This is a genomic window from Clostridia bacterium, from assembly GCA_017620395.1.
In the GTDB taxonomy this organism is placed as follows: domain Bacteria; phylum Bacillota; class Clostridia; order Oscillospirales; family RGIG8002; genus RGIG8002.
The window spans coordinates 57,672-115,342 of record JAFZQJ010000027.1 but is presented as its reverse complement, the minus strand read 5'-3'; the positions used below and the strand labels follow the sequence as shown (position 1 = coordinate 115,342).

General features: G+C 52.8%; 52 protein-coding genes, 2 tRNA genes and 1 pseudogene (2 of these 55 cut by a window edge). 15 read left to right on the top strand and 40 right to left on the bottom strand.

Annotated features, from left to right (window positions below):
* From J5441_06390 to J5441_06375, 4 genes and pseudogenes are all read right to left on the bottom strand, one after another.
* Positions 1–77, bottom strand: a pseudogene (locus J5441_06390) (NUDIX domain-containing protein); it reaches 388 nt to the left of the window's first position.
* Positions 78–86: 9 nt separating this feature from the next.
* Positions 87–701 (bottom strand): alpha/beta hydrolase, encoded by a 615-nt coding sequence (locus J5441_06385; GenBank protein ID MBO4934775.1) that lies wholly within the window; start codon positions 699–701, stop codon positions 87–89.
* On the bottom strand, positions 698–1,243 hold the full coding sequence (locus tag J5441_06380; protein MBO4934774.1) for a GNAT family N-acetyltransferase: 546 nt from the start codon (positions 1,241–1,243) through the stop codon (positions 698–700). The genes J5441_06385 and J5441_06380 overlap by 4 nt, the downstream gene beginning before the upstream one ends.
* A 384-nt stretch (positions 1,244–1,627) precedes the next feature.
* Positions 1,628–1,704: transfer RNA gene (locus J5441_06375), tRNA-Val, on the bottom strand.
* Between the two features lie 240 nt (positions 1,705–1,944).
* Between J5441_06375 and J5441_06370 the strand changes: the two genes are divergently transcribed.
* Positions 1,945–3,318: a citrate/2-methylcitrate synthase gene (locus tag J5441_06370; GenBank protein ID MBO4934773.1), complete on the top strand. Its 1,374-nt coding sequence runs from the start codon at positions 1,945–1,947 to the stop codon at positions 3,316–3,318.
* A gap of 223 nt (positions 3,319–3,541) precedes the next feature.
* Here the strand turns inward: J5441_06370 and J5441_06365 are convergent, their stop codons facing one another.
* The 6 genes from J5441_06365 to J5441_06340 all read right to left on the bottom strand — a co-directional run bounded on the left by J5441_06365 (position 3,542) and on the right by J5441_06340 (position 7,814).
* Entirely contained in the window at positions 3,542–3,784 is a 243-nt protein-coding gene (locus J5441_06365) for a hypothetical protein (GenBank protein MBO4934772.1), read from the bottom strand.
* A gap of 174 nt (positions 3,785–3,958) precedes the next feature.
* Entirely contained in the window at positions 3,959–4,492 is a 534-nt protein-coding gene (locus J5441_06360) for a hypothetical protein (GenBank protein MBO4934771.1), read from the bottom strand.
* Between the two features lie 84 nt (positions 4,493–4,576).
* Positions 4,577–5,020: a ribose 5-phosphate isomerase B gene (gene rpiB, locus J5441_06355; protein MBO4934770.1), complete on the bottom strand. Its 444-nt coding sequence runs from the start codon at positions 5,018–5,020 to the stop codon at positions 4,577–4,579.
* Entirely contained in the window at positions 5,017–5,727 is a 711-nt protein-coding gene (gene tsaB, locus J5441_06350) for a tRNA (adenosine(37)-N6)-threonylcarbamoyltransferase complex dimerization subunit type 1 TsaB (GenBank protein MBO4934769.1), read from the bottom strand. The genes rpiB and tsaB overlap by 4 nt, the downstream gene beginning before the upstream one ends.
* Complete coding sequence (gene tsaE, locus J5441_06345; protein MBO4934768.1) at positions 5,708–6,145, bottom strand: tRNA (adenosine(37)-N6)-threonylcarbamoyltransferase complex ATPase subunit type 1 TsaE; 438 nt, start codon at positions 6,143–6,145, stop codon at positions 5,708–5,710. Before tsaE ends, tsaB begins: the two co-directional genes overlap by 20 nt.
* Before the next feature lies 1 nt (position 6,146).
* A complete protein-coding gene (locus J5441_06340) occupies positions 6,147–7,814 on the bottom strand; it encodes a formate--tetrahydrofolate ligase (protein MBO4934767.1) in 1,668 nt (555 codons plus the stop codon).
* A 117-nt stretch (positions 7,815–7,931) separates the two neighbouring features.
* Between J5441_06340 and J5441_06335 the strand changes: the two genes are divergently transcribed.
* Positions 7,932–9,041 carry a rod shape-determining protein RodA gene (locus J5441_06335; protein MBO4934766.1) on the top strand — a complete coding sequence of 370 codons (1,110 nt, stop codon included), beginning with the start codon at positions 7,932–7,934 and terminating at the stop codon, positions 9,039–9,041.
* A 58-nt stretch (positions 9,042–9,099) separates the two neighbouring features.
* On the opposite strand, the gene J5441_06330 is transcribed toward J5441_06335, so the two are convergent.
* The 12 genes from J5441_06330 to J5441_06275 all read right to left on the bottom strand — a co-directional run bounded on the left by J5441_06330 (position 9,100) and on the right by J5441_06275 (position 21,596).
* Positions 9,100–11,907: a hypothetical protein gene (locus tag J5441_06330; protein MBO4934765.1), complete on the bottom strand. Its 2,808-nt coding sequence runs from the start codon at positions 11,905–11,907 to the stop codon at positions 9,100–9,102.
* A 37-nt stretch (positions 11,908–11,944) separates the two neighbouring features.
* Positions 11,945–12,673 carry an rRNA pseudouridine synthase gene (locus J5441_06325; GenBank protein MBO4934764.1) on the bottom strand — a complete coding sequence of 243 codons (729 nt, stop codon included), beginning with the start codon at positions 12,671–12,673 and terminating at the stop codon, positions 11,945–11,947.
* Between the two features lie 2 nt (positions 12,674–12,675).
* Complete coding sequence (gene ytfJ / locus J5441_06320; GenBank protein ID MBO4934763.1) at positions 12,676–13,119, bottom strand: GerW family sporulation protein; 444 nt, start codon at positions 13,117–13,119, stop codon at positions 12,676–12,678.
* A gap of 21 nt (positions 13,120–13,140) precedes the next feature.
* Positions 13,141–13,719 carry a DUF2953 domain-containing protein gene (locus J5441_06315; protein MBO4934762.1) on the bottom strand — a complete coding sequence of 193 codons (579 nt, stop codon included), beginning with the start codon at positions 13,717–13,719 and terminating at the stop codon, positions 13,141–13,143.
* A gap of 20 nt (positions 13,720–13,739) precedes the next feature.
* A complete protein-coding gene (gene scpB, locus J5441_06310; protein ID MBO4934761.1) occupies positions 13,740–14,369 on the bottom strand; it encodes an SMC-Scp complex subunit ScpB in 630 nt (209 codons plus the stop codon).
* 9 nt (positions 14,370–14,378) lie between these two features.
* Positions 14,379–15,119 carry a segregation/condensation protein A gene (locus tag J5441_06305; GenBank protein ID MBO4934760.1) on the bottom strand — a complete coding sequence of 247 codons (741 nt, stop codon included), beginning with the start codon at positions 15,117–15,119 and terminating at the stop codon, positions 14,379–14,381.
* 11 nt (positions 15,120–15,130) lie between these two features.
* Positions 15,131–15,835, bottom strand: a complete 705-nt coding sequence (locus tag J5441_06300; protein ID MBO4934759.1) for a site-2 protease family protein — start codon at positions 15,833–15,835, stop codon at positions 15,131–15,133.
* 126 nt (positions 15,836–15,961) lie between these two features.
* Positions 15,962–17,185: an NAD(P)/FAD-dependent oxidoreductase gene (locus J5441_06295; protein MBO4934758.1), complete on the bottom strand. Its 1,224-nt coding sequence runs from the start codon at positions 17,183–17,185 to the stop codon at positions 15,962–15,964.
* A complete protein-coding gene (locus J5441_06290) occupies positions 17,185–17,451 on the bottom strand; it encodes an HPr family phosphocarrier protein (GenBank protein MBO4934757.1) in 267 nt (88 codons plus the stop codon). The genes J5441_06295 and J5441_06290 overlap by 1 nt, the downstream gene beginning before the upstream one ends.
* A gap of 231 nt (positions 17,452–17,682) precedes the next feature.
* Positions 17,683–18,120 carry a hypothetical protein gene (locus J5441_06285; GenBank protein ID MBO4934756.1) on the bottom strand — a complete coding sequence of 146 codons (438 nt, stop codon included), beginning with the start codon at positions 18,118–18,120 and terminating at the stop codon, positions 17,683–17,685.
* 50 nt (positions 18,121–18,170) lie between these two features.
* A complete protein-coding gene (gene efp / locus J5441_06280; GenBank protein ID MBO4934755.1) occupies positions 18,171–18,734 on the bottom strand; it encodes an elongation factor P in 564 nt (187 codons plus the stop codon).
* A gap of 93 nt (positions 18,735–18,827) precedes the next feature.
* A complete protein-coding gene (locus J5441_06275) occupies positions 18,828–21,596 on the bottom strand; it encodes a metallophosphoesterase (GenBank protein ID MBO4934754.1) in 2,769 nt (922 codons plus the stop codon).
* A 258-nt stretch (positions 21,597–21,854) separates the two neighbouring features.
* On the opposite strand from J5441_06275, the gene J5441_06270 reads away from it, so the two are divergent.
* Both J5441_06270 and J5441_06265 read left to right on the top strand, forming a co-directional pair.
* A complete protein-coding gene (locus tag J5441_06270; GenBank protein MBO4934753.1) occupies positions 21,855–22,850 on the top strand; it encodes an HAD family phosphatase in 996 nt (331 codons plus the stop codon).
* A 12-nt stretch (positions 22,851–22,862) separates the two neighbouring features.
* A complete protein-coding gene (locus J5441_06265) occupies positions 22,863–25,733 on the top strand; it encodes a hypothetical protein (protein MBO4934752.1) in 2,871 nt (956 codons plus the stop codon).
* Between the two features lie 66 nt (positions 25,734–25,799).
* Here the strand turns inward: J5441_06265 and J5441_06260 are convergent, their stop codons facing one another.
* Complete coding sequence (locus J5441_06260) at positions 25,800–26,510, bottom strand: hypothetical protein (GenBank protein MBO4934751.1); 711 nt, start codon at positions 26,508–26,510, stop codon at positions 25,800–25,802.
* A 73-nt stretch (positions 26,511–26,583) separates the two neighbouring features.
* A complete protein-coding gene (locus tag J5441_06255; GenBank protein MBO4934750.1) occupies positions 26,584–27,432 on the bottom strand; it encodes a hypothetical protein in 849 nt (282 codons plus the stop codon).
* 315 nt (positions 27,433–27,747) lie between these two features.
* On the opposite strand from J5441_06255, the gene trkA reads away from it, so the two are divergent.
* From trkA to J5441_06235, 4 genes are read left to right on the top strand one after another with little or no spacing between them, the layout of a single operon-like run.
* Positions 27,748–29,106: a Trk system potassium transporter TrkA gene (gene trkA, locus J5441_06250; GenBank protein ID MBO4934749.1), complete on the top strand. Its 1,359-nt coding sequence runs from the start codon at positions 27,748–27,750 to the stop codon at positions 29,104–29,106.
* A gap of 41 nt (positions 29,107–29,147) precedes the next feature.
* A complete protein-coding gene (locus J5441_06245) occupies positions 29,148–30,482 on the top strand; it encodes a Trk family potassium uptake protein (protein ID MBO4934748.1) in 1,335 nt (444 codons plus the stop codon).
* Between the two features lie 22 nt (positions 30,483–30,504).
* Positions 30,505–31,152 (top strand): TrkA family potassium uptake protein, encoded by a 648-nt coding sequence (locus tag J5441_06240; protein ID MBO4934747.1) that lies wholly within the window; start codon positions 30,505–30,507, stop codon positions 31,150–31,152.
* Between the two features lie 52 nt (positions 31,153–31,204).
* Entirely contained in the window at positions 31,205–32,638 is a 1,434-nt protein-coding gene (locus tag J5441_06235) for a TrkH family potassium uptake protein (GenBank protein MBO4934746.1), read from the top strand.
* A gap of 67 nt (positions 32,639–32,705) precedes the next feature.
* Here the strand turns inward: J5441_06235 and rnhA are convergent, their stop codons facing one another.
* The 3 genes from rnhA to J5441_06220 all read right to left on the bottom strand — a co-directional run bounded on the left by rnhA (position 32,706) and on the right by J5441_06220 (position 34,962).
* Complete coding sequence (rnhA, locus tag J5441_06230; protein ID MBO4934745.1) at positions 32,706–33,149, bottom strand: ribonuclease HI; 444 nt, start codon at positions 33,147–33,149, stop codon at positions 32,706–32,708.
* On the bottom strand, positions 33,146–34,153 hold the full coding sequence (gene ytvI, locus J5441_06225) for a sporulation integral membrane protein YtvI (GenBank protein ID MBO4934744.1): 1,008 nt from the start codon (positions 34,151–34,153) through the stop codon (positions 33,146–33,148). The genes rnhA and ytvI overlap by 4 nt, the downstream gene beginning before the upstream one ends.
* Before the next feature lie 152 nt (positions 34,154–34,305).
* Positions 34,306–34,962 carry a hypothetical protein gene (locus J5441_06220; protein ID MBO4934743.1) on the bottom strand — a complete coding sequence of 219 codons (657 nt, stop codon included), beginning with the start codon at positions 34,960–34,962 and terminating at the stop codon, positions 34,306–34,308.
* A gap of 100 nt (positions 34,963–35,062) precedes the next feature.
* On the opposite strand from J5441_06220, the gene J5441_06215 reads away from it, so the two are divergent.
* Entirely contained in the window at positions 35,063–35,707 is a 645-nt protein-coding gene (locus J5441_06215; protein ID MBO4934742.1) for a DUF421 domain-containing protein, read from the top strand.
* Entirely contained in the window at positions 35,704–36,087 is a 384-nt protein-coding gene (locus J5441_06210; protein ID MBO4934741.1) for a DUF4363 family protein, read from the top strand. The genes J5441_06215 and J5441_06210 overlap by 4 nt, the downstream gene beginning before the upstream one ends.
* Here the strand turns inward: J5441_06210 and J5441_06205 are convergent, their stop codons facing one another.
* A complete protein-coding gene (locus J5441_06205) occupies positions 36,088–36,603 on the bottom strand; it encodes a DUF4364 family protein (GenBank protein MBO4934740.1) in 516 nt (171 codons plus the stop codon).
* Between the two features lie 143 nt (positions 36,604–36,746).
* On the opposite strand from J5441_06205, the gene J5441_06200 reads away from it, so the two are divergent.
* A complete protein-coding gene (locus J5441_06200) occupies positions 36,747–36,944 on the top strand; it encodes a hypothetical protein (GenBank protein ID MBO4934739.1) in 198 nt (65 codons plus the stop codon).
* Positions 36,945–37,217 (top strand): hypothetical protein, encoded by a 273-nt coding sequence (locus J5441_06195; GenBank protein ID MBO4934738.1) that lies wholly within the window; start codon positions 36,945–36,947, stop codon positions 37,215–37,217.
* On the opposite strand, the gene J5441_06190 is transcribed toward J5441_06195, so the two are convergent.
* Positions 37,218–38,636, bottom strand: coding sequence for an aldehyde dehydrogenase family protein (locus J5441_06190; protein MBO4934737.1), 1,419 nt, complete (start codon positions 38,634–38,636; stop codon positions 37,218–37,220). It lies immediately after the preceding gene.
* Between the two features lie 205 nt (positions 38,637–38,841).
* Between J5441_06190 and J5441_06185 the strand changes: the two genes are divergently transcribed.
* A complete protein-coding gene (locus J5441_06185) occupies positions 38,842–41,031 on the top strand; it encodes a DEAD/DEAH box helicase (protein MBO4934736.1) in 2,190 nt (729 codons plus the stop codon).
* Positions 41,032–41,154: 123 nt separating this feature from the next.
* On the opposite strand, the gene J5441_06180 is transcribed toward J5441_06185, so the two are convergent.
* The 10 genes from J5441_06180 to J5441_06135 form a co-directional block, all read right to left on the bottom strand.
* Positions 41,155–41,448, bottom strand: a complete 294-nt coding sequence (locus J5441_06180; GenBank protein MBO4934735.1) for a glutathione S-transferase N-terminal domain-containing protein — start codon at positions 41,446–41,448, stop codon at positions 41,155–41,157.
* Between the two features lie 336 nt (positions 41,449–41,784).
* A complete protein-coding gene (locus J5441_06175) occupies positions 41,785–45,075 on the bottom strand; it encodes a DEAD/DEAH box helicase family protein (protein ID MBO4934734.1) in 3,291 nt (1,096 codons plus the stop codon).
* Positions 45,076–45,091: 16 nt separating this feature from the next.
* Positions 45,092–46,315, bottom strand: a complete 1,224-nt coding sequence (locus tag J5441_06170; GenBank protein ID MBO4934733.1) for a hypothetical protein — start codon at positions 46,313–46,315, stop codon at positions 45,092–45,094.
* 81 nt (positions 46,316–46,396) lie between these two features.
* Positions 46,397–46,801, bottom strand: a complete 405-nt coding sequence (locus J5441_06165) for a hypothetical protein (protein ID MBO4934732.1) — start codon at positions 46,799–46,801, stop codon at positions 46,397–46,399.
* Between the two features lie 11 nt (positions 46,802–46,812).
* On the bottom strand, positions 46,813–47,913 hold the full coding sequence (locus J5441_06160) for a restriction endonuclease subunit S (GenBank protein MBO4934731.1): 1,101 nt from the start codon (positions 47,911–47,913) through the stop codon (positions 46,813–46,815).
* A 24-nt stretch (positions 47,914–47,937) separates the two neighbouring features.
* Entirely contained in the window at positions 47,938–48,156 is a 219-nt protein-coding gene (locus tag J5441_06155) for a hypothetical protein (GenBank protein MBO4934730.1), read from the bottom strand.
* Positions 48,153–49,652, bottom strand: a complete 1,500-nt coding sequence (locus tag J5441_06150; GenBank protein ID MBO4934729.1) for an SAM-dependent DNA methyltransferase — start codon at positions 49,650–49,652, stop codon at positions 48,153–48,155. The genes J5441_06155 and J5441_06150 overlap by 4 nt, the downstream gene beginning before the upstream one ends.
* A complete protein-coding gene (locus J5441_06145) occupies positions 49,649–50,716 on the bottom strand; it encodes a Fic family protein (protein ID MBO4934728.1) in 1,068 nt (355 codons plus the stop codon). The genes J5441_06150 and J5441_06145 overlap by 4 nt, the downstream gene beginning before the upstream one ends.
* A 364-nt stretch (positions 50,717–51,080) precedes the next feature.
* Positions 51,081–51,156, bottom strand: a tRNA-Lys gene (locus tag J5441_06140).
* Positions 51,157–51,290: 134 nt separating this feature from the next.
* Positions 51,291–53,570 (bottom strand): transglycosylase domain-containing protein, encoded by a 2,280-nt coding sequence (locus J5441_06135; GenBank protein MBO4934727.1) that lies wholly within the window; start codon positions 53,568–53,570, stop codon positions 51,291–51,293.
* Positions 53,571–53,758: 188 nt separating this feature from the next.
* Here J5441_06135 and J5441_06130 point away from each other — a divergent pair, with 188 nt between their 5' ends.
* Together J5441_06130 and sigK are read left to right on the top strand one after the other, a co-directional pair.
* Positions 53,759–54,073, top strand: coding sequence for a hypothetical protein (locus J5441_06130; protein ID MBO4934726.1), 315 nt, complete (start codon positions 53,759–53,761; stop codon positions 54,071–54,073).
* Between the two features lie 62 nt (positions 54,074–54,135).
* A complete protein-coding gene (sigK, locus tag J5441_06125) occupies positions 54,136–54,837 on the top strand; it encodes an RNA polymerase sporulation sigma factor SigK (GenBank protein MBO4934725.1) in 702 nt (233 codons plus the stop codon).
* Here sigK and J5441_06120 read toward each other — a convergent pair.
* Positions 54,821–57,671 carry the 3' portion of a DNA polymerase III subunit alpha gene (locus J5441_06120; protein ID MBO4934724.1) on the bottom strand. 662 nt of this gene lie beyond the right edge of the window, so only the last 2,851 of its 3,513 coding nucleotides appear in the window; the start codon falls outside the window, past its right edge — the gene reads right to left on this strand; its stop codon occupies positions 54,821–54,823. The genes sigK and J5441_06120 overlap by 17 nt on opposite strands.

The following is a 57,671-nucleotide window of genomic DNA, read 5'->3' as shown; positions in this document are numbered from 1 at the left end:
CCCTCTTCTATTATTATCGCGGCGGCCCTGTATCGGAACCACTCGCCGCCCTTTTCAAAACCGCAATCGGTAGCCATACGCCCTCCTTAATTATTCAAGAGCCATTCGTCCAAAAAGCGCATTTGCGCGTCGGTGTGAAACCAGTGCTCGCCGCCGTCCATAACGGTTAGCTTCGCGCCGAACTTTTCCGCGAAAGCGGCAACGCTCTCATAAGCGACGAGCCGGTCGCCGCTGCCGTAAAGGATCTCCGTCGGAACGCTCCATTTCACCGGATGCTCGCGGACGTACCGGAGATATTCCCACGAAACCTCTTCGCCGGAAGCCGTCTTTACAGCGCCTTTCGCTTTAAGCTCTTCTTCGCTCACGTCCGACGCCGACATCATACCGAGTATAAGCCTTTCCATATCCACGACGGGTGAAATGAAATACGCCTTTCGGAGAAGCGCGTCGATACCCGCGTTAAGCGAAAAGAACGCACCTATGCTGTTGGCAATAAGTATAACTTCACCAAAGCGTTCGCGCAGCTCTGAAACTGCCTTATATATTTCCTTCCCCGTTTCCCATGGAACGAAAGTCTTATAGTCGAGCCCGACGACCTCGCGATCGGGAAACAGCGGCTTATAATGCTCCGCCTCGGCGGCGCCGCCGCCCTTGCCGTGAACGTAAAGCGCCGCGCCGGTATTACGTTTATTATCAATCATAACTCAAGCCGCATATTGACGAGCTCCTGATACTCGCCGTTTCTCAAAAGGAAGCCGCGCGGATTGCGCCCGAATTCAACGAAGCCGTGTTTTTTATACAGCGCGATCGCGGCGGCGTTTTCCGCGACGACGTCAAGCTCGAGCTGTGTGTATCCCGCGGCGCGGGCGCACTCTATACAAGCTTCTGTCAGCGCGGAGCCGATGCCGAGCCCCCAATACTCCTTCAGCACGGATATGCCGAAATCCGCGCGGTGTTTAATCTTCGCAACGCTTGTTACGGCGTAAAAGCCCGCGCTTCCCACGAGCTTGCCGCCGATAAAAGCGAGAATCTCTATCGACCGCGGATCCTCGGTTTTTTGTTTGAGATGCTCGGACTCAGACTCGACCGTAAAAGAGGTTTCGTCCGGATAAGTCAGCAGGAAGTCGGTTTCCGCGTGCGTTTGGTTAAAAACCGCAAGCAAATCCGCTCCGTCGGCGGCGTCGCCGTTCCGAAGCAGAAGCTCTGCGCCGTTTTTCAGTTGTACCGTTTCGTGGTAAAGCATTGCGCAAGCACCTCTCAGTGAATAAACATATATGAATTATATCATACACGCTTTGAGTTTTCAATAGAATGAGAAATATTCCGGGGTAACGCAGAGAGTGATAAATTCGCATTCCGGGCCGCTTGAAAAGCAACATTTCTCTTGAAAGCGCAAATTCGAGAGTATTACAAAACGATATATCGCCTCACGGCGATATGATATACTTGCTTCGCAAGCATGATATACAGCCGCTTCGCGTCTGCATGATATAATATCCGTTCCTTCATACGCCGCAGGCGTATATCATACCCGAAGGGTATATCATATGCCGAAGGCATATATCACCCGTTCCGACAGGAACGGATATCATTGAAAAAAGCACTTGCAAAAGCAAGTGCTTTTTTCTGGTAGGGGCAGAGGGACTTGAACCCCCGACCTCTCGCATGTGAAGCGAGCGCTCTAACCAGCTGAGCTATGCCCCCGTTTCCGTCAGCAAGAACTACTATACCACATAGCAAATCAAAAATCAAGAAGAATTATCATTATTTTTTCAAACTAATCCGCAGATATTCGACCTTCTTTTACCCGCATCGCGGATCTTTACCGCGTCGCGCGGTTTATACCATATAAATATTTTTATTGATTTCTTTGCCGTTTCGGTATATAATTTGATTACAAGATATATATATTCAACACGACACGCTTTCAATGGAGGTGAAGAAATGGCCATCCGTAAAAACAATCCCTACTCCGCGATAACGACCGAGATCAAAGACCTCGCGGAGCTCTCGGTCAAAAGCTACGGCATACTGCCGGAGTTTTATGACGCGCACAACGTCAAACGCGGACTGCGCGACGTCAACGGCAAAGGCGTCGTCGCCGGTCTGACGGAAATATCGACGATAACGTCCTCAAAGCTCGTCGACGGCGTCGATACCCCCTGCGAAGGCAAGCTCTCATACCGCGGCATCGATATCAAGGAGCTTGTCAGCGGTTTTTACGGCGAAGGCCGTTTCGGATTCGAAGAAACCACGTATCTGCTCCTTTTCGGAAACCTGCCGACGAAGCAGCAGCTTGACGCCTTCAAACGCACTCTCGGCTTCTACCGCTCGCTGCCTACCGGATTCGTACGCGACGTGATCATGAAGGCGCCGAGCAACGATATGATGAACACACTCGCGCGAAGCGTGCTCACGCTATATTCCTACGACAGCGCCGCGGACGATATTTCCGTTCCCAACGTACTGCGGCAGTGCGTGCAGCTGATTTCGCTCTTCCCGCTTCTGTCGGTATACGGATACCAGGCGTACAAGCATTATCACGACAAAGAGAGTCTGTTTATCCATCAGCCCGACGCGGAGCTTTCTACCGCGGAAAACATACTGCGTCTGCTGCGTCCGGATATGAGCTACACGCCGTTTGAAGCGCGCGTGCTCGATATGGCGCTGGTACTCCACGCCGAACACGGCGGCGGCAACAACTCCTCGTTCACCACGCACGTCATAACCTCCTCCGGCACCGACACGTACAGCGTTATCGCCGGCGCGCTCGGCTCGCTGAAGGGGCCGCGCCACGGCGGAGCGAATATAAAGGTCGTCAGAATGATGGATGATCTGAAAGAGCACGTTACCGACTTCCGCGACGACGAAGCGATCGACGCATATCTTACCGCTCTGCTGAATAAAAACGGCTTCGACAAGAGCGGCCTCATCTATGGAATGGGACACGCGGTCTATTCCCTTTCCGATCCGCGCGCGGAGATATTCAAATCGTTCGTGCGGCAGTTAAGCGAAGAAAAAGGCGCGAAAGACGATTTTGAACTCTATTCAAAAGTTGAGCGCATAGCGCCGAGGGTCATTTCCCGCGAGCGCAGGATATACAAAGGCGTCAGCGCGAACGTCGACTTCTACAGCGGCTTCGTCTACAGTCTGCTCGGACTGCCGCCGGAGCTTTTCACCCCGATATTCGCGATAGCGAGGATAAGCGGATGGTCGGCGCACCGCCTCGAAGAGCTTATCGGCGGAGGCAAGATAATCCGCCCCGGCTACAAGAGTGTCGCCGAAGAGCGCGGTTACGTCCCGATGGACGAAAGATAAAAAAACGCACAAAAACAGCGGAAAGCAATCGCTTTCCGCTGTTTTATAGCAGTAGATTATTGCCAACATTTTTCGTAAGGCGGATGCCGTCGTCATTATATGTGCACGCCGTAGTAACGCCGGAGTTCGTAACGGTCGCAAGTCTGCGCCCCTTCTCCCACGTCATCGTCATACCGTTGCGATAGTCCAGCGGATTGCCGATATCATCGTAGGTGATATACTATCACTTTTCGATATAGAATCCCCATACACAATTACTGAATTCCCCAGCTGCAAACCTTTTGGTCTTTCCTCTAATTATTACTGTGTATACATTAAGGGTATGTTCTTGTTGGCGCATCGGTTCAACCACAGTTACCCTTTCCCCAGTATCTTCCCAATTATAATTGAAAATATTAACACCAAAAATCTTACAGTTTCCATCAAACCCAGTCTTTTTATATTTCCACGTTTTTTTTAACAGCATTCTAATCCCCTCACTTCAGTAGGCGTTCAAGATGCCCCTGCCTTTGAAGATTTGCAACGGTATGATGAAATGCAGGGAATATGTGACGTTCCCCGAGTTCCATTTCTACATGGCAAGTTGGACACCGTTGTAGCAGTACTTCGTCTCAACGCCGCTGTGAACCTTTGTGTTGCGCTATTCTCCGTTTTCTATTTTTTTGAATACAATTATCTCTCCGCTATTAAAGAGGGTGCTTTCTTCAACTCTAACAGCAAATGCCTTATCCTCATAATAAGCGGTTCCGCTCATCAATAGCTGTGAATCTGTTGATACGATATTCGGGATTCCGTCATCCTCTGTCAGCGAATCTTCCTCCGGAATATATTCGTATATATAAAAATCATAAATCATACGTCCGAAAACAACTTCAATGTCGATTTCCGAATTGTCTGTTTTTAATTTACCGATTCCATCCGATCCGTGCATAAAATAAACATAGTCCCCATTAGCGGTTTTTGTTTTAAATGGCTGACCCTCGCAAATCGTGAAAGTAATTGAGCCGTCTTTTGAAATCCACGAAGAATCAACCTGCATATCGGGTCTCTTAAGAAGTGCAATTTCATCCGTATGATCGGGATGAGCGTCCATATATAAGTATACCACCATACCCGCGATTATCAGTAATCCAAATACAAAACACGCAATAAACCATTTCGTCGATTTAGGCATTTTTACCCTCCTATTTTGTATCTGGAAATAAACAATGATCCGTATTCATATGGAGCATCGTGCGATATACTATTTTTATACCTTCTAATATTTATCTTTCCCGTAGGCCATTATTTTCGCAACGCGGCGCTCGTGCCTGCCGCCTTCAAACTCGGTCGAAAGGAAGGTTTTCACGATATCAAGCGCGGTGCCGACGCCGGTAACTCTGCCGCCGATGCAGAGGATATTCGCGTCGTTATGGAGGCGGCAGTATTCCGCGGTGAAATGGTCGGTGCAGAGCGCGGCTCTGACGCCGTCGACCTTGTTGGCGCAGATGGAAACGCCGATGCCGGTGCCGCAGAAGATCATGCCCTTTTCGTATTCGCCCGCCGCGACCTTTTCCGCAATCGGAAAAGCGATATCGGGATAATCCACGGATACGTTCTCATGGACGCCGTAGTCGAAATACTCGATACCCTCGCGGTCAAAGTACGCCGTGACCGCCTGTTTAAGTTCAAATCCGCCGTGATCGCTGCCGATGATGATCATAATTGCTCCTCCGTTTTTTCGTTTTGAAGTCTGGCGTTGCGTTCCCGCTCCGCCTGTGAAAGCCGTATGTAGTTGACGGCGAACGCCTCGGGAGAAACAGCGTTCGCCGCGTTCTCAGCGGCGATGAGCGCGACGTTCCCCGCGCTGACGCCGACGCGGCCTTCACCGGCTATGCGGCAGGCCGCTCCGCGCTCCGCGAATCTGTCGCGGCAGAGAAGCGCGCCGTCGCCGATGAGCAGGACGTTCTTCTCGCCATTAACTTCGTCGATCAGCGCGTCGATGGCGAGCGCTCTGTCCTCGCAAACACGCTGAATAACACCGTTGTCAACCCTGAAATTCGCATTGTAAACCTGCCCGCAGCGCGCGTCCATAACGGCGCAGACGAGCCCGCCGCAGTCCTTCGCGGCGTATGCCGCGGCGTGAAGCGACGAAACGCCGACGCATTTCAAGCCGGCACCCGCCGCCATACCCTTCGCGGCAGCCATACCTATGCGGACGCCGGTAAAAGAGCCCGGCCCGACGGCAGCGGCGATATAATCCATATCCGCGACCTTCATGCCGAGCGACGAAAGCAGCCAATCCGCCGAAGGCAGCAGCGTCGCGCTGTGAGTCTGTTTGGTGTCGATATATACTTCGCCTATTACTTTATCGTCGTATACGGCGACGGAAGCCGTCTTGCCGCAGCTGTCAAACGCAAGAATCCGCATTATGCACTCCCTCTATCGTAATTATCCGCTGATCCTCGCTTTCACCGCGAGAGATCGTCACGGTGACGTGCGGAACGTCAGCGAACGCTTCTATATTCTCCGACCACTCGACCGCGATGACCGCGTCCGTCTCGAGATAGTCGAAAAATCCGATCGAATACAGGTCGTCCGCAGAGCCGACGCGGTACATATCGAAATGCGCCAAAGGAAGCCGTCCGCCTCCGTACTCCTTTACAAAAGTGAAGGTCGGGCTGCTTACGGTTTCCGGCGGGATGCCGAGCCCCGCCGCAAGCCCGCGGACGAAGGCGGTCTTCCCCGCCCCGAGATCGCCGCGGAAAAAGAGCACGTCTCCGGCTTTAAGTCCCGCGGCGTATTCGGACGCTATTCGTTCGGTTTCCAGGACGGAATTGCTTATCATATCAGAAAAGTCCTTTGATCTCGCCGTCGGGCGTGATGTCGATATTGACCGCCGCCGGAACCTTCGGGAGACCGGGCATAGTCATGACCTTGCCGGTATAGACGACCACGAAGCCCGCGCCCGCGGAAACCTTCGCGTCGCGGACGGTGATGCGGAAATGCTCGGGGCGGCCGAGCAGCGACGGATCGTCGGAAAGCGAGTATTGCGTTTTCGCAACGCAGATCGGCAGCTTGCCGTAGCCGTTCTCGGTCATGTACGCGAGCTCACGCTCCGCTTTTTCGGAGTATTCGACTCCGTCCGCGCCGTATATCTTCGTCGCGATGGCGTTGATCTTGTCTTTCAGAGGCAGATCGAGGTCGTAGCAGAAGCGGAAATCGCTCAGCTTCTCGACCGCGGCGCACACCTTCCTCGCGAGGTCGACGCCGCCTTCGCCGCCGTTGGCGAAAACGGTGGTGAATGAGTAGTCCACGCCGTGCGCGGCGCAGTATTCGCCGATAATGCGCTTCTCTTCGTCCGTATCGGTCGCGAACTCGTTTATGGCGACTACGACGGGAAGTCCGTAAGACTGGATATTCTCTATGTGCTTTCCGAGGTTCACTATGCCCTTGCGAAGCGCTTCGGTATTCTCGGCCTTCAGCTCGTCCTTCGGTACGCCGCCGTTGTATTTGAGCGCCTTGACCGTTGCGACGAGCACGACGGCGTCGGGATGTATGCCCGCGGCGCGGCATTTGATATCGAGGAACTTTTCGGCACCGAGGTCGGCGCCGAATCCGGCTTCCGTCACAACGTAGTCGGCGAGCTTGAGCGCAAGCTTCGTCGCGCGGACGGAGTTGCAGCCGTGCGCGATATTCGCGAACGGGCCGCCGTGGATTATGCAGGGGGTGTTTTCAAGCGTCTGCACGAGGTTCGGCTTGAGCGCGTCCTTGAGCAGTACGGTCATCGCGCCGTCGGCCTTCAGATCGCGGGCGCGGACGAGTCCGCCGCTCCTGTTATACGCGACGATTATATCGCCGAGGCGGCGCTTGAGGTCCATAAGGTCGGACGCAAGGCAAAGGATAGCCATTACTTCGCTCGCGACGGTGATGTTGAAGCCGTCCGGACGCGGCTGGCCGTTCGCCTTGCCGCCGAGGCCTATCGTTATTTCGCGAAGGGCGCGGTCGTTCATATCGACGCAGCGCAGGATAAGCACGCGCTCCGGGTCGATATCCAGCTCGTTGCCCTGATGGATATGATTGTCTATCATCGCGCAGAGGAGGTTATTTGCCGCGGTCAGCGCGTGCATATCGCCGGTGAAGTGAAGGTTGATATCCTCCATCGGCACGACCTGAGAGTAACCGCCGCCGGCGGCTCCGCCTTTAATGCCGAAAACCGGGCCCATCGACGGCTCGCGGAGCGCGGTGATCCCGCGCTTGCCGAGCTTCGCAAGCGCCTGGCCGAGGCCGACGGAAACGGTCGTTTTACCCTCGCCCGCGGGCGTGGGGTTGATGGCGGTCACAAGTATCAGCTTGCCGTCCGGACGTGACGCGGTTTCGGCGTACAACTCCTCGGAGAGCTTGGCTTTGTACTTGCCGTAATACTCGAGCATATCCTCCCCTATTCCGAGGCCGGCGGCTATATCTTTAACCGGTTTTTTCTTTGCCTCAAGGGCGATTTCAATATCGGTTTTCAACGGAATCTCCTCGCTTTCGTCGTTACTTTATCCAACAACACAATAATAACACAAATCAAAAGAAAAATAAACCTTTTCTTTCGCAATTTTTTGTGGTAAAATGAATATGGTGAGAATATGCCGAAAGTATTCAAATCAATTTACACATACTTGAAAGAAACGGACAAGTTCCTGCTGGTCTGTTCGCTTCTTTGCGCCGCGGCGGGCATTCTGATGGTCAACAGCGCAACACTTGTGACCGGGAGCCACCGCGACGTTATTATGCAAACAGTCGCGCTTTTTGCGGGTATCTTGCTCATGATCGCGCTCTCCGTAATATCCTATTCGATGTGGAGCCAGATACCCAAGCTGATCTTCGCAGCCGGAGTTATCATTCTTGTATTGACGCTTATATTCGCGAAAACGATAAACGGCTCGAAGAGCTGGATACAGATTTTCGGCATAAGCTTTCAGCCGTCCGAGTTCGTCAAGCTGTTGTTTATTCTGTCGTTCGCGACGCATCTTTCCGCAGTTGAGGAGAATATCAACCGCATCAGCAACGTACTGCTTCTTTCGGCGCACGTCCTGACTTACGTGATACTGATCTACCTGCAGGGCGACATGGGCTCCGCGCTCGTTTATCTTGTTATCGCGCTTGCGATGCTGCTGATCGCGGGACTCAGCTGGAAATACTTCCTCGCGCTCGGAGTGGCGATAGTTCCGATAGGCTTCCTTCTTTATAAATTCGTGTTTTCGGAATACCAGATAAGACGTATACTCGTCATCTTCAATCCTGAGCTCGATCCGCTGAATTACGGATGGCAGACGATTAGAAGCGTCACGGCTATCGGATCCGGCAAGCTGACCGGACAGGGCTACGGATCGGGGATCATGACTCAACGCGGACTTATACCTTCGATAGAAAACGACTCGATTTTCGCCGCCATAGGCGAGGAACTCGGGTTTATTGGTTCGGTGCTCGTCCTTATACTGTTGACGGCGCTGCTTCTGCGCATTCTGCGCGTTTCTACAAACGCCCGCGATACGAATGGAGCTTACATTTGCATAGGCGTATTCGCGATGCTCGCGTTTCAGATGATGGAGAATATCGGCATGAGCCTCGGACTGCTGCCTATAATCGGGATCACCCTCCCCTTCTTTTCTGCGGGCGGCTCTTCCATGATCGCAGTATTCGGCGGCATAGGATTGGTAATGAGCGTTCATCGGGGAAAAACCATGTTCGATTAGTGTATATAACGAAGCGCCGCCGTCTGTTGCTCAGACGGCGGCGCTTTTATTATTCGTTTTATTCGAGCCCTACGGAAATACGGAGTATCTTCAACGCGTCCACGACGGTTATCGCACCGTCACCGTCCATATCCGCGATCGAGATCGCCTCCGGTGTTTCATCAACGAGTTTTGCGGCAATCCGAAGCGCGCCGAGCGCGTCGGAGACGGTTATTATTCCGTCGCGGTCAAGGTCGCCCTTCAAAACCGGCTCTTCAAACGCCTTCTCGATAATGGGATAAACGTCGGAACGAACGTATCTGCCGTTAGAATTCGCAACGACGTACCAGCCGGAACTGCCGTCCGCTTCGCCCGTGAACGGAAGCGTCCAAACGTCGCCGTTGTCGCTGACGGTGTATTCGCCGAGAGGTTCAACGCCGCAGGTCGCGCTGAAATAGGAAGTGTTTATCTCCCTGTCGGACTGAACGTATTCGATATTCATCGTATAGTTCTCCGCGATTCCGGCTTCCTCCGGATAATAATGGTTGACGTCAGGATAAGAAGCGGAATAGCAGCGGCTCGTGATCGTGTTTTCGCCGACGTCCATATATCTGAAGTATCCGGCGCCTCCGTCGCTTGTGCCCCATGTCGTCGCCCAGACGCCGTTTTCGAGCTTATAATCAAACTGATAGTTGTGCAGCAGTTCAAGAACCGTAACTCCGTTGTTCATTTTTTGATACAAATTATGGGACGCGGGTTCGTGTCCGCAAAGGACAAGGCGGACGTTGGTGTTCGGCTCGATTATCTTCTCGATGATCTTGTCCGCGAAACCGTAACTGCCCGTCAGAAGCTTGCCGCTCGTGCTGAGGAACTGGTGCGTGAGAATGACCGCAGTACGGTGCGGATACATCTTCAGCACCTTGTTAGCCCATGCGGCTCCCTCGTCTGTCGTTTCATGATTCAGACCGAGGTAGAGGAAGATGAAATCGTGTCCGCCTATCGTAAGCAGGTCGTAATGACTGGTGTTGCCAAGATAGCCGCCGCCCCACCACGGCTGATAATCGTAATACTGCGAACCGAAATAGGTATTCCAGTTATCGTAATACAGGACCTCGTCGTTCGCGTTGCCCACGTCGTGGTTGCCGGGAGTGACGCCGTTCGGCACGTTCGCTTCATCAAGAATGTTGTGAATGCTTCTCCCGAGCTCGTATTCAGAGATAGACGTCTTCGTATTTACCACGTCGCCGGTGTTGCACACGTAAGCGATATTGCCGCCGTTGTATTCGCTGACGAACCAGTTGAACTGCTCGGTCATAAAGTGGCGGTATCTTTGAGTTGAAACGTAATACTGCGTATCCGTCGTCCACGCGAACGTATCTGCGCCGTTGCCGTAAAGGTATTCGGAAACGCGCACCTTAATCTTTCCTTCAGCGTCCGCATAGCTTTCGGGCGAAAGCGCGAAGTTATACTCATTTTCGTTACCGCTCTTATCGCCGCGCGTCAGGAACTGCCACGCTCCGGCTTCGGGATCGTAGACCTCAAACTGCAGCGACTCGTTCTTGATCGTGCCGCCTTTATACGTGACGTAAACGGTATCGGTTTTTCCTGACGCGTCGATCTCAAACGCCTGATACGGAATCGAGGTCGTTTGGGAAATCGTGGAATACACGGCGCTTCCCGAAAGGTCGATCTCAACCTCTCCCTGCGGATCGCGCTGTTTCATATCGTTCAACGTAGAGAAATTCTCAACGGCAACTACGGGAAGAACGTCGGCCTTATAGAAATTATACTGCGTATCCGGATCGGCATAAGCGGACATCTTTATCTCGCCGCCGCCTTCGGAAACGGTAACGCCGTAGTCGGCTTCTTCGCCGATACGATTGACAAACGGCGCCTCATTGTCGAATATAACTCCGGCAGTGAGCACGCATTCTTCGCCGTCGAACGCTTTCAGCGTTTTCATACCGTCGCGGTAAGCGGCGGTGTCGACGGTGTAGTCGCGGCACGTTTCGCCGTACGCGTTAAGATAACCGTCGCCCGAAGGCAAAATCGCCTTGCCGTCAACCGTTACGGAAATATTCGCGTCCGCGGACGCCGAACGCACGGTGAAACCGAACTCGCCTGCGGCGGCTCCGACGTTGGCGGTCCATGAATAGTCGGAAGCCTTTTTCCAGACACGCAGGTCGGAAACATAAAACTTCGTGTTATACGCGGCGTTGCCCTCGCCGGGAATCAGCGTAAGCATGACAGCGTTGATTTCATCAAGGTGATCCGAAATGCCGCCGACCGTCCATTCGTTATCCGCTGCGAAATCTGAAATATCAAACGTCGCAACGTTATCAACCGGCGTTACCTCGGCGCTTCTGTAAACAAAGCCGAGAGGATAATCGGCATAGCTCTCGTTATCCGTCAGCGGTCCGCGGCTCGGAGCGGTCAAAAGCTTCATGACCACCTTGCCGTTTGAAGGATATCCTCCGAGCCATACGCTGATCTTTTCAACGCCATCGAGCGAAACGTCTCCGAACGCGTTGCCGTTGCGCGGAAACTCGTGAGCGTTTTCTTCAAAACCTTTGATAGTACTGTCGGAAGCCGTCACGGACGCGAAACTGAAGCTTTCATATTCTTCTCCGTCGGCCGGAGACGCCAGCGTCACCTCGAGAGACTTGGGCGAGGCGTCCGGATGCACAGCGCTTGACGTGCGAACGCGCTGGAGATTCTCGCGCCAGACAAGAGCCACCTGCACCGCGGACAACGACTCAAATCCGGGAAGCTGAGCGGATATATACTCATCATAAGCTACGGCGCCGAACACTGAAGTACACGCCATACATGAAAAAACGACGAGCGCCGCCAGCGCGACGGCAACAATCTTATGCACACTTCTCATAAGCGTCCTCCGATTCTTGATAAACAGATATTCTCCGCTACTCTCCGGCGAATATCTTTTTTATATCCTTTTCACTCAGATACCTGTACTTGCCGCACGGGAGCAGACCGAGCGAAAGGTTACCGATACGCTCGCGCTTCAGACGCAGGACTTCAATACCGAGAGCCTCGCACATCCGGCGGATCTCTCTGTTTTTTCCTTCGAATATGGTCAAATGCACCGTCTGCCTGCCGTCCTTCGGCGGAGAAACGGTTATTTCCGCGGGTGCGGTCTTTTCGCCGTCGAGCTCTATGCCCTCGGCAAACGCTTTTTGATCGTCTTCTGAAAGCTGGCCGTTGACGACGACTTTATAAGTTTTGCCTATGTGAAAGCGCGGATGCGTCAGACGGTTTGCGAAATCGCCGTCGTCAGTAAACAGCAGCAGACCTTCCGAAAGCATATCAAGGCGGCCTATCGGATATATCCTGCCCTTCACGTCTTTGACAAGATCGGCGACGCATTTTCTGCCCTTCTCGTCGGACATAGTGGTAACGTATCCGCGAGGCTTGTTGAGCATTATGTAGATATGAGATCTCGGCTTGAGCGCGACGCGCTTGCCGGCGACCTCTACCCTCGACTTTCCGGGAACAAGCTTGTCGCCGAGTTCGGCTGTTCTGCCGTCGATCTTAACCTTGCCCGCGAGGATAAGCTCCTCGGCGGCGCGCCGCGAAGCGACCCCGCATTCGGCGAGAAACTTGTTGATTCTTATCGGCTCCTGTTTAGCCATACTTACTCCGCTTCTTCTTTCGCAGCGTCCATTGCCTCTTCAACGGCTTTTTCGGCTTTTTCCTTAGCCTTCTCCTTCTTGCTCTTGCGCTTGAACATATTGGAAAGCTTCTCAATGACCGTCGGGACGGACTGGATCGCCTTATCTATGCCGCTCTCGTCCGGGTCGACGGAAAGCACGCGGACGTCGCCTTCCTTTATCGAAAGGAACGCGACCGGCGTGATCGAAACGCCTGCTCCGCTGCCGCCGCCGAACTTCTGCTTCTCAGGCTGCTTGCCGAAGTCGGAACCGCCGGAAGCGAAGCCGAAACAGACCTTGGAGATCGGTATGATAGTCGTGCCGTCCGGAGTCGTGACGGGATTGCCGACAATCGTATTGACGTCGATCATATCGCGGATTCCGCTCATTGCGGTGCTCATAAAATCGTTGATCTTGTTTTCGCTCATATCAAGCCACCCTTTCAATAGTTATGCGCGGGCGCGTTTGGGTCCGCGCCTCATTGCGTTGAACAATATGCTTATACCCGCTCCGACAGCGGAAAATACGAACATCCTTATCTTAACGAACGCGTCAAGCTCCGGCTTCTGCGCCGTGAAATCCGGGTATATATACACGTTCTGTTTTTTCACCTTGAAGCATTCGTTGATAAAAGCGTCAAGCGCGGCAGCGGCGGCGCAGGCGGAGCCGTAAAGCACCGCGGTCTGCGCGGCGTCCCCCGTAGCGACGCGGCAAATCAGCCGGAAGCGAGTCACGGTCAGCCTTTTCGCGATAATACGAAAGGCGTCCCGAGCAAACGCGACCTTGTCCTTGAACTCGTTTATCCGTTCGGAAAGCGTGCGTTTCCTCACTCTTTTTTGCTTCTTTTCGGTTTTTTCGGTTTCCTTTTCCGGCTTATCCTCTTTTATCACAACGCCGGTTATATCGATAAAGGCGAGCTTTATCTTGACCTCCGGTTCGGTGTTTTTAAGATCGACCGTGAGGTAAACCGGGAGCAGCAGAAAAAGCAGAATAAGCGCAGGCAGGATCAAAAGCAGATACCACCACATAGTTCCTCTCCGTGCAGACGTCAGTCCGCGTTTTCAGCGTTATCGGCGTTTTCAACGGCTTCCGCGCCTTCGGCGGCCTCCTGCTGCGCTACCTGCTCGGTGTATTCCTCTATCGTCATCTGTTCGGGGTCGTCGCCTTCAAGCCGAGGCAGCTTCGGCAGATCTTCAAGAGATTCGAGATTGAAGCAGCGCAGGAAGTTGTCGGTCGTTCCGTAAAGCAGCGGCCTGCCCGGGATATCAAGTCTGCCGCGCTCTTCAACGAGGCGCTTTTCGCAAAGGCTGCCGACGATATAGGAACAGTCTACGCCGCGGACGTCCTCGATAAAGCTCTTCGTTACCGGCTGATTATACGCGATTATCGCAAGCGTTTCCATCGCCACGTCGGAAAGAACAGCGTTGCTGCGAAGTTTGAGCGCGGTACGGATCTCCTCATAGAAATCGCTCTTTGAGCAGATCTGATAACTGCCGTCAAGGGCGACAAGCTCAATACCGCAGCACGCGTCGGCGTAACGCCCGGATATATTCTTTACACATTTTTCAAGCGTATCCGCGTCGATACCGACTGCTTCGCAGATTCTGTCTGCCCCTATCGGGTCTCCCGACGCGAATATGACGGCTTCCACGGCCGCTTCGGTTTTTGAGAGATTCATAGCTACCTCTTATTTCACTTTATGCTTGAGTTTTTTTCTGGAGTCTTTTGTCATCGTCATCGCAAGAGCCGTACCGTCGTTCTCTATATGTACCCTGCCGGCTCTCGCGAGCTGCAGCGTTGCAAAGAACGCCGCGACCGCGTCTCCGCGCACGTTGTCGCGTCCGACAAGTGAAAGCAGCGTAACACGCGTTCTCCGCGCAAGTCCGCGGAGTATGGCGAATATCTTTGACGCTATACTCGTCGTTCGGCGCAGGACTATGCGCGAGATCGACTCCGGCGACGCCTTGCGTTCGCGCTTGCGGACGACCGCCGACGAAATGGAATAATAGGCCTCGCGAAGCTCTTTTACGTTGTGCGTGCGCGTGTAAGTGTAATCGATCTCCATCTTGACCGGCTCGCGCACGAAACGGTAAACGCCGCTCTCATGCTCGCGGAAGTTTTCCGCCGCCTGCTTATAGCGCTCGTATTCGAGCAGCAGGTTGACCAGCTCTGTGCGGGGATCCTCTTCCTCCTCGTACTTAGGCAGCAGCATTGCGGACTTTATCTGAACAAGCGTTGCCGCCATAGTCAGAAACTCGCTGGAAACTTCGAGGTTCTCGCGGCGCATAACGTCGATGTGTTCGATGAACTGCCTGAGCAGCTCCGCGATGGGAATGTCGTAAATATTTATCTCGTTCTTGCGTATCAAACCGAGAAGCACGTCAAGCGGGCCTTCGTACGCTTCGATTTTGTATGTTAAAGCTTCCAAAGATACCCTCCTTACGCTATACCGAATATGCCGAACCAGATGTTATAGAACAGATCCCAAACCTTGCCGGCAACCCACGCAATCGGATTGAAAACGTCGGTGTATATCAAAACCATCATCACGGCAAAAAGCCCGATCTGAAAATAAGTGCCGTATCTGTTGTAGTAATACGAAACCCTGCCCGGAAGGAAGGTATCGACAAGACGGGAGCCGTCAAGCGGCGGAACAGGTATCAGATTGAATATCGCGAGATAAAGATTCAAATACGTCATCTGATAAACTATCGTGCCCAAAACCATCAGCAACGCGTCCCCGAACGAGGCGCCCGAAAAGCCGCCCTTTCCGTAGTAAATCGCAAGAACATTAAACTTCGCGAGAAGAGCGAGGATAAACATACAAATAAATGACTGCAGCACATTGGAAAGCGGACCGGCCGCCGCCGTTATCGCCATACCGCGCTTGCGGTTCTTGAAGTTGTTGGGATTGACCTGAACGGGTTTCGCCCAGCCGAAGCCGGTCAAAACCATGCAGAGAAAGCCCATTATATCGAGATGGGCAAGCGGATTTATACTCAGTCGTCCGGTTATGGCCGGCGTCTGGTCGCCGAGCTTTACAGCGGTATACGCGTGCGCTAATTCGTGAAACGTCAACGCGATGATAACCGCCGGAAGCGTTATCAGAATCATTACCGGATCTTCTAAAAATCTCGAAATCATAATACCTCTCCTTATACGCTATATATTATACAATATATCCGCGTCAATATCAAGAGAAAAATGACGTTAATCGCGAATTAGAGAAAGAAAAAAGGACGGGTCTCCCCGTCCTTCCGAAAGCAGCGTTCATTTTGCGGCGTTTTCACCGGCAAGCGCTCCGGTAGCCATAGCGATATGCATATTGTATCCGCCGGTCAGCGCGTCGACGTCGATGACCTCTCCCGCGAAATATAAGCCCTTTACGAGCTTCGACTCCATCGTTTTCGGGTCGATCTCTTTGACGTTCACGCCGCCGGAAGTGATTATCGCTTCTTCGACGGGACGCGTGCCCGTTACGGCGAAATCAAGCTTTTTCAGCAGTGCCGCCAATTTCGTGCGCTCCTCACGCGTAACGGAATTGACCTTTTTATGCGGATCTATACCGGAAAGGTCGACGATAACGGGTATCATCTTTTTCGGAAGCAGATCGTCGAGTGAGTTCGCGAAGTCTTTGTTCGGATTCGCCGCGAAATCGCGCGCGATACGCTTTGACAGTTCCTCGGTTGTCAGCGCGGGCTTGAGGTCGACGCTGACGGAATAGCGCTTTCCCTGCTCCATATGCGCGGACGCGGACAAAACCATCGGACCGGAGAGTCCGAAGTGCGTGAACAGCATTTCGCCGAAGTCACCGAACACAGGCTTATCCTTTCCGTCTTCAGTCAACGTCAAAGCGACGTTTTTAAGCGAAAGCCCCATGAGGCGTTTAGCCGTGCCGCCGGCCGTAACGAGCGGTACGAGCGAAGGGCGTATCGGCTCGACGGTATGCCCCGCCTCTTTCGCGAAACGGTATCCGTCGCCGGTAGATCCCGTGCGCGTATAAGACGCGCCGCCGGTAGCTACCACGACGGCGTCTGCTTCAAGTTTACCTGACGAGGTATCGACTCCGACAGCCGCGCCGTTTTTGACGATGAGCGATTTCACCTCGGCGTTCAGATACTCGCACCCGGCGCTTTTCGCCATCGCGTATACGGCGTCGACGACGTCTACCGCCTTATCGCTTACGGGAAAAACGCGGTTGCCGCGCTCCGTTTTCAGGGGCAGTCCGGACGCCTCAACAAGCTCCATAAGCCGCTGCGGAGGCAAAAAATATAACGCCGAATACAGAAAGCTGGCGTTTTTCGTCACGCTTTCCATAAACCGGCGTACGTCGCAGTTATTCGTAAGGTTGCATCTGCCCTTGCCGGAGATCATCATCTTCCTGCCGGGGCGGGCGTTTTTATCGACTATCAGAACGGAGGCGCCGTTTTTGGCGGCGAAGTATCCGCAAAGCAGTCCGGCGGTTCCCCCGCCGATTATCACAACGCGTTTCACTAACAGTTCTGCAGACCGTTCGTGATGAGCTCAACGAGCGTATCGACGGCGAGCTTTTCATCGACTCCGTCGGCGCTGATCTTCACGGTCTCGCCGCTGAGAACTCCGAGCGAAAGCACTCCGAGGAGGCTTTTGGCGTTGGCGCGGCGGTCGCCCTTTTCGATCCAGATGTCGCCCTTGAACTCGTTGGATTTCTGAATGAAAAACGTTGCGGGTCTGGCGTGCAGTCCGACTTTGTTATTAACGACAGCTTCTTTGATGATCATACCGGAACCTCCGTGCGTATTTATTACACTATTATTTTATAGCATCGGCGCTGATTCGTCAAGAAAAACAAGTTGTAAATAGTGCCGTTTTTAACCGCTGAAAACCGTCGCCGATTATCACGATTGCACAATTTGTGCCCGAATCGCCGCAGGCGGGCACTATATCTTGCGAAAGCGACAAAAAGGCGGACGCCTCGCGACGTCCGCCTTTCTCATTCACCGGTTATGGTATTATTCGGGCTTTTCTTCCGTGTTATCTTCCGGCTCTTCTTCTGCCTTGCACTCGTCGCAGTCGCACTCGCACTCGTCGTCGCATACGTCGTCAAGGAATATCTCCTTGCCGCAGGCGGGGCAGAAAATGCTCTCTTTGCCGAAGTCCTCTTCATCGAGGCAGATGGTCTCGCCGCACTCGGGGCAATCGAACTCGCAGTAATCTTCGAATTCATCGTCGTCATACAGCGCCTCTTCTACGTCATAGAGATCCTCGTCCATAGCCTCGGCGTACTCGTTGAGGTCATAAACGTCGTCCTTGACTTCTTCGATGTCCTCGGCTATAGTGTCGAGCGCGTCAACAACGGCGGCGAAAAGCTTCGCTTCCTTGCTGTCCTTATCTAAGTCAAGACCTTCCATAAGCCCTTTGATGTATGCGATCTTTTCCTGAGCAGACATAATTATAGCTCCTTTATTTTCAAGTATTGTAACCTTGTGAAATCAAATCGTCAACCCTGGACGCGCTGCAGGTATTCGCTCGTTCTGGTATCGATCTTGATAACGTCGCCCTCGTTGATGAACAGCGGCACCTTGATCGCGGCGCCGGTTTCGAGAGTAGCGGGCTTGGTGACGTTGGTGGCGGTGTCGCCCTTGACGCCGGGCTCGGTCTCGGTGACCTCGAGCTCAACGAACAGCGGCGGCTCGACGGAGAAAACGTTGCCTTTGTAGGAAACGATCTTGCATATCATATTTTCCTTTACAAACTTGAAGTTGTCGGAAAGTATGTTCTTGCTGATTGGAACCTGCTCGTAGGTCTCGCCGTCCATGAAGTAGTAAAGGTCGCCGTCGTTGTAAAGATACTCCATATCCTTGCGCTCGACGTAGGCGTTTTCAAACTTCTCCGTGGGGTTGAAGCTGCGCTCGGTGACGGCTCCCGTGATGACGTTCTTCATCTTGGTACGCACGAAGGCAGCGCCCTTTCCGGGCTTGACGTGCTGGAACTCTACGACCTGCATTACGTCGCCGTCCAGTTCAAAGGTTACGCCGTTTCTGAAATCTCCAGCTGAAAGCATTTGCATTCCTCCATTTTCAGTATATTTTTATTTTAAGTCATAAACGCGATAATTGCAAGATAATTTTTACATAATTTTGCTATTTCGCGATTATTACACCTCAACAGCGAGTTTCGCGGCCACGCGGAGTATCCTCAACGCGTCCGAAACCGTTATCTCGCCGTCTCCGTCCGCGTCGCCTATCGCAACGGCTTCAGGCGTCTCCTCGGCAAGCTTGGCGGCGATACGGAGCGCAATAAGCGCGTCGGAAACGGATATTTCACCGTCGCCGTCCATATCTCCCTTCATTACGCCGAGCTGAACGGTTATCGCAAACGTCTCCGTCGTCGTATGTCCGTCGCTGTCGGTAGCGGAGTAGGTAAGCACATAGTCGCCGGCTTCCTCAAAGGTGTAGTTCAGCCCGTCGAGAGTCACGGTGCCTTCGGCGTTCGCAAGCGTTACCGAGACGGGCAGATCGCCGTCGTTCTCGTCATAAGCCGACGCAGTCGGGAAAACGTATTCCGTTCCGACTTTGAACTCCCCGGGCATCTCCCCGTCAATCGTGATAACGGGAACGCAGGAATCATTATACAGCTGCTCAACGGTTTCATAAGCGGCCGCGAGCTTTCCGGCGTCCGGAACGTAAGCGTTGAGGAACGTCTCGCTCTCGGCGTCGCACGCCTTTTTGAGCGCGAGCACCTCTTCCCTGTCGGCAAGCGTCAGCTCGTCGGGGAGCGCGTTTATACGGGCGTTGAGTTTGTCGTAATACGACGTCTTGACTATGCTGTATCCGTCGGTGTAGTTACCGTAGTGCGAGTAATCGCCGATTCTGGCGAGCGAACCGTCAGACTTGTAAACCCATCCTTTGAAGATGAGCTTTCCGCCTTTTATTTCGATCGTGTTGAACGTCGGGAGATTCGGCTGCGCGGCGCAGGCGACCTTAACGATGGGAAAGTTCGTCGGATTCGGGTTGTGGTATTTACTTCCGGTAAGCGATCCGCCGTTCACGTACGTCGTTCCCTCAGGGTCAACGATATATGTATCGCCGGTCACCGCGTCCGTTATGGTCGTAGTATTCCGACCGGAAACGTCCGCGCCGCCCTTCATCGAATTTGTGCGGAGCCATATGTGGTCGTGGCCCTGCATCATTATATCGACGCCGTATTCGTCGATTATCGGAACAAGCAAAGAACGTATTTCGACCGTCTCCGCTTCGTTTGTATGCACCGGGTACGAATACATACCCTGATGCTCGATTATAAATTTGAAGTCGGCGTCTTTGTGCGCTTCAAGATCTCTTATGAGCCACGCGTATTCCTTATCGAGCATCGCTTTTCTGTTATTCGCCTCGGCTATGTTGCCGTTAAGGATAATGAAATGAGCGTTGCCGTAGTCAAACGAACAGTAACTTCCGCGTTCGCCGGTATCGGGGTCGGAAAGGAAGTGATTCGCAATCCACATATCCCAGCCCCAGCTGTCGTGGTTGCCCATCGTCGGCGCGAGAGTAGAGTTACGGTAGAAAGCTTTATTGGTATCGTAGTACCATTCCCAGCACTTCTCATAGTTACCGTGGTCGCTTTCATCGCCGCAAACGACGAGGAATTCCGCGCCGACGGTACGGACAGCTTCGTTCCAGCTCTTCGCGACCTGCCGGTACTGACCGAAAATCCTTTCGATTTTATCTTCTTCCTCGCTGTCGGTGTACGACTGCGGGTCGCCTCCCATAATAAACGCGAAGTCAGCGTCGCCGTCGTCGGTGCGCAGATAGCAAGGATTCGACCAGATCTTGTCTCCGTCGCCGTAGCGGTACCAATACTCGGCGCCGGGCTCAAGGCCGTCGACCGTAACGCAGAAGCAATACGGCTTTTCCGCGTTCTTCAGTTTGGATTTTGCGCCGGTATACGTTACGGCGTCGGTAAAATCGGGGTTCAGCTTTCCGTAAGGCACGACCTGAACGACTGCTGCGGCAAGGTCGTTCTGTGACATCCAGCTCATATTTCTCGCCGTTCCGGCGTCGTCTTTGAAGTTGACGTTGAAGTGAGAAAGCTGATTCTGCGCGACGTTCTCGGAGACGAACGGGAAAACCATTGAATAACCGGCGTCATCGCCCACCTGCGTCTTCACGCAGAAGCACATGTCGGACGTCACCGTTCCTTTGTAGTTATAGGAAGTGTTGCCGGGCGAGGTCCTCGTTTTGGTAGTACCGTACTGCAAAGACTCATCGACCTGCCCCGCGGTTGCGTTACGTGTGTATATCCATTTATAAGCGGCGTTTTCCGGCAGAACGACTCTGTATCTTATGAGCCCATTCTCGGCGTAAGCCGCAACGCCGACTTCGGCGACAAGCGAAATCGAACCGTTGACGGCGGCGGCTTCGTCCATCTTCACATAACTCGCGGCCGAAGGATCCCACACCTGCATAATCATCGTACCGGTCGTATCAGACGCGTTGAGACGCCCCTCATAGCCGAGTATAACGACTCCTTCGGCACCGCGCACGTCAGCTTCAAAAGCCTGATACGGATTCCGACTGCGATCGGTACTCCACGTGACGTAAAAATCGCCGTCCGCTCCGCCGAGGTGTCTTTCACTCGGGTCGGACTTGACGCTGCTGATATTTCCTCCGTCAAAAGCGGAAAAACCGAAAACGTCAAACTGAGTCGCGGCGTAAAAGCTGACCTGTGTGGAAACGCCCTTTTCAGAACCTATGTACGCCTGAATAAACGCCCCGGTCGAGGTCGATACCGCTTTGCCGCCCACTACTCTGACAGGCGAAACCGCGGAGGCGTCGAGCGAAAACCGAACGACTCCGAAACCGGTCAGCATAGCGATACAAATGACGAGGGATACGATTCTCGAAATCCTTTTCTTTGTCGAATTCATACCGATACTCCTTTACAAAAACAATGATACGCCTTTTACACTATCGTACATTTTAACACAGCGAAAAGGGGTTGTCAACGATATAGAGGCAAAAAACCGCTCCCGACCGCAAGATATTGGTAAAAAAACTGAAAATAATCGTACATTTTGTAAAAATCACTCTTTACTTTTTTCAAACATACAATTATAATAGTTACCATATAAGGCCGATTGATAAAAAGGACAATCTGCCAACTCCGGCAAAGGATGGTAAAACCTATGAGCGAAAACAAACCCATTATTCTTCCCGATCTGGGAACATTCGGCGCCGACGCCGGTCTCATCAGAATGGAGCAGACCAGCGACGGACGCTACACCCGCGGCGTCAACGGCGTCGAGGAGATCGCCGCCACCGGCGACCGCAAGGTCGAGTTCGTTTCCTTCGGAAACCAGACTCTCGCCTGCGTCAAATCCGCGATCGCGTTCCCGGTCTATTATCCCGTTTACCCCGTATCCATCGAGCGCCCGCTGAAAGCGGTCCTTATGGACCTTGACGGAACCTCCGTCCGCAGCGAGGAGTTCTGGATCTGGATCATACAGCTTTCCGTCGCGAGCCTGCTCGGCAATCCGAAGTTCGAGCTCGAGGAGGCTGACCTCCCCTACGTTTCCGGCCACAGCGTTTCGGAACATCTTAAGTACTGCATCAACAAGTACTGCCCCGACAAGAAGCTCGAGGACGCGAGAAACTTCTACTTCGAGCATACCCACAGGGAGATGCAGGAGATCATGGAAGGCCGCGGCAGAGAAAACGCATTCGTCCCCACCCCGGGACTCAAGGATTTCCTTTATGAATTAAAGGATATGGGCGTGAAGATCGGTCTCGTCACCTCCGGCCTCTACGAAAAGGCGTGGCCCGAGATCCTCTCCGCGTTCAAGACGCTGAAGATGGGCGATCCGAAGGACTTCTACGACGCGATAATCTCCGCCGGCTTCCCGCTCCGCAAGGGCAGCGTCGGAACGCTCGGCGAGCTTTCGCCGAAGCCGCATCCGTGGCTCTACTCCGAGACCTGCGTCGTCGGTCTTAACATCCCCTTCGCCGACCGCGCTCACGTCGTCGGCATCGAGGACAGCGGCGCCGGCGCCTGCTCCATCAGACTCGCGGGCTACGCCACCATCGGCATTTCCGGAGGCAACATCGAATCCAGCGGCACTAAAGCGCTCTGCTCGCACTACACCGATTCGTTCGCCGAAATAATGAACATAATCAAAGGATAAGGAGAAACGAACATGGACAAGAATCAGAAGATCCAGTGCCACTTTATCCCCAACACCCATTGGGACAGAGAATGGCGCTACTCCGCCAGACGCACCCAGTTCATGCTGGGCCAGATGCTCGACCTGCTTTTCGACATCCTTGACAAGAATCCCGACTACAAGCACTTCCACCTCGACTCGCAGACGATGCCCGTTCAGGACTATCTTGAGGTCTATCCCGAGAAGAAGGAAAAGTTCCAGAAGTACGTCCGCGAAGGCCGCATAGCCATCGGCCCGTGGTTCTGCCTGCCGGACGAGTTCTGCGTCGGCGGCGAATCCCTTATCCGCAACCTGCTGCTCGGCCATAAGATCGGCAAGGAGATGGGCGCGGTCAGCAAGACCGGCTACTCCCCCTTCGGCTGGGGCCAGATCTCGCAGATGCCGCAGATCTACAGCGGCTTCGGCATCCGTTTCGCCTCCTTCTACCGCGGACTCAACCCCTACGTCGCGCCCAAGTCCGAGTTCTTCTGGGAAGGCGCCGACGGCACGCGCATCTACGCCTCCCGTCTCGCCACCCGTCCGCGCTATAACGTCTGGTACGTCGTTCACCGCCCGGTGTATTTCAACGTCGAGGACGTCAACAACCGTATCTTTAAGTGGGACAGCACCAACGGCGTATTCAAGTTCATCGACTCCGAACGTCATCCGATGGATATGCAGTATACCCATCCTTTCTATAAATACTTCACCGAGAGAGTCGAGGACGCCGGCAAGGCCGCGCTCAAGGAGCAGGACGGCGAATGGACGACCAATCACCGCTTCTGGTCCGAGAGCCACGACTCCTCCTTCCCGGACGCCAGAGAAGTCCGCATGGTCAAGGACCTCAACGACAAGCTCCCCGAATGCGACGTTTTCTTCTCCTCCCTCAAGGAGTTTGAGGACGCCGTCATCGAGAACTTCGACCCCAAGTCCACGCTCATAAAGGGCGAGATGAGACGCCCCGCGACAAAGGGCAGCGTTTCCCCGCTGATGGGCTGGGTCTGCTCCGCGAGAATGTATATCAAGCAGTCCAACTTCCGCACCGAGCGCGACCTGACCTATTACGCCGAGCCGCTCGCGGTCTTCGCCGCGTTCTGCGGAGCCGCGTATCCGAAGAACTTCATCGCGCTCGCGTATAACTACCTGCTGCAGAACCACGGCCACGACAGCATCGGCGCCTGCAGCCGCGACGTCGTCGCGGACGACGTCATGGCGCGTTTCAAGCAGTCCCGCGAGATAAGCAGCTGCGTCTATGAGCGCGCGTTCATCGACGTAGCCGGCGACATCAAGCTCGAGGGCTTCACCGAGGACGACAGCGCCATCGTAGTCTACAACCCCGCGCCCTTCAAGCGCACCGAGGTCGTCGAAGCCCGCGTCGAGCTTCGCCCGAACCCGAAGAGCGACAAGAACCAGGCGTTCCACATCTACGACGAGGACGGCAAGGAGCTCGCCTATCAGCTCGTTTCCACCAACCGCAAGAACGAGCAGGTCGTCCAGTTCATGCACGACTCGCCCAACGTCATCCCGACCGAGCAGTATGAGATCCGTCTCGAAGTTTCCGACATCCCCGCGATGGGTTATAAGACGCTGAAGTTCGTCACCGTCAAGGGCGGCGAGAGACAGAAGACTCCCGAAACGATGCTCACCTCCCCGACGACGATGGAGAACGAATACCTCGCCGTTTCGATGAACCCCAACGGCACCTTCAACGTCATCAACAAGGAGAACGGCAGAGAGTTCAAGGGGCTCGGCTTCTTCAAGGATTCCTCCGAGATCGCGAACCCGTGGGAGCACTTCACCGTCGAGCAGGAAGAGGTCTTCACGACGCTCACCGAATCGCCCCGCATCTCCGTCTGCCGCAGCGGCAAGCTGGAAACCTCCTTCAGAGTCACGCTCGACTGGATGCTTCCGGAATCCCGCGCCGAAGGCGACAAGAAGAGAAGTCCGCACCTCGTCCCCGTTTCCATCGACAGCGTCATCACGCTGCATAAGGGCGCGAAGTACGTCGCCATAGAGACAACCGTCAACAACCGCGCCGAAGACCACTACCTGCAGGTCGGCTTCCCCACCGGCATAGTGAGCGACAGCGTTTACGTCCAGGGACAGTTCGACGTTGTCAAGCGCCAGACCGCGAAGCTCGACTACTCGCTCTATGACGAGCTGCCGATGACCGAGCATCCGATGAACTCCTTCGTCACGATGGAGGACGGCAAGGACGGCGTCGCGCTGCTCAACTTCGGCCTGAAAGCGTACGAAGTCGACGACGCCGACAAGGACCGCACGATGTACCTGACGCTGCTGCGCGCCTTCCCGCTGCGCATCTGCGTCTGCTCGATGCAGGATTACAGCCAGATCGACAAGGGCTCCCAGTGCCTCGGCAAGCACACCTTCAAATACGCCTTCTACCCCTACACCGGCGATTACGAGAAGGCGAAGGTATGGCAGATGTCCGAGCGCTTCACCCTCGATCCTTCGCTCGCGCAGATCGCGCCGAAGGACGGCGGCAAGAACCCGATGACCCACTCCTTCCTCGAACTGAAGGAAGAGAACCTCAACGTCAGCGCCGTAAAACAGAGCGAGGACGAGGAGGGCTACGTCGTCAGACTCTTCAACTACTCCGACAAGACGATCAAGAACGCCATCCGCCTCAACAAGGGACGCGCTCCCATCGAGACGCCCCAGTCCCCCTGCGAGAGAGAAGCGGCGGAGTGGTATCTGCCTCCCTACGACGGCAGGATGTGGAGCAAGTGCAGCGTCGTAACGCTCGAAGAGCTTCCCGAATCCGAGCTTGCGATCGGCAAGGACGGCTTCGTCGATTTCGAGATCGCGCCGAAGAAGATCCTCACGCTCAAGTTTGTGAGATAAAACGAAAAGATACGACAAAAGCCGCTGCTCAATCGAGCAGCGGCTTTTTTACGGAAGCGAGTATCGTTAATCGGCTTTACCAAAGTATTTATCCAATTCGTAAACTGCCTCATTTTCCCATGTCTGTTCGCTTAACTTAACGCCCGTGAATACGATCTGCCGTTTTTCGGTATCATAAACGTAATATCGCTCGTCCGTCCGGCAAACAATCCCGACGCTATCGCCGAAATATATCTGCTTCAATCCGTCAAACTTCTGCCTGAACACTTCAGAGCCGTCGTCAACGGAAACGCCGACGAGTTCTTCTCCCGCCATATAACACGCTGCCTTGCCGTTCGTTGCGAAACAAGACGCGTCAGCGGGAACGTCTCCGAGATAGGTGATTTTGCCTTCAGGCACGTCGGCGATATTCGGAAAGCGAATGAGCTTGCAGTCCTTCGTTATAACAACGAACTCCGTACCAAAGCCGCCGAACTCTCTGATAGGTCTGTCGAGTATTCTTTCGGCAACTCTTGACGAGTTGGTAATCCTGTAGAAATAACCTAAAATGCCGAAGCCGCCCAGCCATTCTTTCAGAGTTTCGCTGCCGTCGTAGATATAATAGTTGTAGGTCCCGCTGTCAACGTTCTGCGGAACAGTCGGATCGAACGGAAGCGCGTTCCCGCCATGCGAAGAGCTTTCGCCGGTTTCGCTTTGAGCGTCGCTCGGCTTGGCGCAGGCGGTAAGAAGCGGCGCCGCAAGCGCGAAAACAAGGATAATCGATAACAGTTTCTTCATTTACTTGCCCTCCATTTCGGATCATCGCAAACTAACAATATACACATTAAAGCGGATACTTGGCAAATCAGAATCACTCTTCGGGCAAATAATCGAGCCACCAACGCGAGTAATATGGAGTGAAGAGCTCCATATCAGATCCGGTCTGGATGCCCGCCGAAACGGTAGCACCGGATATAACATCAATATAATGGCTTTCGGCCGGATAAACTTTATATATTTCTTGAAACTCCCATTGCTTTTGGTTAATCTCCCATGTTTCTGTGTTTTCATCAATATCGAATATGTAATCCTGGTCTTTTGGGTGGTTTTCTTTCTTTTCGTGATATACACGAGCGTAATCTTTGTTATCAATAGACCATACAAACTCGTGATTCGAAACCGCCCAAGCATCATAAGGTTCTTCAGTGGTTTTTGCTGCTAATCGGCTATCCCCGTCATAAATATACGCGTATCTAATTTCAAACCCATCTTCAACAACGGCTGTAAAAATAATTATGTCACCAACAATCCTTATCGTATGCCAATAAGAATAAATAGCATCATCATTATTATCATCGGATTTACGACAAATAAAATTACCTGTATAGATCACTCTTGTGTTATCTCCATTAATAATTTCAAGCTTATTCCCGTTGACCGCAACTCCATGAGTGTTTTGAGTAGCAGATTTACTCCTTCCTGACAAAAGAACTACAGGGACGGTTTCGTCTGCATTTTCGGGATAGTAGAGCAGTTCAGTAGGTGGATTAATTCTGTCAAACTCAACAGGAACCGCGAAGTATTCATCTGCGGTAAGCGCGTTTTCCTGCTCCGAAGACGAGCCGGACGAGCTTGACGTCGTTTCCGGCGTCTTCGCGCAGGCGGTAAGAAGCGGCGCCGCAAGCGCGAAAATGAGGATGATCGCCATAAGCTTTTTCACTGTCGTTCCCTCCTTGACGAATTCGGATCATAATAAACGAAATACGAGTAATAAGGCGTCCTTTTCCGATCACAGTTATATTATATCACGAAAAAAGGAAAAAAACGGTTACAAATTAGTTACAGTTTTGTAACCTTTTTGTTACTTTTAAGGCGTTTTTGTAACTCTTTTGTAACTTTTCGCGGCGTTTCGGGTATTATCAAAGCCGTTTCGACGCATAAATACGGCGTTTGTTTTTCCTAATAATTATTTCACTTGAATTATTCGGATACCTGTGGTATAATTCCGGTATCGTTGTGAAAGAGAGTGATACGATTGAGAATTATCATCGTCGGCTGCGGCAAGATCGGCACGGCTATCATTTCCAGCCTCGTCGCCGAAGGACACGACGTCGTCGCTGTCGACATGGATCCCGCCGTCACCGAAAACATAGGCAATATATACGACGTTATTTCCGTCTGCGGAAACGGCACGGACTTCGAGACTCTTACCGAAGCCGGCGTTGAAAAGGCGGAGCTTTTCGTATCCGTCGCCGGCTCCGACGAAACGAATATGCTCAGCTGCTTTTTCGCCCAGCGCATGGGCGCAAAGCACACCATCGCGCGTATCCGCAACCCCGAATACAACGACAAAAGCATGATCTTCGTCCGCCAGCACCTCGGCCTCGCCGCTTCGATCAATCCCGACTGGCTCGCCGCGCAGGAAATCTTCAGAATACTCAAGCTCCCCGCCGCGGTCAACGTCGAGACCTTCTCCGGCGGCAACCTCGAAATGGTCGAGCTGAAGCTGAAGGCGGGCTCCCCTCTCGACGGCGTCGCACTCTATGACCTTCGCCGCAAGTTCCCGGCGAAGTTCCTTATCTGCGCCGTCCAGCGCGAAGGCAAGGTCTATATCCCCGACGGCAGCTTCGTTCTTCAGAGCGGCGACAGGATCGGCCTGACCGCGCCGCCCGCCGAAATAATCAAACTTCTGAAGATGATGGACGTCGTCAGCCGCCAGACGCGAAGCAGTCTTATACTCGGCGCGAGCCGAATCTCCTTCTACCTCGCGAAACGTCTGCTCTCCGGCGGAAGCAACGTCACGGTCATCGACAAGGATGAGAAACGCTGCCGCGAATTCTCCTCCAAGCTGCCGGCCGCCACGATGATCGTCGGCGACGGAGCCGAGCAGGAGCTTCTCATCGAAGAAGGCATCGACCGCGTAGACGCGTTCCTCGCGCTGACCGGCATGGACGAGGAAAATATACTCATCTCAATTTTCGCCGGCTCGCGCAACGTGCCGAAGGTCGTTTCCAAAGTCAACCGCGACGAGCTTTACGCGATGGCGCAGAACCTCGGGCTCGACAGCGTCATCTCACCCAAGCGCATCGTTTCGGATATAGTTTCGCGCTACGCACGCGCGCTGCAAAACTCCCTCGGCAGCAACGTCGAGACGCTTTATAAGCTGATGGACGGCAGCGTCGAGGCGGTCGAGTTCAAGGTCAGCCCCGATTTCAAGGGCGTCAAGACCGCGCTCAAGGATTTGAAGCTGAAGCCCGGCGTCCTCATCGCCGGCATAATCAAAGGGCGCAAAGCGATGATCCCCACCGGCGACGATATGATCCTTTCCGGCGACAGAGTCGTCGTTATCGTTTCCGGCAAGAAGCTTTTCGACCTTTCGGACATCCTCGCGTAGCACGCGGCGGATGAACAGTTCTTTATGATCGGAGTACCGTTATGAGCGGAGGGTTATTCAAAAAGAAACCGTCTTCCTTCCAAATCATCATATTCGGGTTTATATGCCTGATCCTCGTCGGGACCGCCCTGCTGACGCTTCCCATAGCGACGAACGGCGAAGGCGGCGCGCGCTTTGAAGACGCGCTCTTCACCTCCACATCCGCCGCATGCGTCACCGGACTCGTTACTCAGGACACCGCGAGTTTCTGGTCGCCTTTCGGGCAGGGCGTTATCCTCGTGCTGATACAGATAGGCGGACTCGGCGTCATATCCGTCGCCGCGTTTATCGCTACGATCTCCGGCAGGAAGATCTCCCTTCTCCAGCGCAGCATGCTACAGGACAGCATTTCCGCGCACCAGATAGGCGGCATCGTAAGGATGACGAGCTTTATCTTCAAAGCCGCGCTGATATTCGAGGTTTCCGGCGCGCTGGTGCTGCTGCCGAGCTTCTGCTCGCAGTACGGCGCCGCGGGCATATGGATGTCGTTCTTCCATTCGATCTCCGCTTTCTGCAACGCCGGTTTCGATATTATGGGAGCGCGGACCGGACAGTTCTCTTCGCTGACGTCGTTCGGAAGCAATCCCGGCGTAGTCATTCCGCTGTCGCTGCTGATAATCATAGGCGGCATCGGCTTCCTGACGTGGGACGATATTTACACGCATAAGCATCACTTCAAGAGATACAGAACGCAGACAAAGGTCGTGCTCGTCACCTCCGGACTGCTTATACTAATTCCCGCCGTGATGCTGTTTTTCGGCGAATACGCCGATCATCCGATGGGCGACCGCATTTGTCTGTCGCTTTTCCAGGCGATAACGCCGAGGACCGCGGGCTTCAACACCGCGGACCTTACCGCGCTCACGAGCGCCGGACGTATGCTCATCATCGTCCTCATGATCATCGGCGGCTCGCCCGGTTCGACCGCCGGCGGTATGAAAACCACTACGCTTGCCGTCCTCTGCTCAAGCTCGTTTTCGGTCTTCCGCAGAAAGAAAAGCCCTGAGATGTTCGGCAGGCGCATCGAGGACAGCACGGTCAAAAGCGCCGCCGCGCTGCTGATAATGTATTTGTTCCTCGCACTTACCGGAGCCGCGGCGATCAGTTTTATCGACGGTCTGCCGCTCGGCAGTTGTATTTTTGAAACCGCGTCGGCAATCGGTACGGTCGGCCTGACGCTCGGAATAACGCCCGCGCTCAGTTTTGCGTCGCATATGATTCTTATACTGCTGATGTTCTTCGGGCGCGTGGGCGGTTTGACGCTGATGTACGCCGCCGTCAACAGCAAAGGCGGAGACGTTTCACAGCGTCCGGTCGGAAGGATCAGCGTCGGCTGATCGAGAATAAGGAGATGTTATTATGAAATCAATCCTGTTGATAGGCCTCAGTAATTTCGGCCGCCTGGTCGCGAAACAACTCAGCGATCTCGGACACGAGGTGCTCGCGATCGATCGCGACGAGGAGCGCGTGAACGCCGTTCTCCCCTTCGTCACCGACGCGCAGATCGGCGACAGCACGAACGAAATGTTCCTCGAATCGCTCGGCGTAAACAACTTCGACGTCTGCATCGTCGCTATAGGCAACGACTTCCAGAGCTCGCTCGAAACGACCTCCCTGCTCAAAGAGCTGGGCGGCAAACTCGTCGTTTCCCGCGCCGACAGAGAGGTGCAGGCGAAGTTCCTGCTGCGCAACGGCGCGGATGAAGTCATCAACCCCGAGAAACAGATCGCCGAATGGGCTGCTATACGCTACTCCTCAGATCACATCCTCGACTACATACGCCTTGACGAAGGACACGCCATATTCGAAGTCACGGTTCCGAAAGACTGGATCGGCAAATCCGTCGGTCAGATCGACATCCGCAAAAAGTACGGAATCAACATTCTCGCCGTCAAAGAGAACGGCGATATGAAACTTTCGGTCACGCCGGAGACCCTCCTCGACGAGCACAAGACGATGCTCGTCCTCGGCGACCGCAAGGCGCTGCAGAAGTGTTTCAAGATCTAAGCTATAATACGCTTTCGCTGAACGCGAAAACGGTTTTGAGGTGCGTTCGTTTATGAATCGCAAAATGGTATTCAATACCCTCGGCAGAATGTCGCTCGCATGCGCGGTGTGTCTTCTGTTCCCCGCCGTCGTATCGCTGATATACGGCGAACAGAAGTCAATGCAGTCTTTTATCGCCGTTTCGGCGGGAGCCGCGCTGCTCGGCCTTCTGCTGCTTTTGATATTCAGATCTAAAAACCACGTCATATACGCGAAAGAGGGTTTCGCAATCGCGGCGCTGAGCTGGATAGGTATGTCAGCCATAGGCGCTCTCCCCTTCGTCATCAGCGGCGCCATACCGAACTACGTCAACGCGTTTTTTGAAACGGTCAGCGGTTTTACGACTACCGGCGCCTCCATCCTCGAGGACGTCGAAACGCTCTCGCACGGGATGCATTTCTGGCGAAGCTTCACCCACTGGCTCGGCGGTATGGGCGTTATAGTGCTCCTCATGGCGGTCGTACGCAACGTTTCCGACCGCTCGATACACCTGATGCGCGCCGAAATGCCGGGTCACGCCGTTGGCAAGCTCGTGCCGAAGGCCCGCGACACCGCGAAGATCCTCTATTATATCTACATAGCGCTCACGCTTACCGAAGTCGCGTTTCTCTGGGCGGGCGATATGAATCTTTTCGAGGCGCTCGTCCACACGTTCGGAACCGCGGGCACCGGCGGCTTCAGTATAAAGAACGCTTCGATAGGCGCGTACAGCACGTATTCGCAGATAGTCATCACGGTATTTATGCTGGTGTTCGGCGTAAATTTCAACCTCTATTTCCTGCTGCTGATGCGCAAGTTCCGCACCGTGTTCAGGAGTTCTGAGCTGCGGCTCTATCTTTCCTTATTCGTCATCGGCGCCGCGATAATCACCTGGAACGTCAGCTCGATGTACGCCACGCTCGGCGAAGCGATCAAAGACTCGGCATTCTCGGTGTCGTCGATAATCACCACCACCGGTTACACGACGACGGATATGAACGCGTGGCCGTCACTTTCAAAGGGCATCCTGCTCACGCTGATGTGTATCGGAAGCTGCGCCGGCTCGACCGCCGGCGGATTGAAGGTCTCGCGCGTCATTCTGATTTTCAAGCAGATAACGCGCGAAGTCAAGCATATGCTTCATCCGCGTTCGATCAGCGCGATAAAATTCGAGGAAAAAGACGTCGACGAAGCGACGCAGAAGAGCGTAACGGTTTACCTCGCGTTTTACGTTCTTTGTCTGGTAACGGCTTTCCTGCTTATCTCGTGGGAGCGTTTCGGATTCGAAACGAATCTGACGGCGACTATTTCCTGCTTCAACAACATCGGCCCGTTCTTCGGAACGCAGTCCTGCTACGCGAATTATTCGGCGTTCTCGAAGATAGTTCTCTCAGCAATGATGATGCTCGGAAGATTGGAGATATTCCCCCTGATTATCGGCCTTTCGCGGGCAACGTGGAAGAAATAATTACGGCGCATATGACAAAACGCCCTCGGGATTAGGGCGTTGTTTTATGCTTTGAATCAGGGCGCGGTCATTTCAGTTTAGCTGTTTCCGCGACCGCAAGAGCGTCGCACCGCTCGTTTTCGGGGTGGCCGTTGTGACCGCGGATCCAGACGAAAGCGACGTCGTGCGTTTCGAGAAGCGGGAGCAGCTTTTGCCAGAGGTCGACGTTCAGCGCCGGTTTCCCGTCCGCTTTGCGCCAGTTCTTCGCCTGCCAGGCGTAGACCCATCGCTGTTCAATGGCGTTGGCAACGTACTGCGAATCCGTCGTAAGCGTTACCCTGCACGGTTTTTTCAGCGCGGAGAGCGCCTCAATGACGGCGGTCAGCTCCATGCGGTTGTTCGTCGTTTCCTTTTCGCCGCCGGCGAGTTCCTTTTCCCTGCCGTTATGGCGGAGGATCGCTCCCCATCCGCCCGCGCCCGGATTTCCGGAGCAGGCGCCGTCGGTGAAAATCTCAACGTGCGGACGCGTCATTTCCATATGTGCAGTCTTCCCGCGTCGTGCTCGCTCTTAAGCAGTATTACCGACAGCGGCAGCACGAACACGCCGATAACTCCGAAAAGTTCAAGCCCGAGATAGAGCGCGAGCAGAGCGACGAACGGATGAATTCCGACCTGCTTGCCGATCAGCTTCGGCTCGATGAGATTTCTGACGAACGTCAGCACGACGTAAGCGATTATCAGCGCGATACCGAACCAGACGTCACCGCCGATAATGCTGATTATTGACCACGGGATAAAAACGATCCCCAAGCCCAATACCGGCAGCAGATCGACGAGCGCGATAAGGAAAGAAATAAGCACCGCGTGATCCACCTTCAGTATCAGGAACAACGCCACCATGGCGACAAAGTAGAACGCGAAGATTATCGCATAAGTCTTGATGTATCCCCAGACCGTCGTCTTCATGAACACCTTGACGTTCAGCATCGTTTTCTGATACCGCGGCGAAAGCTGCCGCATCACGAACGCTCTTATACGAACGTAGTCCGCGCTGAGCAGCACCGTCGCGACTACCATGATGAAGAATCCGAACAGGAACGACGACGCGTTGGATACTATGCCTGAAACGATATTCTGCACGTCAAGCGTCTCCGACAGGGATTTCGTCATATTCGAAACAAGCTTGTTAAAGTCGAAAGCGTCACGCAGTACGGCGGGAAGACCTATCCTGTCAAGGAACGATTCGTAGGACGCGATCACTTTTTCCCACTTTTCCGGCATGCTGTTCAACAGCCGGCTGACGTCCTTTACGAGATCAGAAGCCTCGCTGAGAACGACCGTTATAACGAAGTAGAAAAGCAATACGATAAGCCCAATCGCGAGAATGACTATGATCGGACCGCCTATCTTTCTCGGTATCTTCAGCTTTCGTTCGCAGAAGTTAACAAGCGGATTGGTGATAAGCACTATGAAAAACGCGAATATGAACGGCATAAACAATCCCGGCAGATAGCGCAGCCCGAAATATGCCAGCACAACGCAAACCGCGATAAATGCGATATTGATCAAGAACTTGACTTTTCGGTTTTCAGCCAGCGAAGTCATGCGTTCACATCCTTTCACTTTTATATTATACACGCCATTTTGAGTAATTACAATAAAAAATTGTCAAAACTTGGGTGTTATTTTTAAGGCAGGCGGTTATTCATGCGCCCGTAATCGTCTTCGGTCACGAATCCTATATCCGTATAGTTCTCCGGAACTCCTCCGACAATGACGGTTTCCGCAAGATTGAAAGCGCAGGTCGACTGCGTGTCGACGCGGTAGGTTGCGGCGAGCAGCGTGAAGGTGACGACGACCTTCATAGTGATGCGGTGAAGCGTCTGGTTGATGCCCGCCGATAGGAACTCGCTCTCGAAATCCACGTCGACCGTGCCGACGGAATCGAGCCGGACCGTTACGGTAATACCCCTGCCCGCGAACAGCTCGCCCGCCAGGCTTCCCAGCGACATCCTCACGCTCGCGGCAGGCCTCTCTCCGAGTTCGTCCGCGACGGCCTCTCCCACCGCGAGGCGAAGCGCGTTCAGCTTAGCCGCGTCGGCGCGGAGCGACACCGCCTTGCCGTCGGCTGCGTACGCAACCGAAACGACGTCGCCGTACTCAGGCTTATTCTCCGCAAAAACGCGAACGACGCCGCGCGTTATCGCATCCGAGCCGAGACGTCTTCCCTCCATTTCGACCAGCGCCGCGACGTACGGGCGCATACGCGCGCGAATGATCAACAGCGCCGCGATTACCAGCGCCGCGCAGAGTATGATCCTCAAGCGCCTACGGCGTTTTTTCATAATCTCGCCCTCCCCACCTCATTTTATGAAGCGAAAAGCGGCTTGTTTCCGAATAATTGAGGCGTTCGCGCGGGAAAAATACGCTAAAGGAGGCGGAATAATGCTCGTTTCTTTTATACGCACAATAACGATATACGTACTGCTCATGCTCGCGATGCGGCTGATGGGAAAACGCCAGCTCGGAGATCTTCAGCCCGGCGAGCTGATCATCACCATAATTATCTCCGACCTTGCGGCGATACCGATAACAAACACGGGAATACCGCTTATGCAGGGGTTGATACCGCTTATCACGCTCGTTATTTGCGAGCTCGCCGTTTCGGCGATAAGTCTGCGTTCGGCGGGATTCCGACGCCGCGCGCTCGGCTCGCCGATAGTCGTTATCGATAACGGTACGGTCGTGCAGAATAACCTGCTTCGTCTGCGTTTCACTCTCGACGACCTGCTCGGGGAGGTACGCAACTGCGGCTGCGCCTTGTTCTCGGACGTCGCTTTCGCTATAGTGGAAACTGACGGAAAGATCAGCGTCATTCCGGCGGACGCCTCCGCGCCGCCGCCGAAAACGCTGCCGAGAATGGTCGTCAGCGACGGAAAAATTGATATAAACGAACTGAAAGCGGCCGGAGTCGGAAAAAACGAACTTACGGCCGCGTTGAACGCCGAAAACTTCGCCCTCGGCGACGTGTTTTACTGTTTCAGCCTCGGCGACGGAAAATTCGATATAGTCGGGAGAGATGCGAAATGAAGCGTATTGCGATAGCCGTTCCCGTCCTGCTTGCGATAATAATAGGTTCAAGCCTCGCGTGTCTCTTCTTTCTGCGCCGTACCGAGGCGGACGCCGGCGCTTTTATAGAAAGAGCGGAGAGCGCGGCGATGAGCGAGGACTACGCCGCCTGTCTGCGGACGCTTGAAGAGTTCGGCGACTTCTGGGACGATCGCGAGCCGTATTATCTGCTTTTCGTACGGCACGAGGAAATGCACGACATAAGAATCGGCATCGAGCAAATGAAAGGATTTGCTCAATGCCGGGACAAAAGCGGTATTATAGGCGAACTGCGTATGCTGAAAGCGATGCTGGCGCATATCACCGAAAGCGAAACGCCGCTGCTGCGAAATATACTCTGATCACTTTATCAGTTTGACAAGCGAAATATAAACGTCGTGAGGATTTTTCAGGAAGTTGCGCTTCATATCCTCGGCGGTCATCTCGTCGCCCGCCTCAAGTTTGACGTTGAAAAGCTCCCTGCCCCCGAGAATGAAGCGCATACGGACGAAGCATCCCAGCTCATGCGGCTCTATCGTGCAGATCGCCCTGCCGCCGCTTCTCGCGGCGAGCACGGCGGCGTATACTTTTTCACATACGGCAAGCGGAAGACTCGCTCCGAGCAGACGGTCCGCGTTTTTGCCGTCCTCGGTTATGTAAAACACTATCCTGCCGTCCTCGGTCTCCTTGCGGACGTGGCCGTTTTCGCACAGGTCGTTGACGGCTATCGCGTAATCAAAGTAATTGACGTAGCCGTCCGTGAGCATTCCGTCGGTAAGATCCGACATCGCTATAGGGTTGTCAAGTTCATTCAGGACGCGGCAAATCAGGATTTTTACGTCGTTGATATTGCTGAGTCCGCCGGGTTCAACTCTCATATTTATCACCAACCATATTTTAACAAATCATATCCCGTCTGTCAACTGCGCCGGCATAAGTTTCACCAAAGGAGGCAAAAATATCATTGCGCGGGTATATTTTCCGTACTCGTGCAATATCTTTTACAAAAAGGGTGGTAACCATGCAGAAAAACGCGGTTGAATCCGAGCCTTCTCTCTTCGATGAAATCGAGGAAGCGAAAAACGAACTGGCGCGGCTGTATTGCCGGTTCGATTACGAAAACGATCCCGAAAGAATGGACGAGATAATCTTTCTTCTCTGCGCCGCGGAAAGCAAATACGGCGCTCTGATGGACAAGGCGCGCCGCAAGGCGAGCTGAATGGGAAAGGACATATTTATGAACACGTTTTGGACTGTCGTCGGCGCTTCGGCACTGTTTGCGCTGTCGTTTTTTCTCACCGCCGCGGGCGGCTCGAAAAAGCGGCGCTTCTTCGCGGGAGGACTCGGTGGTCTTTCCCTGCTCTGCGCGTTCAATCTCGCGGCGGGGCTGACCGGCATTTCAGTCGGACTCAACGCGATAAGTCTTTCGGCGTCGTTCCTGCTCGGCGCGCCGGGCACGTTCGCAGTCGTCGCGGCGGAAATACTGCTGTGATCACTTCTCCAGCTTCCTGAGCAGCTTCATCTTCTTCTCCCCTTCTTTGCCCGAATACGGGTGTTCGCGGAGCGGAATGTTGAAGTGCGTTTTACCCGTCAGCACGGTCGAGGGATGCGTGAACTCGCGGAAGCCCCACTCCCCGTGGTAGGCGCCCATACCGGAATGCCCGGTGCCGTTGAACGGCACGCCCTTGACCATCATATGAGTACACACTTCGTTGATACAACCGCCGCCGTACTGCTGAGTCGACATGACCTTATTCGCCCACTTCTTATCCGAAGTGAAAACGTACATGGAAAGCGGATGCTCGCGCTCCGCGATTATATCCATAATCCCGTCAACCTCGGCATCCTTGAACGGAACGACCGGCAGCAGCGGGCAGAACAGCTCGTGCCGCACGATATCCTCGTCGGGCTTCACGGGGTAGATAAGCGTCGGTGAAAACCGGCGCGCTTCTTTATTTCCCGTGCCGCCGAAAACGATTCTGCCGGCGTATTCTTCGGTAAGCCGCACGCACTTGTCATAGACGGCGTCCGTGATGAGCTTCGGGTAGTCGGGATTATCCTCCGCCTTCTCGCCTATCTGGCGGACGAATTCTTTTTTGAGCTCCGCGAGGAACTCGTCGGCGACCTCTTCGGCGACGGCGATCTGGTTGACGTTAATGCAGATCTGCCCCGCGTTGCAGAGCTTGAAGAAGGCGATCTTGCGCGCGGCGTCCTTCAGGTCGGCGTCTTTGCGCACGACGCACCAGTTGCCCGTTTCGCCGCCGAGCTCGAGCGCGACGGACGTGAGGTTCTGCGCCGCGGCGGAAAGCACGTGCTTCGCGACCGCGGGCGAACCGGTATAGAATATCTTGTCAAAGCGTTCTGCGAGGCACATATCCGCAACGTCGTGTCCGCCGTCAATAAGGGTGATGTAGTTCTCGGGGAAGGTGTCGGCAATGAGCTTCTGCAGCGCCTTTGTGCTCGCCGCGGACTTTGAGCTCGCCTTGACGACGGCGGTGTTGCCGCCGGCGATACTCGCCGCGAGCACGCCGAGCGTCAGCAGTATCGGGAAGTTGAACGGGCTGATTATCAGCGAAACGCCGTAAGGCATTTTATACACCGTCGTGCGCGTGCTCGGGAAGCACATAAGACCGCTGAAATGTTTTTCGGGCTTCGCCCACTTTTTCACTCCGCGTATGATCTCGTTGATTTCGACGATAACGGGCCCGACGTCGCACAGGTACGCCTCGACAGGGCTTCTGCCGAGGTCTTCGTGAAGCGCGGCCAGAAGCGCGTCTTTATGGTCTATCACGGCTTGCTTGAGCTTTTTCAGCTGCTCGATACGCCACTTGACGTCGAGTGTTTCGCCGCCGCGGAAGTATTTGCGCTGCGCGGCTACTATCCCGCTTATCCTTTCCTGCGTATAAGCCATGTCATTCACCCCTCCCGATGCGGTCAAATATATATTGTATTATATATTGTATTATAACATATCCTACTCGATATTTCAAGCGCTGTGTAATCTAACCCGTCACATTTGCAATCAAAACAAACGGATTATAAACAAATTCAAAAAAATGCGGCGTACGCCGCCGAAATATGCTATAATATGGCGAATACTCTTTCGGGAGAGAATTATGAGCGAAAACACCGTTACGTATAAATCCGCGCACGGCAGACGCAGAGCGCTTGTCGAAGCCGAGAAGCAGCTCAAAGCGCTTATCGGCGTTGATTCGCGTATAGAAAAAGAGGCCGCGCAAGCCGCGGAGGAGTATCTCGAGGAGCTCCGCGCGCTCGCGCTGTGGGAAACTCCGATTGAACGGCTGAACGAATACGCTTCCGGCATCAGAGTATCCGCGCTCAAAAAAGTCGGATACAAGAGCGTTTATCAACTCAAGGACGCGAGCGCCTCTTCCCTTACCCGCATCAAGGGCGTCGGCGGCAAGAGCGCGGACGGGATTGTCCGCAGCGTCCGGCAGATAGTTAAAGACGTAAACGCCTCCACCCGCCTGCGCATCGACCCGAACAACAAATCCGCAAAGCAGGAAGCGCTGATACGCGCGCTCTATCTTTCACGCGAGTTGAAGCAGAACAGCGACGCAGCGAGCGCGGTTTATAAAAGCAATCACGTCGATATTTCTCAGGCGTTGAAAGACACGCGTCCCGCTTCTAACCGCATAAGCTGGCTTTTCAGCTCCGCAGAAACAAAGCGGCGTGTCGGCGAATACCTGCAAAAGGTCGATTTCTACACCGCAGGCGAGTACGGTAACGAAATAAGCGAGCTGATAAGCGGCAGAAACCGCATACTCAAGGCGCAGCACGACGAGTACTGGAGCAGTTTCGCGCGGAACGCCGCCGGCTTCTACTCAACGCTCGACGCCATTCTGAGCGGCAGAAAGCAGGGCGAAGCTTCGGCGACGCGCCGCAAGTACCGCGATATCATCGAGAGGAACGGCCTGCCTAACGAGCTCGCCGTCGCAATCGAAAGCGTACCGCTCGACCTGACCGGGCTGAAATGCACGCTCAGAGCGTATCAGTATTTCGGCGTTCAGTATATAATCAACCAGGGCGCCGTCCTGCTCGGCGACGATATGGGACTCGGCAAGACCGTCCAGGCGATCGCCGCAATGACCGCGATCGAGAACTCCGCCGAAGAAAAGGCGCGCTTCCTCGTCGTCTGCCCCGCCAGCGTCTTCGTCAACTGGTGCCGCGAAATAAACAAGCACAGCTCACTCGACGTCGTCGGACTGCATGGGAAAGACCTTTTTGAAAACCTCGAAAAGTGGCAAAATGAAGGCGGAGTCGGCGTAACGACCTATGAAACCGCGAACAAAATCGACCTCGAGGAAGGTTTACATTACTCGATGCTAGTGGTTGACGAAGCCCATTACATAAAGAATCCGTCCGCAAACCGCACCGTTTCGGTCCTTCGGCTCCGCGCGCACACCGACAGAGTTCTGTTCATGACCGGCACGTCGCTCGAGAACAACGTCGGCGAGATGTGCTTCCTCATTAAATCGCTGAAACCGGAGGTCGAACAGGAGGCTTCGAAATACGCCACGCTTGAACACGCGCTCCTCTTCAGACAGGCGATCTCGTCCGTCTACTTCCGCCGCACGAAAGAGGACGTGCTCGACGAGCTGCCCGAAAAGGTCGAAAAGGAAATGTGGTGCGAGCTGAACGACTCGGAGTCGGAGGCGTACTGCGCTTCCGTCATGAGCAAGAACTTTATGGATATGCGGCGCGTTTCGTGGAGCGCCGCCGATATCGGTGATTCCTCGAAGGCGGACCTTCTCCGCGACCTTTGCGAGCAGGCGGTCAGCGAGGGACGCAAGGTCATCGTCTTCTCCTTCTTTATCAGCACGATCGCCGCGGCGAAGGAGGTCGTCGACGCGCCCGTCTTCGGCCCCATCGACGGCAGCGTTTCCGCGGAAAACAGGCAAAAGATCATCGACGATTTCACCAACTGCGAGACCGGCGCGGTGCTTCTCGCGCAGATACAGGCGGGCGGCACCGGCTTGAATATCCAGGCGGCGAGCGTCATCGTCTTCTGCGAGCCGCAGCTCAAGCCGTCGCTCGAAAGCCAGGCAATCGGCAGGGCTTTCAGAATGGGACAGATAAACAAAGTTATGGTCTACCGGCTGCTCTGCGCCAACACCGTAGACGAGCAGATCGTCAATATACTTAAAGAAAAACAAAGGATGTTCGACAGTTTCGCCGCGGAGTCAGTCAGCGGTCAGGAAAGCCTGAAACTCACCGACAGCGACTACAACGCGATGGTCGACGCGGAATACGAGAAGATATCAAAAGCGAAAGCGCAGCAGTAACATACACACAAAAAAGCCCCGCCGCGGCGGGGCTTTTTTGTGTTTTCGTTCGGAGATTCGACCTCCGTACACTTGACTGAAACCCAATAAACGAACGGTTTATAAGGCCGTTCAAATTTCGGATCATTCGGCCGCCGATTGCATCGCTCGCTCAAACTGCTGCTTGATCTCTGAATAATCGGTGCCCGGACTGCATTCATACAGTTTTTCGTCTCCCGAAAAGATACTGGGCACGCGGTAGTAATCATAGGCATCCGCAATTTCCGGGTTGGCATTTTCTTCGATCCATTCGATATCGACTTTCTCGAAAGACGGGTTTTCCGACTTCAGTTCAAGGACGGCTTCCCTTGCCTTACGGCAATACGGGCAGCCATCAAGATAAAACACCGTCAATTTCAACGTCCTCACGCTCCCCATCCGTTTTTTGACATATCTATCTTCTTGTGTCTATGTTATCAGAAAACTTGACATTTATCAAGACAGTATTTATAATTACAACTTTTTTATCTTTTGCCGAAAACGGGCGGTTTTTTGCGTATTTTTGCGTAAAATCGGTCTTTTGCGCTTGTAAAAACAAGCGCAAAAAAGCCCGCGAAGCCGCATAATAAAGGCTTCGCGGGCGTTTTAGGTGGTGACCCATCGGAGATTCGAACTCCGGACACCTTGATAATTGTTTAAATATCTATCATCTTCGCCGCCTGCCCAACTCCCGCCACAGCAAGAATCTATTAACGGAGTTATTAATTCACACGACTAAGCCGCGACGGCGTTTGTGTTGACGCGTTCTATCGCTTTTCTTATCCCTGCCCAAACCGAAATATCCGTGAACACCTCAACGATACTGCCCTGATCGGTAAACGGCGGCTCCTGCAGAACCGACAGATCCTTCATCAAACCGTTATGCACGATATACTCGACAATCTGGTTGACGAAATATATCTGCCTGCTATCAAGATTAACGTCGTTCAGATACTCGGCGAACGCTTCTTTCGCCGCACTCATATCGAGTCCGACGACTTCGCGGACAAGCTCGCCCAGCGGCTTCTGCCCGTACTCCGCTTCATACTCCTCCCTGGTGCCGACTTCGCTCCAGAGAATCGCCTCCAGGGCCTTGACGTCTTCAGCAGTCAGCGGCTGATTGCTTTTCAGTTTGGCAATCGAGGCGTTGTCCTGATGCTGACGGATATAAAACTCCGCCTTGGCTTTGTAGTTCTTCAAATCGTCGTTCTCGAGCTTCGCTTCATTCCAATCTATTGACAGTATATCGTCGTTAAAATCGGTATCATACAGAATCCTGTTTACCGGGATATACTTCATCAAGTCGCGAAGACTATCGCGGATATACTCAAACTCGTTAATTCCGGCATTGTCAATGTAATCAGTGTGAAGAATCCTGTCAATCAAATCAGACTGCGCCATGATCTCCGGAATATTCGCAACGTTCGCTACTGCCGCGACCTTTTTTATGAGGTCTTTCCGGTAGCGCTCGAAGCCCCTGCCGGCGAGGTACGCTAGTTCGATACCGTACATAAGCGCGTCGAAGCGAAGGGCTTTTACGTCGTCCTCATCGGGAATAATCAGCGGCGCGAGTTCCTGCTTCATCAACAGAGTATCCTCATACGTCAGCGTCCGGTAGTTATCCGGAACGGAATAAAGCTCGACAAACTTCAGGTGTTGGCGAACGGCGAAGTTTTCCCTATTCAATTCCCTGACCTTACCGACCATATCGTCAACGAGCGACTTGCGGAACCCGATAAGCTCGTCGGTCTGGTAAGACAGATCCTGCAACTTGAAAGCGATCTGCGCCTTCAGGCAGAATATCGCGCCCTGAATCGCCGTCGTAGCCGCCGTCGGTCTGCCTTTGTTCATGCGGAAAAACTCGAAGTTACCGCAGAAATCGAAGATATAAAACTTCTCCTTATCCTTCCCGTCCACGAGCGCGGGACAGAGACGGGTTCCGCGCCCGATCATCTGCCAGAACTTCGCCTTGCTCATGACCTTCTTGAAAAAGACGAGGTTCAGGACTTCCGGCACGTCGATGCCGGTATCAAGCATATCAACGGAAATCGCGATTTGCGGCAATTTCTTCGGATCAGAAAACTCGTCTATCGCGCTCTGCGAATAAGTCATATAGTTATCTATGACTTTAGCGAATCCGGGCAGATGCGGATACTCTCTGCCGAAAACCTCAAGGATCTTCTCCGCATGGTAATGGTTCTTAGCGAATATGATGGTCTTGCCGAGCTTTGAGCCATAGTCTATTTTCAAGCCGTTATCCATAAGCACGCGCAGCGCCTCGCGGATAGTATCCTCGTTGAAAAGCCACTCGTTCAGCGCCGTAGAAGAAATACTCTCCGGCAGCTCGCCGTTCTCGTCGACGAAAAGGTTTTCATACGCTTCCTTATCCTCGTCGGAAAGCTCGTCGTAAACGATGCCCTGCTCGATGAACTTCAGCCGCGTTTCGACCGACATGAAATCGACGAGATAACCGTCCCGCACCGCCTGCGCGAGTTCGTAGCCGTAAGTCGGAACGCCGTTTTCGAGCTCGAAAATTTCGTACGTATTCTTATCTATCTCGTCCTTCGGCGTAGCGGTAAGACCAACGAGAGGCGCGTCGAAATAAGTGAAGATATCGCGATACTTGTTATAAATCGAGCGGTGCGCCTCATCGCAAATGACGAGGTCGAAATGCCCGACGGTGAAAAGCTTGCCCTTCTCGTCCTTCGCGGTATCGATGACGTTCATCATCGTCTGATAGGTCGAAAAAACGCAGTGCGCCGTGAAGTTATCCTTCTCCTCGCAGAGATTCGTCGCAGAAAGATCCGGCAGCAGATTGACAAAACTGCGCTTCGCCTGCGTAACGAGCGAGGTGCGGTCGGCGAGGAAGAGGATATTCTTCACCCAGCCGCGCTGCAAAAGAACGTCGCAAAGCCCTATGACCGTCCGCGTCTTGCCGGAACCGGTCGCCATAACGAGCAGCGCTTTGCGGCGGTTTTTATTATCGAAAGCGTCGCAGACGGCTTTGATGGCGCCCTCCTGGTAATAGCGTCCCGCGATATCCCTGTTGACCATCACATGCTTTAGGCTTGTCCGCATAGTCTGCAGGTTAAACAGCTTCTCGAGGTCGCGTTTGGAATAGACCGACGCGACCTTGCGCTCGGGATAGAGGTTGTCCTGTATGCGCGTATCGAACCCGTTGGAAAGGAATATCACAGGGCGGCGGCCGTACTTCTTCTCGAGCAGATCGGCGTAAAGCTTCGCCTGCTGGCGCCCCTTCGCGACGTCGACGCAGGTGCGCTTCGCCTCAAGCACTGCGAGCGCCTTGCCGTCGTCGCCGTAAAGCACGTAATCGGCGTAGCCGACGCCGGACTCGTTGGGCATGCCGTAAAGCTCGACCTCATTGAGCCAGTCCCTGCCCTCGATCCAGCCGGTGTCTTGAAGCATAAAGTCGATATACACCTTGCGCGTCTTATACTCGGAAAGTTCCAGCGGCTTCGGAACGTAGGTCTGCTGCTGCATTTCGCGGCGGGCGGAAAGCTCCGCCTTCATCGCCTTGTTCTCCTCGATCAGCGCGGCAAGGTCGATATCCCGCTCCGGCGCGGGTTGCGGCGCTTCCGGAACCGGCGCAAGCAGCGACTTATCGAACTCGCGCCCCGAATACTCGTCCGAGTAGAAATAGGCGACCTCATCGAGAAAATAAAACAGATTCTCTATGCAAAGCTCCGCCTGCTCCGGCGTGATCTTCCTGCCGCCGTGCATAACGGCGTTGCCGAGCTTGCGGACGAAGTCCATGCGCTTCCAGATATCATCGCCGACGATAGCGCGGAACTTCTCATCGTTCATCAGAGAAACGAGAGTATCCTGATAAGGCATTGACAGCTCGCTGTCAACGGAATACATCCATTTGACCGCGAATTCCATCGCCCTGCGGCAGTTTGTAACGCAGGAGTCAACGTCTATATGCAGCAGCTTCTCGGCGGCGATCGCCGCGTCGGCGAATCCGTCGAAACGACTGTCTGTTTTTAAGAAATCAAAGTTGGTCATAGAGACCTCCAATATTTTAAAATTGAATTGAAACTCTACTCTTCTCTTCCCTCACCTTTAACTCGCTTATGTTCTTAAATTCCAGTTTCTTATTCAAACGTATCTCATCGAGTTTTTCCTTCCCTAGTATTCTAACGAGATTCCGTAAGAATTTTGGCTCATCTTCCTCTTTATGATAATAAACAGTGATTTCATTAGCAACACCAAAAAGTTCTTCAATTATGTCTCCGTCTGTTTTATCTAATGAGTGCCCAAATATCCTCAGTCGCGTACTATAAGCAGGATAGTCCTGTTTCATTATGCTTTGTATTCTCTCCAAATAATCTAGATCCGTTTTTTTCACAACTCTTTGATAATACTTTTTGAATGGTATAAATGTGGTATCGCCATCCTTCTCATCCTTTTCGTCCGGGTCAACACCAAGCACTATATCACCATCAATCTTGCCGTGAATATGAGCAACATTTGATATGTCATAGAGTTTTTCCATAGCGTTTGTGTAATTAAATGATATTACCATATCAACCTTCGCGAACTCCTCATTGCACCTAAAATTACCGCTCGCTTTGATTTCATCTAATGTTTCGTCGACAAAAACTTTAAAGTACTCCCGCATTATACTTATAAAACCACCCAAATCTTTATAAAGCTCTGTAATTATTTGCTCTCTGTCTATTATAATTTTCGTGCTATCAATTGGATGTCGTTTAATGTATTTCTTGCAAATCCTAATGCCTGTTTTACTATCCACATCATAAAAGAAATCGAAATAGCATAAATACTGTTTTGACACATCGTCTAATAATGTATCATAATAATACTTTTCAGGTTTCTCTTCTTTATTCTTCTCAAAGAAGTCTTCAAACACATCCAATACTGTTTTAATCTCTTGCTCAAAATCAATCCAGTTAATATTCATAAAACCCTTATGATAGAAATAATGCCACCAACAATTCTCTTCACATATTTTTGCAAACTTCCATATGGACTCTTTTTGAATAATAACTTTTTTGTACACCTCTTCATATGCATCAAGACTGTTTTTGGCTTCAGGGCAAATGCCTTGTATATTACTAAGCACGTCATAAATACTAATCTCTGGCAAATAACTTATTAAACCTAAACCGCCATGTTTTGTTACAAAATTCACTATACAACTAACGGACCACAAGAAACATAAATATGTAGTCGGCAGGTTGCAGCTCAAATCAAAGCCGTTTCCTATCATTAAAACTTCCATCATATACCTCTTTAATCTATATCTTCCTTATTTCAAGTCATCTAACTACCGTCCAACTATTAAACGATAGTTACTTATTAATCACCTGTGCCATTCTCTATTCAACTCAGCTTTAACCAACTTCGCTAGTTTTTGAAGTAAAGGTCTGGCATTATTCCAATCCAGTTTTGCAACGCATTCAGTCAATGTATCTAAATAATCGTACCATTCTATAGGAGCATAGGCATACAACTTATGAATTGCGCTGCCGGCTTTTGAGAAGTTTTCTTTATCTTGATAAGCCGTCGCGGTTACTGCGGCGCCTACTTCTGACAAAAAGTATTCATATGCGTTTATTCTCTTCTGCCTTTCTTCATAAATGAATTTTTCTTGCTGTAGTTTTCTTTGGTGACAATTATTTGCAATTTGAGTAAACAACGGAACAAGAATTGACAATGCTAAAGTTATAGTAATTGCAATCCATGGTGCTAAATCTTTAAACTCCATATTAAACCACCTCATCCAAAGTATTTTTGCATTAAGCTGTCAAACAGCAACTGCGCTTCATCAAGCGCCTTTTGAACAGCAAATTTTGATTTGTCTACTTGTGCGACGAAAGAATTGAATGCCAGTTGCTCCTCCAAAGACGGGACTAAGACTTTTGTATTATTGGCATTGGTTATCGTATAAGTTCCGACAGTAGAAACATTTGCGTTTGCTTCAATTTGGTTGCGAACAAAATCCGTTTTGTATTGTTCTACAATAAATCTCTCACTACATACGCCTCTGTTTTTGAACCACAAGGTGTTTCCATCCTTGAAATAGAACTTATCATGCGGTTGGACTATATAGCAAACGCCTAATGTCCCAACGCCAGTAACCATAATATCTCCGGGTTTGGGGACTCCATATTTTGTTTTATATTTTTCGTATAGCTCTACATCAATATAGAGCTCATTGTTAACGAACCCCTCTTTTGCTAATTTAACAATCTCCCTCGCCCTGTAAAAAGGAACGCCTTTTTCACGCCATTCGGATTCAAAAACCCGTTTGCTGGAACCGACATCAAATAACTCAGAAATTGTTTTGATTGGATATTCTTTGGGATTAGTCATAGGATCCCCAAACATCTCGACAAATCGGGCTTTGATGAGATTATCGAGGGTTGAGAGTTCGCGCTGACGTGCGTCAACAATGGATTTTGCCTTTCTCAAAATGCCCACTATTTCCTTTTGCTTTTCAATATTGGGAAGCTCGATTAGAGCATCTGTCAGATTTCCGAGTTTTATATATTTGATTACTCCGCCAATAGATAACTTGCGCAGTTCCTCCACATATCCATCCATAAAATAAAACAGATAAGGCAAATATAGTCTGTCGCTTCCATTATCCTCAATTATGTATGTTCTTTGGTATGCGTCAAACTTTCCGTTATAGTATTTGACATTTAGATCGCCATTACCAGCAACAAGAATGCACTCACAATCATATGAATATGAGGAAATCCGCAAGGGCTCCTTAGAACAAGTAAAAAACGGATATTCGCCATTTTCCGATGAAGCGTTGGCATCAAGCTTTCCAGTTCTAATTCTTGTTAATTCACCGAGTCTAACTTTCATCTAATCATCCCTACAAATCCGAATTTATTTTTCCGTGTAATCTTTTTTAATTGCCATATATCTGCAACTATCAGAATTATTTATGCTAAGCGGGACATGTGGGCAAAGGCAAATGTACCCTTCATTTGAAAGATCATTGATTGCTTTTAAGACTTTCATTTCATCCTCGCTTATTGCCTTTGCTATTTCATGTAAATCTGATCCCTTGTTTTCTTTTATGTAGTCAAATACTCTCTTTTTCATTTCAACATTTCCTCTAGTTCATTCATTGCCGTGGCGATTTCGTTCTCGATCTTCCGGAGTTCCGCCATGATCTCGCTCGTCGGCGGGTATTCGACGGGCTTGTACTCCGTCTTTTTATACTTGTTGATACTCAGATCGTAATCGTTGCCGACGATCTCTTCCTTCGGCACGAAGAAGCTCCGCTCGGTGCGTTCTCTGACCTCCTCGGCCGCGAGGTTACGGAAGCGGGCGATGATATCGGGAATATCGTTCGCATCGACCGGGCTGCGCTTGTCGTCAAGCGAATAGCCGTCCGCCTGCATATCGTAAAACCAAACTTTATCCGTGCCGCCGTGGTTCGTCTTCGTGAAGATCAGGATCCCGGTGGAAACGCCGGCGTAGGGTTTGAATACGCCGGACGGCATCGAGATCACGGCTTCGAGGCGGTTTTCTTCGATCAGCGTCCTGCGGATATCCTTATGCGCCGTTGAAGATCCGAAAAGCACGCCGTCCGGCACGATACAGGCGCAGCGTCCGCCGACGCGCAGCATACGCAGGAACAGCGCGATGAAAAGCAGCTCCGTCTTCTTCGTCTTGCATATCTTCAGCAGGTCCGCCGAGACCGCGTCGGCGTCCAGGCTGCCTTTGAACGGCGGATTGGCGAGAATGAGCGAATACTTATCCTTATCCGGATTCTGCTCGGACAAGCTGTCGCGGTATTCGATAAAGGGATTATCGATCCCGTGGGTCATCATATTCATCGCGCCTATGCGCAGCATCGTCCTGTCCATATCGTAGCCGTGGAACATGTGGTTCATGAAGTGGTCTTTTTTGATCCTGTCAAAAAAGATCTCTTCCTTGCGGCGCTCTTTCAGAAACTCGCCGGCGGCGACGAGGAATCCGGACGTCCCGCAGGCGGGATCGGCAATCACGTCGTCCGCTTTCGGCTCCATCAGCTCGACCATCATTTTGATGACGTGGCGCGGCGTGCGGAACTGTCCGTTGACGCCCGCCGTGGCGATTTTCGCGAGCAGATATTCGTAAACGTCGCCGCGCACGTCCGCGGACTGCGTTTCGTTCATCAGCTTATAGAGCTCGTCAAGCGCGTCCACCACTTTGGAAAGCATCAGCGGGGTGGGCAGTTTGAAGATCGCGTCGTCCATATATTTGGAATACGCGCTGTTTTTGTCGCCGTGCAGATTCTTGATGAAAGGAAACACCCATTCCTGCATGACCGAGTACATACGCGCCGCGGGATAGTCGTGGAACACGCTCCATTTGAGCTGGATTCCGTCGATCTTGCGCTCGCCGATCGTCACCTCGTCCGCAAAAACGCTCTTATACGGCAGCCCGAGCATTGCACTCTCCTTGGCGCGCAGGTTGTCGCTGTCGTCAAGGTCGCGTATGAACATAAGATAGGTGATCTGTTCGATAACGTCAAGCGGGTTAGTAAGGCCGCCCATCCAAAAGATCTCCCAAAGACTGTCTATTCTGTTTTTAAGTTCGCCTGTGATCATAGCACTGACTCCTTGCTGTTTTCCCAAACGTATTTCGTGTATCTGCCGCCGCCGAGCTTGGCGATTTGCCCGTTTTTCAGCAGGTCATTCAGCGCGCGCTGCACCGTGACCTGACTGATATCCGGGCATTCTTTCATTATTTCAGACTTGGTGATCGGCCCGAGCCGTTCCTTGATGATCTCGCGGATCCTCTCCGGTTTGGAATAGTCGCCGTCGATAATCAGAGCTGCGCGTTTTTCGAATTCGCAGTATGCGGCGGCTATGATCCTGAGAAAATAGCGGACAAACGGCGCGTAATCGTTTTCGCCTTCGCGCCAGCCGTATGAGCTTTCACGCAGGGCTTCGCGATACGTTTCCGCACTGTCGGTGATCAGTTGTTCAACGCTGACGTATTTGCCGACCGTGTATCCCGCGCGGCATAGCAGAAGCAGCGTAAGCAGGCGGCTCATGCGTCCGTTGCCGTCGTTGAACGGGCGGACGCACAGGAAATCGAGGACAAACACCGGAATCAGCGCGAGAGCGTCGGTTTCTCCGCCGCGCAGCGCGTCTTCGTACGCAGAGCAAATCGCGTCTACGTACTCCGGCGTTTCAGGTGCGGCGACCGATTGAAAACGCACGTCGCGGCTCCCCTGCTTGTCCGTTTCAACGGCGCAGTCGTCGGAGTTTCTGTAGCTCCCGCCCGTCGGCGAGCCCGTGAATTTGTAAAGATCACGGTGAAGTTGAAGAATCATAGACGAACGCGGAGGGATATATTCATAGCTTTGGTAGATTGTTGAAAGAACGTCGCGATATCCTGCGATTTCTTTTTCGCTTCGCGTTTTAGGATGAGTCTTTCCTTTGACGATCTTTTGCAGGCGGTCGTCGGAAGCGCTGATGCCTTCGATTCCGTTCGAAGCGCCGGCGCTTCGGATTTTGGCGGTTTCAACCAGCTGCGCGAGCGTTTCGGCTTTATCTCCGGTGATTTGGAGTAGCTTGCCTTTGTATTCGTGTATCGCCGTCAAAAGCGAAACTATGTCGGCTGACAGGAGTTTTTCGTATTCTTTTTTGTAATCAAAAAACCTCATCGTCGTCTCCGGTTCAATTCGAGTCTTTTTGCTCATTCTTGTACTGTAGTATTATAGCGTATTTAAAACGATATGTCAAACATTAATTTAATCATCAAGCATAAAAATGATCAAATTAACATCAGCCACAAACGAAACAATTATCGCCATTCTCTGTATGTATTTTCATTTCAAACACCCGCAAAGCCAGTCGTGGTAAGGGTCGGCTGGGTTCGCTTGTGGTATAACTTTTGGTTTAACTCTTGCCGTAAACGGGCGTTTTTTTGCGTATTTTTGCGTAAAATCGGTCTTTTGCCCGCTTGTGAAAACGAGCGCAAAAAAGCCCGCGAAGCCTTATAAATAAAGGGCTCGCGGGCGTTTTCGGTGGTGACCCATCGGAGATTCGAACTCCGGACACCTTGATTAAAAGTCAAGTGCTCTGCCAACTGAGCTAATGGGTCAAAACTCACACCACGATAGTATAGCAACAGAGCGACGGTTTGTCAAGCATTTTTTGTCGTATATCAAACGCAAAAAAGCCTGACAAACCGTTTGGTCTCTTATTGACGTTCTATTGACGTTCGGCGTTACCGGGCTACTCTCCCGGAGGTGAAGGAGTCGCAGGCTCTTCGCCTCCGCCGGGCGAGCTGCTCTCGACTACAACGTCTCCCCCGCTCGACTCCTCGGGTACCGAACCTTCTCCGCCGGGCGCCTCCTCAGAGGCACTGCTTTCCGGCTCCGGCTCGGGCTCCGGTTCGGGCGCCGGAGGTTCGTACGGCTTCGTTCCTTTCTTGTACCAGCCGCCGCCCGAGGCGTAAACGCCGGACGGAGCCTTCGGGAAACTCTTTGCCGGCAGGCCTTGGTGGATGGCTTCCATTACCTTCTTCCAAATCGTTACCGACGGATTTGTGCGGAAACCCTTGACGGTAGTCGGCGAATCGAATCCGGTCCAGGCGGCTGCCACGTAGTACGGAGTATATCCAACGAACCAGCGGTCGCAGTCGTCGTTTGACGTACCGGTCTTGCCGCCGATTTCAAAGCCCTTGAACTTCGCCGGCGTACCGGTACCGGACGAAACGACCGTCTGAAGCAACTTGTTCATAATAAACGCCGTTTGCTCGGTGATCGCCTCCGTTACATTCGGACGTTTTTCGAGTATAAGATTGCCTGCGGAATCGACAACCTTTTCATAGAAGTACGGATCGGCGTGCATTCCGCCGCTGCCGAAAATAGTATATCCGGCGCACAACTCAAGCACGGAAATGCCGTTCGTGAGCTGACCGAGCGCAAGCGGAGCGAGCGCGATGTCGGACAGCGTCTTCCCGTCCCTCTTCTGCGAGTCGACCAAACTGGTGATATGCAGTTTCGTCTTAAGGAACTCATAAGAAACGGAGGTCGTCACAAACTCTTTCATTACTCTGACCGCTATGGTGTTGAGCGAAAGCGCAAGACCGCGTTGAACCGTTATCATTTCACCCGACGGCGTGCCGCTCTGATTCTTCGGCCACTTGCCGTCAACGGGTGAATCCTCGATCTCCAGATTCCACACGATATCTTTCGAATACTCGAACGCGGGTCCGTAAACGCTGAGGGGCTTTATTGACGAGCCCGGCGGACGCAACGACTGCGTAGCGCGGTTGAGAACACGGTTGCCCGTCTTCTCTCTGCCGCCTATTATGCCCCTAACCGCGCCGGTATAATCCATGACAACCATCGCGGATTCGATTTTTTCGCCGTATTTGTTCGTCGCGTTGTTGAACTCGGTCTCGGCGTATTTCTGCTCCATGATATCCTGAATATCCTTATCCATGGTGCAGTAGATGCTCAATCCGCCGGTGTAAACGATGTTCTGCGCGTGACTCTTCTCGTATCCGTACTGCTCCATCAGATCTTTGGTAACCTCTTCAATTACCTGATCGGTGAAGTAGCTCTGTATAAACTCGGGCTGATCTATATTCTTTCTCGGCAGGACCTCGAGCTCCGCGATCTCAGCCTTTGCTTCCGCGTGCTGCTGCGGAGTGATGTAGCCCTGCTGGAGCATCTGATCGAGGACGACGACGGCTCTGTCCCTGTTATTCTGAAGATTCAACTGAGGATTATACTTCGTCGGAGCACGCGTTATGCCCGCGATGCTCGCGCATTCAGCAAGCGTAAGCTCCGAAACATCCTTGTCAAAGTATGAGTTGGCGGCAACCTGAACGCCCGTGTAGGTGCTGCCGAGGTTTATCCTGTTCAGATAGACCTCGAGGATCGTCTTTTTGGAATACTTCTTCTCGAGGTGCGTCGCTCTGACGATCTCCATTATTTTTCGTTTTATAGAGACCTCGTTATCGCCCGTCAGATTTTTTATCAGCTGCTGGTCTATAGTGGAACCGCCGTAGCGGCTGTCGGTTCCGGTAAAAGTGTTCAGGATAGCGCCGAACGTACGCTTCCAGTCGACGCCGCCGTGCTCCCAAAAACGCTGGTCTTCTATAGCGATGAACGCGTTGACCAGATTATCCGGTATGTTCTCAAGATCCACCCATATACAGTTCTCGTTGAGATAAAGCTTTTCTTCAACTACCGGTTCGCCAGTGACGTTGTCCGTGTAATAAATCGTGGAAGTGTATGCGAGACTCAGGTTGTTGAGATCGATGCCGATATCGGGGTTAATAAACTGCGTAATGTATATCAGCACGGTAAGCGCGGTGAAAACGCCGGTAAAAAAGAGTACCAAAAGAAGCGTTCCCACGGTCCTGCCTACCCACTTGACGACCTTGCCCACCTTCGTTTCGCGGAAGGTGCGCCACCAGGCGCGAAGCTTTGAGAACGGTTTTGTGATTATTCTCCAAAAGGCCTTGATCTTATCCCACACGTTTTTCAGGAATCGCTTCATTCGTGACAAGACCCCTTTCTACGCTTATATTATAACACGCGGCGATGTTAATTGAAAGAGTTTTTTTCGTAATGACTATTTTTCGTTATTCCGCGCAGAATATAAAACGATAACAGAACCGACTGTTACGCGCCGATCAACAGCATTGTAACCCCATGTATGTAGGATTGTATACCCGAGGTGATCTGATGAAAAAACGAATAATACTCTCTTCTGTTCTTGCGGTTTCTGCGGTATTGGCGCTGGTAACGCCTCAAATCACAAAACGCGCAGCCTCAATTCCGACGCCGCCCGCGTCGACAGTCTCCGAGGTTGACGGTTACTTCCTTCGTGAATACAACGGTTTGATAGGCGTGTTCAAGCCCGGCATAAGCGAGCCGCTAACCGTTGTCGAGGTTGACACACGCACCCTGCCCGAAAGCGACAGACTTGCGCTGATACGCGGCGTATACGCCGCGGACGACGATGAGCTCAACCGCAGGATAGAAGATTTTTCATCATAGGCGAACGGACTTGCACGGAAGCGGCCGCCTCGGCATATTATTATCACGGGAGTGATGGTTTAATGTTTTACGGCATACTGCTTCTGCTGATAAACGCCGCGTTTTTTGCTCTCGAAGTCGGCGTGGCGGGTTTCTTCCCAAAACCGCTTTCTCAAAAGGAAGAAAAGGAAGCGCTTGAGCGGATGAAAAACGGCGACGCCTCTGCGCGTGATACGCTGATAGAGCATAACCTGCGGCTTGTTGCTCACATCGTTAAGAAGTACCATTCGGACGCCAAAGACCAGGACGACTTGATTTCAATAGGCACGATAGGACTTATAAAAGCAATCGGCTCTTTCAAGACGGACAAAGGGATAAATCTCTCGACCTACGCGGCCAGATGCATCGAAAACGAAATACTCATGTTTTTCCGCGGACAGAAAAAGACCGGCGCAGAGGTTTACATAGACGATCCGATCGACACCGACAAGGATGGAAACGCCATCCGGCTGCTCGACGTTATCTGCAGCGAAGAAGATACGTTCGAGAATATCTCGCGGATGATGGAAAACGAAAAACTCAGGCGGTGCGTTCAAGGACTCAGCGACCGCGAGCGCCGTATCATAGTTATGCGGTACGGCCTCGATAACCGCCGCCCGAGAACGCAGCGCGAGGTCGCGGAATCAATGAAAATCTCGCGCTCATACGTTTCGCGAATAGAAAAAAAGGCGCTGCTTAGTCTTCGCAAAACGCTCGAAAACGACGGAGTCAGTCGACCAGTTTGACAGAGCCGTCGCCGAGCTGCTTTTTCAGCTCGTCGAACAGCACGCCGTTAAAACTGACGAAACTGCTGCGCGGAGCGCATTTCAGCGATTTCTCATCGTCGAAGTAGAAGTACACCGGCGTTTCGCCCTCGAATACGGCGAGAAGCTTCATCGCGCGCTCAAACTCACGCGAAGACTTCGACGGAACCTTCAGATAGAGTCCGCTGCGCATATTCCTGCGCGGCGGCTCTTCCCTTTCCGGCTCTTCGTACGCGGCGCGGCGCGGTGGCGCGACCGGATCGGTCAGCAGCGACGCCTCGTTCGCGACGAGCTTCGCCGCCTCCTCCTCGTGGACGCTTACCCTGCCGCGGACGTATAACGGCGTTTCGGCGGAAATACGGGACGCCAGCTTTTCAAATATATTCGGGAAAAGCAGACACTCGATCTGTCCGCTCATATCTTCAAGCGTTACGAACGCCATAAGCTGACCGTTTTTGGTGGCTTTTTTCTTTATCTCCGCAACGATTCCCGCGACGGAAACTACGTCGCCGTCTCTTATGGCGCCGTATTCCTCGGAGGATTCCGCGAGCACGCGCGCGATATCGGCGCAGCCGCGGCGCTTGACCGCTTCCTCGTAGCCGCTCATCGGATGGCCCGAAACGTAAAGCCCGAGCGTTTCTTTTTCCATTCTGAGCAGATCGGCGATCGGGTATTCGCCTACGTTTTCAAGCCGCGGCTCCGAAAGATCGTCGCTGCGCTCGATATATCCGAAAAGCGACGTCTGCCCTTCGAGGTTGCGGTTCTTGGACGCGGAAACCTGCGACATATAACCCTCGTAGCTCATCAGCATCTGCTTGCGGGTTGCACCGAGACCGTCGAATGCGCCGCACTTTATCAGACTTTCGACGGCACGCTTGTTCGATTCATACTTCGACGTGCGCTTTATGAAGTCGAAAACGGACTTGAATTTGCCGTTCGCTTCCCTCTCCCGGACGCAGTCGTTGAGGTACTTCAAACCGACGCCTTTTATCGTAAGAAGCCCGACGCGGATCCCGTCATCGCCGGCTACGAAGCTCTCGAAGCTCTCGTTTATGCTCGGCGGCAGTATCTTGATGTTTATGCGTCGGCACTCGTTGATGTATTCGGCGATTTTTTCAGCGCTGCCCATTACGCTTGTCAGCAGCGCCGCCATGTATTCCTTCGGATAAAGCGCCTTCAGATAGGCGGTCTGGTAAGCGACGATCGCGTACGCGGCGGCGTGGGATTTATTGAACGCGTACGACGCGAAGGACATCATATCGTCGAAAATGCGGTTCGCCGTCTTTTCGTCGACTCCGCGCTTGATGCAGCCGTCTATGGCAGGGCCGTCTTCGTCTTCAGACTTGCCGTAGATGAAGTTGTGACGTTCCTTTTTCATCACGTCCGCTTTCTTTTTGCTCATAGCACGGCGGACGAGGTCCGCCCTGCCGAGCGAATAGCCGGCGAGGTCGCGGACGATCTGCATTACCTGCTCCTGATATATCACGCAGCCGCTCGTCACCTTGAGGATGTTCTCAAGCAGCGGGTGGTCGTATTTTATTCTTTCCGGATGCGCGCGGTATTCGAGATACTTCGGTATCGAATCCATAGGGCCGGGCCGGTAAAGCGAAATGGCGGCTATGATATCTTCGAGATGTTCCGGTTTCAGCGACGAAAGCAGATTGCGCATCCCCGCCGACTCGAGCTGGAATACGCCCTCGGTATGCCCTTTCGACAGCATATCGTAGACGCGCTTTTCCTCGTGGGATATCTCGTTGATATCGAAGTCGGGCCGTTTGCGGCGTATCGCCTTGACGGCGTTGTCGATAACGGTAAGGTTGCGGAGGCCGAGGCAGTCTATCTTCAGCAATCCGAGCTGCTCGAGAGTCCCCATCGGGTATTGCGTGACGATCGAGTCGGAGTTTTTCATCAGCGGAACGTACTCCGTGACCTCGCCTCGCGTTATCACGACGCCCGCGGCGTGGGTGGACGCATGGCGCGGCATCCCCTCGGCGCGGAGCGCAAGGTCGATAAGCTTCTTTATCTGCCCGCCCTCGTCGTATTTTTCGCGCAGTTCCCTATTGCGTGCGAGCGCGGTAGTAAGGTCGGTCATGAACGGGATCATCTTCGAGATGCGGTCGACGTCGGAATATGGTATTCCGAGCACTCTGCCGACGTCGCGTATCGCCGCGCGAGCCGCCATCGTTCCGAAGGTGATTATCTGCGCGACGTGGCTTTCGCCGTATTTCTCGGAGATATAGTTGATGACCTGCCCGCGCTTCTCAACGCAGAAGTCAACGTCAAAGTCGGGCATCGAAATACGCTCGGGATTGAGAAAGCGCTCGAAAATCAGCCCGTATTTTATCGGGTCGATGCCGGTTATGCCGATGCAGTACGCGACAAGACTTCCGGCGCCGCTCCCCCTGCCGGGTCCGACGGGTATATCGTGCGTTTTGGCATAGTGTATGAAATCGTGGACGATGAGATAATACTCGACGTACCCCATCTTGCTTATGGTCTTGATCTCGTAATCAAGGCGGTCGGTGATCTCTTTCGAAGGATTATCGCCGTAGCGTTTCTTCATGCCCTCAAAGCATAAACGGCAGAGGCAGTCGTAAGGGGTTTCGTCGTTTTCCGGCACGAAATACGGCAGCTTTGTAACGCCGAATTCGATCTCCACGTTGCAGCGCTCGGCGATCTTCACGGTATTTTCGATTGCGCCGTCGAAACCGCCGAAGCGTTCCGCCATTTCGTCGCCGGATTTGAGATAGAACTCTTCTGTCGGAAAGCCGTACTTCTCCGGATCGTCGAGCGTGCGGTTCATCTGCACGCACATA

Excerpts from the sequence above, each read along its gene's own strand:
- J5441_06385 (MBO4934775.1), bottom strand. The coding sequence starts at position 701 with ATGATTGATAATAAACGTAATACCGGCGCGGCGCTTTACGTTCACGGC.
- J5441_06380 (MBO4934774.1), bottom strand. The coding sequence starts at position 1,243 with ATGCTTTACCACGAAACGGTACAACTGAAAAACGGCGCAGAGCTTCTG.
- J5441_06370 (MBO4934773.1), top strand. The coding sequence starts at position 1,945 with ATGGCCATCCGTAAAAACAATCCCTACTCCGCGATAACGACCGAGATC.
- J5441_06365 (MBO4934772.1), bottom strand. The coding sequence starts at position 3,784 with ATGCTGTTAAAAAAAACGTGGAAATATAAAAAGACTGGGTTTGATGGA.
- J5441_06360 (MBO4934771.1), bottom strand. The coding sequence starts at position 4,492 with ATGCCTAAATCGACGAAATGGTTTATTGCGTGTTTTGTATTTGGATTA.
- rpiB (MBO4934770.1), bottom strand. The coding sequence starts at position 5,020 with ATGATCATCATCGGCAGCGATCACGGCGGATTTGAACTTAAACAGGCG.
- tsaB (MBO4934769.1), bottom strand. The coding sequence starts at position 5,727 with ATGCGGATTCTTGCGTTTGACAGCTGCGGCAAGACGGCTTCCGTCGCC.
- tsaE (MBO4934768.1), bottom strand. The coding sequence starts at position 6,145 with ATGATAAGCAATTCCGTCCTGGAAACCGAACGAATAGCGTCCGAATAC.
- J5441_06335 (MBO4934766.1), top strand. The coding sequence starts at position 7,932 with ATGCCGAAAGTATTCAAATCAATTTACACATACTTGAAAGAAACGGAC.
- J5441_06330 (MBO4934765.1), bottom strand. The coding sequence starts at position 11,907 with ATGAGAAGTGTGCATAAGATTGTTGCCGTCGCGCTGGCGGCGCTCGTC.
- J5441_06325 (MBO4934764.1), bottom strand. The coding sequence starts at position 12,673 with ATGGCTAAACAGGAGCCGATAAGAATCAACAAGTTTCTCGCCGAATGC.
- ytfJ (MBO4934763.1), bottom strand. The coding sequence starts at position 13,119 with ATGAGCGAAAACAAGATCAACGATTTTATGAGCACCGCAATGAGCGGA.
- J5441_06315 (MBO4934762.1), bottom strand. The coding sequence starts at position 13,719 with ATGTGGTGGTATCTGCTTTTGATCCTGCCTGCGCTTATTCTGCTTTTT.
- scpB (MBO4934761.1), bottom strand. The coding sequence starts at position 14,369 with ATGAATCTCTCAAAAACCGAAGCGGCCGTGGAAGCCGTCATATTCGCG.
- J5441_06300 (MBO4934759.1), bottom strand. The coding sequence starts at position 15,835 with ATGATTTCGAGATTTTTAGAAGATCCGGTAATGATTCTGATAACGCTT.
- J5441_06290 (MBO4934757.1), bottom strand. The coding sequence starts at position 17,451 with ATGATCATCAAAGAAGCTGTCGTTAATAACAAAGTCGGACTGCACGCC.
- J5441_06285 (MBO4934756.1), bottom strand. The coding sequence starts at position 18,120 with ATGTCTGCTCAGGAAAAGATCGCATACATCAAAGGGCTTATGGAAGGT.
- efp (MBO4934755.1), bottom strand. The coding sequence starts at position 18,734 with ATGCTTTCAGCTGGAGATTTCAGAAACGGCGTAACCTTTGAACTGGAC.
- J5441_06275 (MBO4934754.1), bottom strand. The coding sequence starts at position 21,596 with ATGAATTCGACAAAGAAAAGGATTTCGAGAATCGTATCCCTCGTCATT.
- J5441_06270 (MBO4934753.1), top strand. The coding sequence starts at position 21,855 with ATGAGCGAAAACAAACCCATTATTCTTCCCGATCTGGGAACATTCGGC.
- J5441_06265 (MBO4934752.1), top strand. The coding sequence starts at position 22,863 with ATGGACAAGAATCAGAAGATCCAGTGCCACTTTATCCCCAACACCCAT.
- J5441_06260 (MBO4934751.1), bottom strand. The coding sequence starts at position 26,510 with ATGAAGAAACTGTTATCGATTATCCTTGTTTTCGCGCTTGCGGCGCCG.
- J5441_06245 (MBO4934748.1), top strand. The coding sequence starts at position 29,148 with ATGAGCGGAGGGTTATTCAAAAAGAAACCGTCTTCCTTCCAAATCATC.
- J5441_06240 (MBO4934747.1), top strand. The coding sequence starts at position 30,505 with ATGAAATCAATCCTGTTGATAGGCCTCAGTAATTTCGGCCGCCTGGTC.
- J5441_06235 (MBO4934746.1), top strand. The coding sequence starts at position 31,205 with ATGAATCGCAAAATGGTATTCAATACCCTCGGCAGAATGTCGCTCGCA.
- rnhA (MBO4934745.1), bottom strand. The coding sequence starts at position 33,149 with ATGACGCGTCCGCACGTTGAGATTTTCACCGACGGCGCCTGCTCCGGA.
- J5441_06220 (MBO4934743.1), bottom strand. The coding sequence starts at position 34,962 with ATGAAAAAACGCCGTAGGCGCTTGAGGATCATACTCTGCGCGGCGCTG.
- J5441_06215 (MBO4934742.1), top strand. The coding sequence starts at position 35,063 with ATGCTCGTTTCTTTTATACGCACAATAACGATATACGTACTGCTCATG.
- J5441_06210 (MBO4934741.1), top strand. The coding sequence starts at position 35,704 with ATGAAGCGTATTGCGATAGCCGTTCCCGTCCTGCTTGCGATAATAATA.
- J5441_06205 (MBO4934740.1), bottom strand. The coding sequence starts at position 36,603 with ATGAGAGTTGAACCCGGCGGACTCAGCAATATCAACGACGTAAAAATC.
- J5441_06200 (MBO4934739.1), top strand. The coding sequence starts at position 36,747 with ATGCAGAAAAACGCGGTTGAATCCGAGCCTTCTCTCTTCGATGAAATC.
- J5441_06195 (MBO4934738.1), top strand. The coding sequence starts at position 36,945 with ATGGGAAAGGACATATTTATGAACACGTTTTGGACTGTCGTCGGCGCT.
- J5441_06190 (MBO4934737.1), bottom strand. The coding sequence starts at position 38,636 with ATGGCTTATACGCAGGAAAGGATAAGCGGGATAGTAGCCGCGCAGCGC.
- J5441_06185 (MBO4934736.1), top strand. The coding sequence starts at position 38,842 with ATGAGCGAAAACACCGTTACGTATAAATCCGCGCACGGCAGACGCAGA.
- J5441_06180 (MBO4934735.1), bottom strand. The coding sequence starts at position 41,448 with ATGGGGAGCGTGAGGACGTTGAAATTGACGGTGTTTTATCTTGATGGC.
- J5441_06175 (MBO4934734.1), bottom strand. The coding sequence starts at position 45,075 with ATGACCAACTTTGATTTCTTAAAAACAGACAGTCGTTTCGACGGATTC.
- J5441_06170 (MBO4934733.1), bottom strand. The coding sequence starts at position 46,315 with ATGGAAGTTTTAATGATAGGAAACGGCTTTGATTTGAGCTGCAACCTG.
- J5441_06165 (MBO4934732.1), bottom strand. The coding sequence starts at position 46,801 with ATGGAGTTTAAAGATTTAGCACCATGGATTGCAATTACTATAACTTTA.
- J5441_06160 (MBO4934731.1), bottom strand. The coding sequence starts at position 47,913 with ATGAAAGTTAGACTCGGTGAATTAACAAGAATTAGAACTGGAAAGCTT.
- J5441_06155 (MBO4934730.1), bottom strand. The coding sequence starts at position 48,156 with ATGAAAAAGAGAGTATTTGACTACATAAAAGAAAACAAGGGATCAGAT.
- J5441_06150 (MBO4934729.1), bottom strand. The coding sequence starts at position 49,652 with ATGATCACAGGCGAACTTAAAAACAGAATAGACAGTCTTTGGGAGATC.
- J5441_06145 (MBO4934728.1), bottom strand. The coding sequence starts at position 50,716 with ATGAGGTTTTTTGATTACAAAAAAGAATACGAAAAACTCCTGTCAGCC.
- J5441_06135 (MBO4934727.1), bottom strand. The coding sequence starts at position 53,570 with ATGAAGCGATTCCTGAAAAACGTGTGGGATAAGATCAAGGCCTTTTGG.
- J5441_06130 (MBO4934726.1), top strand. The coding sequence starts at position 53,759 with ATGAAAAAACGAATAATACTCTCTTCTGTTCTTGCGGTTTCTGCGGTA.
- sigK (MBO4934725.1), top strand. The coding sequence starts at position 54,136 with ATGTTTTACGGCATACTGCTTCTGCTGATAAACGCCGCGTTTTTTGCT.